The organism is Croceibacterium atlanticum (assembly GCF_001008165.2).
Taxonomy (GTDB): domain Bacteria; phylum Pseudomonadota; class Alphaproteobacteria; order Sphingomonadales; family Sphingomonadaceae; genus Croceibacterium_C; species Croceibacterium_C atlanticum.
The window spans coordinates 1,645,227-1,701,304 of the sequence record NZ_CP011452.2 but is presented as its reverse complement, the minus strand read 5'-3'; the positions used below and the strand labels follow the sequence as shown (position 1 = coordinate 1,701,304).

Annotated in this window: 55 protein-coding genes and 1 tRNA gene (1 of these 56 only partly in view); 22 read left to right on the top strand and 34 right to left on the bottom strand. The window is 63.6% G+C overall.

Annotated elements, in window-relative coordinates; genetic code table 11:
* From WYH_RS08075 to dut, 3 genes are all read left to right on the top strand, one after another.
* Positions 1–14 carry the final stretch of a hypothetical protein gene (locus WYH_RS08075; RefSeq protein ID WP_053833455.1) on the top strand. It extends 1,099 nt beyond the left edge of the window, so the window shows 14 of its 1,113 coding nt (coding positions 1,100–1,113); its start codon lies off the left edge, out of view; it ends in the stop codon at positions 12–14.
* Between the two features lie 88 nt (positions 15–102).
* A complete protein-coding gene (locus tag WYH_RS08070) occupies positions 103–1,695 on the top strand; it encodes a bifunctional phosphopantothenoylcysteine decarboxylase/phosphopantothenate synthase (protein WP_046903435.1) in 1,593 nt (530 codons plus the stop codon).
* Positions 1,688–2,149, top strand: coding sequence for a dUTP diphosphatase (gene dut, locus WYH_RS08065; protein WP_046903434.1), 462 nt, complete (start codon positions 1,688–1,690; stop codon positions 2,147–2,149). Before WYH_RS08070 ends, dut begins: the two co-directional genes overlap by 8 nt.
* 85 nt (positions 2,150–2,234) lie before the next feature.
* Here the strand turns inward: dut and WYH_RS08060 are convergent, their stop codons facing one another.
* The 4 genes from WYH_RS08060 to secB form a co-directional block, all read right to left on the bottom strand.
* Positions 2,235–2,936 carry a DUF4136 domain-containing protein gene (locus tag WYH_RS08060; RefSeq protein WP_046904951.1) on the bottom strand — a complete coding sequence of 234 codons (702 nt, stop codon included), beginning with the start codon at positions 2,934–2,936 and terminating at the stop codon, positions 2,235–2,237.
* A gap of 253 nt (positions 2,937–3,189) precedes the next feature.
* Entirely contained in the window at positions 3,190–4,206 is a 1,017-nt protein-coding gene (gene trpS / locus WYH_RS08055; RefSeq protein ID WP_046903433.1) for a tryptophan--tRNA ligase, read from the bottom strand.
* Between the two features lie 65 nt (positions 4,207–4,271).
* Complete coding sequence (gene murJ / locus WYH_RS08050) at positions 4,272–5,843, bottom strand: murein biosynthesis integral membrane protein MurJ (protein WP_046903432.1); 1,572 nt, start codon at positions 5,841–5,843, stop codon at positions 4,272–4,274.
* 27 nt (positions 5,844–5,870) lie between these two features.
* On the bottom strand, positions 5,871–6,398 hold the full coding sequence (gene secB / locus WYH_RS08045) for a protein-export chaperone SecB (protein ID WP_046903431.1): 528 nt from the start codon (positions 6,396–6,398) through the stop codon (positions 5,871–5,873).
* A gap of 263 nt (positions 6,399–6,661) precedes the next feature.
* Here secB and WYH_RS08040 point away from each other — a divergent pair, with 263 nt between their 5' ends.
* From WYH_RS08040 to WYH_RS08030, 3 genes are all read left to right on the top strand, one after another.
* Positions 6,662–7,318 carry a Tim44/TimA family putative adaptor protein gene (locus WYH_RS08040; protein WP_046904950.1) on the top strand — a complete coding sequence of 219 codons (657 nt, stop codon included), beginning with the start codon at positions 6,662–6,664 and terminating at the stop codon, positions 7,316–7,318.
* Positions 7,319–7,384: 66 nt separating this feature from the next.
* Entirely contained in the window at positions 7,385–8,521 is a 1,137-nt protein-coding gene (gene mltA, locus WYH_RS08035; protein ID WP_046903430.1) for a murein transglycosylase A, read from the top strand.
* Positions 8,518–9,072: a Smr/MutS family protein gene (locus WYH_RS08030; RefSeq protein ID WP_046903429.1), complete on the top strand. Its 555-nt coding sequence runs from the start codon at positions 8,518–8,520 to the stop codon at positions 9,070–9,072. The genes mltA and WYH_RS08030 overlap by 4 nt, the downstream gene beginning before the upstream one ends.
* A gap of 13 nt (positions 9,073–9,085) precedes the next feature.
* On the opposite strand, the gene WYH_RS08025 is transcribed toward WYH_RS08030, so the two are convergent.
* The 4 genes from WYH_RS08025 to aroC form a co-directional block, all read right to left on the bottom strand.
* The gene (locus WYH_RS08025; protein ID WP_156320094.1) at positions 9,086–9,406 is read right to left on the bottom strand and encodes a PilZ domain-containing protein; all 321 of its coding nucleotides are present in this window, start codon (positions 9,404–9,406) and stop codon (positions 9,086–9,088) included.
* A 194-nt stretch (positions 9,407–9,600) separates the two neighbouring features.
* Positions 9,601–11,190: an alkyl hydroperoxide reductase subunit F gene (gene ahpF / locus WYH_RS08020; RefSeq protein WP_046903427.1), complete on the bottom strand. Its 1,590-nt coding sequence runs from the start codon at positions 11,188–11,190 to the stop codon at positions 9,601–9,603.
* Between the two features lie 99 nt (positions 11,191–11,289).
* Positions 11,290–11,856 carry an alkyl hydroperoxide reductase subunit C gene (gene ahpC / locus WYH_RS08015; protein ID WP_046903426.1) on the bottom strand — a complete coding sequence of 189 codons (567 nt, stop codon included), beginning with the start codon at positions 11,854–11,856 and terminating at the stop codon, positions 11,290–11,292.
* Between the two features lie 208 nt (positions 11,857–12,064).
* Positions 12,065–13,132 carry a chorismate synthase gene (gene aroC / locus WYH_RS08010; protein WP_046903425.1) on the bottom strand — a complete coding sequence of 356 codons (1,068 nt, stop codon included), beginning with the start codon at positions 13,130–13,132 and terminating at the stop codon, positions 12,065–12,067.
* Positions 13,133–13,442: 310 nt separating this feature from the next.
* Between aroC and ruvA the strand changes: the two genes are divergently transcribed.
* The 3 genes from ruvA to WYH_RS17335 all read left to right on the top strand — a co-directional run bounded on the left by ruvA (position 13,443) and on the right by WYH_RS17335 (position 16,475).
* Positions 13,443–14,045: a Holliday junction branch migration protein RuvA gene (gene ruvA / locus WYH_RS08005; RefSeq protein WP_046903424.1), complete on the top strand. Its 603-nt coding sequence runs from the start codon at positions 13,443–13,445 to the stop codon at positions 14,043–14,045.
* 127 nt (positions 14,046–14,172) lie between these two features.
* A complete protein-coding gene (gene ruvB, locus WYH_RS08000; protein ID WP_046903423.1) occupies positions 14,173–15,201 on the top strand; it encodes a Holliday junction branch migration DNA helicase RuvB in 1,029 nt (342 codons plus the stop codon).
* A gap of 227 nt (positions 15,202–15,428) precedes the next feature.
* Entirely contained in the window at positions 15,429–16,475 is a 1,047-nt protein-coding gene (locus WYH_RS17335) for a PEP-CTERM sorting domain-containing protein (protein ID WP_082347904.1), read from the top strand.
* Positions 16,476–16,636: 161 nt separating this feature from the next.
* On the opposite strand, the gene acnA is transcribed toward WYH_RS17335, so the two are convergent.
* Positions 16,637–19,312: an aconitate hydratase AcnA gene (gene acnA / locus WYH_RS07990; protein WP_046904948.1), complete on the bottom strand. Its 2,676-nt coding sequence runs from the start codon at positions 19,310–19,312 to the stop codon at positions 16,637–16,639.
* Positions 19,313–19,479: 167 nt separating this feature from the next.
* On the opposite strand from acnA, the gene WYH_RS16805 reads away from it, so the two are divergent.
* Positions 19,480–19,653, top strand: a complete 174-nt coding sequence (locus WYH_RS16805) for a hypothetical protein (RefSeq protein WP_156320093.1) — start codon at positions 19,480–19,482, stop codon at positions 19,651–19,653.
* On the opposite strand, the gene WYH_RS07985 is transcribed toward WYH_RS16805, so the two are convergent.
* Entirely contained in the window at positions 19,650–20,534 is an 885-nt protein-coding gene (locus tag WYH_RS07985; RefSeq protein ID WP_046903422.1) for a DMT family transporter, read from the bottom strand. The genes WYH_RS16805 and WYH_RS07985 overlap by 4 nt on opposite strands.
* A gap of 177 nt (positions 20,535–20,711) precedes the next feature.
* On the opposite strand from WYH_RS07985, the gene WYH_RS07980 reads away from it, so the two are divergent.
* Positions 20,712–22,058: a L,D-transpeptidase family protein gene (locus tag WYH_RS07980; RefSeq protein WP_046903421.1), complete on the top strand. Its 1,347-nt coding sequence runs from the start codon at positions 20,712–20,714 to the stop codon at positions 22,056–22,058.
* A 6-nt stretch (positions 22,059–22,064) separates the two neighbouring features.
* Here the strand turns inward: WYH_RS07980 and WYH_RS07975 are convergent, their stop codons facing one another.
* The 4 genes from WYH_RS07975 to ispG all read right to left on the bottom strand — a co-directional run bounded on the left by WYH_RS07975 (position 22,065) and on the right by ispG (position 25,561).
* The gene (locus WYH_RS07975) at positions 22,065–22,748 is read right to left on the bottom strand and encodes a murein L,D-transpeptidase catalytic domain-containing protein (RefSeq protein ID WP_244877982.1); all 684 of its coding nucleotides are present in this window, start codon (positions 22,746–22,748) and stop codon (positions 22,065–22,067) included.
* A 68-nt stretch (positions 22,749–22,816) separates the two neighbouring features.
* Positions 22,817–23,749, bottom strand: a complete 933-nt coding sequence (locus WYH_RS07970) for a hypothetical protein (protein WP_046903419.1) — start codon at positions 23,747–23,749, stop codon at positions 22,817–22,819.
* A gap of 51 nt (positions 23,750–23,800) precedes the next feature.
* A complete protein-coding gene (locus tag WYH_RS07965) occupies positions 23,801–24,352 on the bottom strand; it encodes a retropepsin-like aspartic protease family protein (protein ID WP_046903418.1) in 552 nt (183 codons plus the stop codon).
* Between the two features lie 60 nt (positions 24,353–24,412).
* A complete protein-coding gene (gene ispG, locus WYH_RS07960; RefSeq protein WP_046903417.1) occupies positions 24,413–25,561 on the bottom strand; it encodes a flavodoxin-dependent (E)-4-hydroxy-3-methylbut-2-enyl-diphosphate synthase in 1,149 nt (382 codons plus the stop codon).
* A gap of 97 nt (positions 25,562–25,658) precedes the next feature.
* Between ispG and WYH_RS07955 the strand changes: the two genes are divergently transcribed.
* Both WYH_RS07955 and WYH_RS07950 read left to right on the top strand, forming a co-directional pair.
* Positions 25,659–26,669, top strand: coding sequence for a zinc transporter ZntB (locus tag WYH_RS07955; RefSeq protein WP_046904947.1), 1,011 nt, complete (start codon positions 25,659–25,661; stop codon positions 26,667–26,669).
* 31 nt (positions 26,670–26,700) lie between these two features.
* Complete coding sequence (locus tag WYH_RS07950; RefSeq protein WP_046903416.1) at positions 26,701–28,485, top strand: cation:proton antiporter domain-containing protein; 1,785 nt, start codon at positions 26,701–26,703, stop codon at positions 28,483–28,485.
* Here the strand turns inward: WYH_RS07950 and WYH_RS07945 are convergent.
* Genes WYH_RS07945 through WYH_RS07905 form a run of 9 tightly spaced genes read right to left on the bottom strand, consistent with a single transcriptional unit; the run spans position 28,467 to position 36,680 of the window.
* Positions 28,467–28,985, bottom strand: coding sequence for a GNAT family N-acetyltransferase (locus tag WYH_RS07945; RefSeq protein ID WP_046903415.1), 519 nt, complete (start codon positions 28,983–28,985; stop codon positions 28,467–28,469). The genes WYH_RS07950 and WYH_RS07945 overlap by 19 nt on opposite strands.
* Positions 28,986–28,989: 4 nt before the next feature.
* Positions 28,990–29,454: a GNAT family N-acetyltransferase gene (locus WYH_RS07940; RefSeq protein WP_046903414.1), complete on the bottom strand. Its 465-nt coding sequence runs from the start codon at positions 29,452–29,454 to the stop codon at positions 28,990–28,992.
* A gap of 55 nt (positions 29,455–29,509) precedes the next feature.
* Complete coding sequence (locus WYH_RS07935; RefSeq protein ID WP_046903413.1) at positions 29,510–30,403, bottom strand: RDD family protein; 894 nt, start codon at positions 30,401–30,403, stop codon at positions 29,510–29,512.
* A complete protein-coding gene (locus WYH_RS07930; RefSeq protein ID WP_046903412.1) occupies positions 30,400–31,461 on the bottom strand; it encodes a stage II sporulation protein M in 1,062 nt (353 codons plus the stop codon). Before WYH_RS07930 ends, WYH_RS07935 begins: the two co-directional genes overlap by 4 nt.
* The gene (locus tag WYH_RS07925; protein ID WP_046903411.1) at positions 31,461–32,747 is read right to left on the bottom strand and encodes a DUF58 domain-containing protein; all 1,287 of its coding nucleotides are present in this window, start codon (positions 32,745–32,747) and stop codon (positions 31,461–31,463) included. The genes WYH_RS07930 and WYH_RS07925 overlap by 1 nt, the downstream gene beginning before the upstream one ends.
* Positions 32,748–32,800: 53 nt before the next feature.
* On the bottom strand, positions 32,801–33,757 hold the full coding sequence (locus tag WYH_RS07920; RefSeq protein ID WP_046904946.1) for an AAA family ATPase: 957 nt from the start codon (positions 33,755–33,757) through the stop codon (positions 32,801–32,803).
* A 2-nt stretch (positions 33,758–33,759) separates the two neighbouring features.
* Entirely contained in the window at positions 33,760–35,052 is a 1,293-nt protein-coding gene (locus WYH_RS07915; RefSeq protein WP_046903410.1) for a DUF4350 domain-containing protein, read from the bottom strand.
* On the bottom strand, positions 35,049–35,756 hold the full coding sequence (locus tag WYH_RS07910) for a hypothetical protein (protein WP_244877981.1): 708 nt from the start codon (positions 35,754–35,756) through the stop codon (positions 35,049–35,051). Before WYH_RS07910 ends, WYH_RS07915 begins: the two co-directional genes overlap by 4 nt.
* A gap of 30 nt (positions 35,757–35,786) precedes the next feature.
* The gene (locus WYH_RS07905; RefSeq protein WP_046903409.1) at positions 35,787–36,680 is read right to left on the bottom strand and encodes a prephenate dehydratase; all 894 of its coding nucleotides are present in this window, start codon (positions 36,678–36,680) and stop codon (positions 35,787–35,789) included.
* A gap of 115 nt (positions 36,681–36,795) precedes the next feature.
* Here WYH_RS07905 and WYH_RS07900 point away from each other — a divergent pair, with 115 nt between their 5' ends.
* Complete coding sequence (locus WYH_RS07900) at positions 36,796–37,428, top strand: c-type cytochrome (RefSeq protein WP_046903408.1); 633 nt, start codon at positions 36,796–36,798, stop codon at positions 37,426–37,428.
* A gap of 31 nt (positions 37,429–37,459) precedes the next feature.
* Here the strand turns inward: WYH_RS07900 and WYH_RS07895 are convergent, their stop codons facing one another.
* On the bottom strand, positions 37,460–38,125 hold the full coding sequence (locus WYH_RS07895) for an RlmE family RNA methyltransferase (RefSeq protein WP_046903407.1): 666 nt from the start codon (positions 38,123–38,125) through the stop codon (positions 37,460–37,462).
* Positions 38,122–39,300 (bottom strand): Ppx/GppA phosphatase family protein, encoded by a 1,179-nt coding sequence (locus tag WYH_RS07890; protein ID WP_046903406.1) that lies wholly within the window; start codon positions 39,298–39,300, stop codon positions 38,122–38,124. Before WYH_RS07890 ends, WYH_RS07895 begins: the two co-directional genes overlap by 4 nt.
* 145 nt (positions 39,301–39,445) lie before the next feature.
* On the opposite strand from WYH_RS07890, the gene WYH_RS07885 reads away from it, so the two are divergent.
* From WYH_RS07885 to WYH_RS07865, 5 genes are all read left to right on the top strand, one after another.
* A tRNA-Gln gene (locus WYH_RS07885) sits at positions 39,446–39,519 on the top strand.
* A gap of 249 nt (positions 39,520–39,768) precedes the next feature.
* Entirely contained in the window at positions 39,769–41,526 is a 1,758-nt protein-coding gene (locus tag WYH_RS07880) for a DEAD/DEAH box helicase (RefSeq protein WP_046904944.1), read from the top strand.
* A gap of 78 nt (positions 41,527–41,604) precedes the next feature.
* Positions 41,605–42,573: an oxygen-dependent tRNA uridine(34) hydroxylase TrhO gene (gene trhO / locus WYH_RS07875; protein WP_046903405.1), complete on the top strand. Its 969-nt coding sequence runs from the start codon at positions 41,605–41,607 to the stop codon at positions 42,571–42,573.
* Positions 42,566–43,222 (top strand): glutathione S-transferase, encoded by a 657-nt coding sequence (locus tag WYH_RS07870; protein ID WP_046903404.1) that lies wholly within the window; start codon positions 42,566–42,568, stop codon positions 43,220–43,222. The genes trhO and WYH_RS07870 overlap by 8 nt, the downstream gene beginning before the upstream one ends.
* 73 nt (positions 43,223–43,295) lie before the next feature.
* The gene (locus WYH_RS07865) at positions 43,296–44,210 is read left to right on the top strand and encodes an LOG family protein (protein WP_082347903.1); all 915 of its coding nucleotides are present in this window, start codon (positions 43,296–43,298) and stop codon (positions 44,208–44,210) included.
* On the opposite strand, the gene thiD is transcribed toward WYH_RS07865, so the two are convergent.
* The 3 genes from thiD to glmM are packed head-to-tail and all read right to left on the bottom strand — an operon-like array spanning position 44,207 to position 46,559.
* Complete coding sequence (thiD, locus tag WYH_RS07860) at positions 44,207–44,995, bottom strand: bifunctional hydroxymethylpyrimidine kinase/phosphomethylpyrimidine kinase (RefSeq protein ID WP_046903403.1); 789 nt, start codon at positions 44,993–44,995, stop codon at positions 44,207–44,209. The genes WYH_RS07865 and thiD overlap by 4 nt on opposite strands.
* A complete protein-coding gene (locus WYH_RS07855; RefSeq protein WP_046903402.1) occupies positions 44,992–45,222 on the bottom strand; it encodes a DUF1272 domain-containing protein in 231 nt (76 codons plus the stop codon). The genes thiD and WYH_RS07855 overlap by 4 nt, the downstream gene beginning before the upstream one ends.
* On the bottom strand, positions 45,219–46,559 hold the full coding sequence (gene glmM, locus WYH_RS07850) for a phosphoglucosamine mutase (RefSeq protein ID WP_046903401.1): 1,341 nt from the start codon (positions 46,557–46,559) through the stop codon (positions 45,219–45,221). Before glmM ends, WYH_RS07855 begins: the two co-directional genes overlap by 4 nt.
* 82 nt (positions 46,560–46,641) lie before the next feature.
* Between glmM and WYH_RS07845 the strand changes: the two genes are divergently transcribed.
* Positions 46,642–47,895 (top strand): dicarboxylate/amino acid:cation symporter, encoded by a 1,254-nt coding sequence (locus tag WYH_RS07845; RefSeq protein WP_046903400.1) that lies wholly within the window; start codon positions 46,642–46,644, stop codon positions 47,893–47,895.
* Positions 47,896–47,986: 91 nt separating this feature from the next.
* Positions 47,987–48,598: a superoxide dismutase gene (locus WYH_RS07840; protein ID WP_046903399.1), complete on the top strand. Its 612-nt coding sequence runs from the start codon at positions 47,987–47,989 to the stop codon at positions 48,596–48,598.
* Positions 48,599–48,697: 99 nt separating this feature from the next.
* Here the strand turns inward: WYH_RS07840 and WYH_RS07835 are convergent, their stop codons facing one another.
* A complete protein-coding gene (locus WYH_RS07835) occupies positions 48,698–49,663 on the bottom strand; it encodes a cation diffusion facilitator family transporter (protein WP_221232053.1) in 966 nt (321 codons plus the stop codon).
* Between the two features lie 43 nt (positions 49,664–49,706).
* Positions 49,707–51,110, bottom strand: a complete 1,404-nt coding sequence (locus tag WYH_RS07830; protein ID WP_046903398.1) for an amidohydrolase family protein — start codon at positions 51,108–51,110, stop codon at positions 49,707–49,709.
* Positions 51,111–51,292: 182 nt separating this feature from the next.
* Between WYH_RS07830 and WYH_RS07825 the strand changes: the two genes are divergently transcribed.
* A complete protein-coding gene (locus WYH_RS07825; RefSeq protein WP_046903397.1) occupies positions 51,293–52,108 on the top strand; it encodes a TauD/TfdA dioxygenase family protein in 816 nt (271 codons plus the stop codon).
* Between the two features lie 12 nt (positions 52,109–52,120).
* On the opposite strand, the gene WYH_RS07820 is transcribed toward WYH_RS07825, so the two are convergent.
* The 4 genes from WYH_RS07820 to WYH_RS17000 all read right to left on the bottom strand — a co-directional run bounded on the left by WYH_RS07820 (position 52,121) and on the right by WYH_RS17000 (position 56,055).
* On the bottom strand, positions 52,121–53,869 hold the full coding sequence (locus tag WYH_RS07820; RefSeq protein ID WP_046903396.1) for a sensor domain-containing diguanylate cyclase: 1,749 nt from the start codon (positions 53,867–53,869) through the stop codon (positions 52,121–52,123).
* A gap of 99 nt (positions 53,870–53,968) precedes the next feature.
* The gene (locus WYH_RS07815) at positions 53,969–55,180 is read right to left on the bottom strand and encodes an AI-2E family transporter (protein WP_053833453.1); all 1,212 of its coding nucleotides are present in this window, start codon (positions 55,178–55,180) and stop codon (positions 53,969–53,971) included.
* A 72-nt stretch (positions 55,181–55,252) separates the two neighbouring features.
* Entirely contained in the window at positions 55,253–55,885 is a 633-nt protein-coding gene (locus WYH_RS07810) for a sigma-70 family RNA polymerase sigma factor (RefSeq protein WP_046903395.1), read from the bottom strand.
* On the bottom strand, positions 55,882–56,055 hold the full coding sequence (locus WYH_RS17000) for a NepR family anti-sigma factor (RefSeq protein ID WP_169780738.1): 174 nt from the start codon (positions 56,053–56,055) through the stop codon (positions 55,882–55,884). The genes WYH_RS07810 and WYH_RS17000 overlap by 4 nt, the downstream gene beginning before the upstream one ends.
* Positions 56,056–56,078 lie beyond the last annotated feature (23 nt).

Below are 56,078 nucleotides of genomic sequence, written 5' to 3'. Positions count from 1 at the left end.
AGGGAACGGCCTAGTTTTCGCAGCTGCCGGGCTGGCCTTGCACCATGCACGCGGCTAGGCTTTTTGTCCTGTCAGCTCCTTGCCGGAGGTTTTGCCGCGAACATGCAGCAGCCACGTATTCTGCTGGTCGTGGGCGGAGGAATCGCCGCCTACAAGTCCTGCGAACTCGTTCGCCTGATCCGCAAGGGCGGGGGCGATGTGACCTGTGTGCTTACGGAGGGCGGGGCGCAATTCGTCACGCCGATGAGCCTGGCGGCCCTTTCCGGCAACCAGGTGCATACCAGCCTGTGGGATCTCCGGAACGAGGCGGAAATCGGCCATATCCAGCTCAGCCGGGATGCCGATCTGGTGGTGGTGTGCCCGGCCACGGCCAATCTCCTGGCCAAGATGGCGGCGGGCATTTGCGATGATCTGGCGACCACGCTGATCCTGGCGACGGACAAGCCGGTGCTGGCAGTGCCCGCCATGAATGTGCGCATGTGGCAGCACGCGGCGACGCAGCGCAATCTTACCATGCTGCGGCAGGCAGGGGTGCATGTGATGCAGCCGGATGAAGGGCCGATGGCCTGCGGCGAATTCGGCCCCGGCCGCCTGCCCGATCCGGAAATGGTCTGGCTGGAAATTGCCGATCTTCTCGGCGTGGATCCGGGCGATGCGGGTCCGCGCGATGTTGCCGATTATCTTCAGGCGCTGGAGCCGGAGGAAGAGCCGGAACCGGAACGTGAAAAAACGGCGATTGGCGGGCTGGCCGGCTTGCTCGCTTCCATCATTCCGCGCAGCACGGCGCGCCGTATAGAAGAGAAGGAAGTCACCTATCGCGAGGAAGAGAGCGCGGATGAGCCGATCCAGCCGCCGCTTCCCGATGATTTTGAACTGCCCGAAAAGGGCGAATTGCCGCCGCCGGACCTCGTTTCCGGCCCCCTGCTGGCACCGAAGGGGCAGGCAAAGGCCGTGCCGCGCGCTGATCCCTACAGCCTCGATGGCGGGGCCGCGTCTCCTGCTTTCGATCCGCTGGAAGGCCAGCCGGAATTCGATGCCGATCCCGAACATCGGCCGCTTTATGGCCGGCATGTACTGGTGACAGCGGGGCCTACGCATGAACCGATCGACCCTGTGCGCTATATCGCCAACAGGTCTTCGGGGAAGCAGGGCTTTGCCATTGCCGCCGCCGCCGCCGCCGCCGGGGCGCGGGTGACGCTGATCTCCGGCCCGGTCACGCTCGACACGCCGCCGGGGGTTGACCGGATCGACGTGGAAAGCGCGGAGGAAATGGCCGCCGCCGTCAAGTCCGCCCTGCCGGCCGATGCGGCGGTGATGGTGGCCGCCGTGGCCGATTGGCGCACGCGCGATTATGCGGCAGAGAAGATGAAAAAGCGCGGCAGTGCGCCGCCAGCCCTGCTGCTGACGGAAAATCCGGACATATTGGCCATCGTCGCCTCCAGCCCTGACAGGCCCCGCCTGGTGGTGGGCTTCGCGGCGGAAACGCAGGACGTGGTGGAAAATGCCAAGGCCAAGCGCAAGCGCAAGGCGGTGGACTGGATCCTCGCCAATGACGTGTCCGGAGACGTGATGGGCGGCAGTGACAACACCGTCCATCTTGTCAGCGAAGACCGGGTGGAAGATTGGGAACCCATGAGCAAACAGGAAGTCGCCCGCCATTTGGTGGAGCGCATGGCGGAGAAACTGAATGACTGAAGCGGTGCCGGTACAGATCAAGCGGCTGCCGCATGGGGAAGGGCTGGACATGCCCCGCTACGCCACGGCGGGCGCGGCGGGCATGGATGTGCTTTCGGCGGAGGATGTGACGCTGGCACCCGGCGCCCGGCATCCGGTGGCAACCGGCTTTGCCCTCGCCATTCCCGATGGGTACGAAATCCAGGTTCGCCCGCGTTCCGGCCTGGCGCTGAAGCACGGCATCACCTTGCCGAATACGCCGGGCACGATCGATTCCGATTATCGCGGCGAGTTGAAGATCATTCTGATCAATCTCGGTTCGGAGGATTTCAGCATCGAACGCGGCGATCGCATCGCCCAGCTCGTGCTGGCACCCGTCACGCAGGCATGGTGGGAAGAGGTTGCCGAACTGGACGATACGGCGCGCGGTGAAAGCGGGTTCGGATCGACCGGGGGGCATGCCCTGCTCGTCTGAGCCGGGGCCGCACCTCGTCACCCCGCAATGAAAAAGGGCGGACATCGCTGCCCGCCCTTTCGATTATCCGTGATTGTCCGCCAGATCAGCGGCGCTTTACCGGCTGGTCTTCCGGCTTGATCGAGATGCGCACCGTTTCGCCCGAATTGCCGGGGAAGTCCGTGAACATCGCCTCTACCAGATTGGGCACGAGATATTGCAGGCGGTTGGAGGTGGAAACCGCTTCCGCCCGGCCTTCGAACAAGCGTTCGCCCGTGGCGCGGCGGTCAATCTTCAGTTCGATGCCGCTGGTATAGACGGTATAGCTGGACACGTCGTTGCGGCTGAAGAACGGATCGTACCAGCCATATCCCCATGCGCGGCTGGGCACATAGGAAACATAACGGCGGCCGTCGCGGCCCAGCCAGACGACCGGGCGATAGCTGTACCAGGGCGACCAGAACGGATCGTGATAGCCGAAGCCGGAACTGGTCACGCGTTCGCGGCCATTATCCACGCCATAATCGAAACGGACGAGCAGATCCGCCGTTTCGGCCGTGGCCGGAGTATAACCGAGTTCGGCCATATGTGCCGTCACGTCTTCGGCATATCGGGCGAATTCCAGCCCGCCGGCCAATGCGGGGTCTTCTGCCACCACGGCGAAGCTCTGCCCCTGGGGGGCGGGAAGCTGGCTCTGGAAACGGGAAACATCCGCCCGGAAGGGAGAAGCGCAGGCGGCCAGGCCGGCCAGTGCCAGCGCCAGCACGGTCAGCCTCAGGGCTCGCGCAGTCTTGGTGAGATCGTTCATGGCAAACACTCCGGAACGGTTGGGCAGCTCGCAAACCCTGAGCCGGGAATGCAGCTTTTGCATAGTGGCCTGTCATAAAGCTGACGGGCTGAATAGCATTTGAATATCGAAATAATCATTCTGCTGGAATTTCAAGGTGGTGAATGTTCGGGCGCAGGCTGTCATCCGGGCCTGCGCGGCCCGGTGGCAGTCCTGTTTCCTGTTTTGAAGACGGAGTCCCGCCCGCGCAGCCTTGCCCGGCGGCTGACCGGGATCAGCCGCGGACGAGGCCCAGCGCCTCGTAGGCGGCGTTCAATGTCGGCCGGGCAATCTCGCGCGCATGGGCGGCGCCCCGGGCGAGGATGGCGTCCAGCGCTTCCCGGTCTTCCATCAATTCGTTGAAGCGCGTCGTTACGGGGCGGAGCGATTCCACCATCAGTTCCGCCAGCGCCGGTTTGAAGGCACCGAAGCCCTGCCCGCCATATTGCGCCAGCACGGATTCCACGCTGCAATCGGACAAAGCGGCATAGATGGATACGAGGTTCAGCGCTTCCGGCCGGCCTTCCAGCCCCTTGGCCTCTGACGGCAAGGGTTCCGGGTCGGTCTTCGCCTTCTTGACCTTCTTCGCCACCAGGTCGGCATCGTCGGCCAGGTTGATCCGTGCCATGTCCGACGGGTCGGACTTGCTCATCTTGGAAGAGCCATCCCGCAGGCTCATGATGCGGGCCGCTTCGGGCGGGATGATCGGATCGGGCAGGGTGAAGACCGGCGCATCTTCCGTGCAGAAATCATTATTGAACTTCTGCGCCACGTCGCGGGCCAGTTCCAGATGCTGCTTCTGGTCTTCGCCCACCGGCACGTGGCTCGCCTGATAAAGCAGCACGTCGGCAGCCTGCAGCACCGGATATGTGAACAGGGCCACGCTGGCGCCTTCGCGGTTCTTGCCGGACTTGTCCTTGAACTGGGTCATCCGGTTCAGCCAGCCCATGCGGGCCGTGCCGTTCAGCAGCCATTGCAATTCCGCATGGGCGGGAACCTGCGCCTGGTTGAACAGGATCGAACGATCCGGATCGATCCCGCAGGCAACCAGCGCCGCTGTCATCTCCAGCGTGCCGGCGCGCAGTTCGGCCGGGACGTGCGGCATGGAAATGGCGTGCAGATCGGCCAGGAAGAACAGGCACTGGCTGCCTTCTTCCAGCGAATCCTGCATCCGTACCCAGTTGCGGATCGCACCCAGATAATTGCCGAGATGGAGCGAACCCGTGGGCTGGATACCGGAAACGACGCGCATCGATGTCACCTGTGTCAATATTCTGGAGAATGGATCATGAAGGAATTCGAGATTGCCCGATAGGCTCAGGCGGGCCGGCGGAGAAGCTGGTCAATCGTCTTGCGATCGATGGCTTTCAGCAGCAATGCGGCGACCAGGAACGCCACGCCGCCCAGCGCCACCAGCGCGATGACCGAGGAGACGCGTTCCAGCGCCGATCCGGAGTAGAATTCCGATCCATAAGGCATCGCATACCACAAAACCCCGCCCATGAAAGCGGCGGCCAGCGTGATCCGGGCAATGCGGGACAGGACCAGCCGCGTGAGGTGGAAATATCCCTTGCTGGCAAGAATGGCATAGAGCGCGGCAACATTGCACCAGGCGGAAATGGAGCCAGCCAGGGCGAGGCCGACCACGCCCAGGCGCGGCACCAGCAGGAAGTTCAGCCCGATATTGATCACCAGCGCGCCCCCGGCGGTATAGACCGGCGTGCGCGTATCCTTGCGGGCGAAGAAGTTGGGAATCAGCACCTTGTTCAGGACATAGGCGGGCAGGCCGACAACCAGTGCGGAAACGACCGCGCCCGTGCTGATACTGTCGGCCAGCGTGTAGGCGCCGCCAGTGTAGAAGGCGCGGGTAAAGGCACTGCCCGAAATGAACAGGGCGACGGCTGCGGGCACAGTCAGCAGCAGGGCCAGTTCCACCGCATTGCTTTGCAGGCGGAAGGCGCCGTCATGATCATCCCTGGCGATATGGCGGGACAGCGATGGCAGGATTGCCGTGCCCAGTGCGATGCCGATTATTCCCAGCGGCAACTGGTTAAGCCGGTCCCCCATGGCCAGGAAGGTATAGGCACCGTCGGGCAGGGTGGAGAGGAAGAACAGGTCGATGAAGCGGCTGATCTGGTAAACGCCCGCCCCCAATATGGCGGGCAGCACCAATATGCCCAGCTCCTTCACATCCGCTGTCAGACGCGGCGCGCGCAGGCGAATGCGGAACCCTTCGCGCCAGGCCCACCAGCCGAGCCAGAGCGCCTGCAATATGCCGGATATGGTGACGGCAATGCCCAGCCACATGCCGATATCGCGCCGCAATTCCACCGAATCGGGCTGGACGGCGCCCACCGTCAGCGCCGTGATCAGGCAGATATTGAGCAGGATCGGCGCTGCTGCTGCCGCGGCGAATCGCGACAGGCTGTTGAGTATGGCCGCGAACACCGTCGCCAGGCTCATGAAGGCGAGATAGGGGAAGGCCAGCCGCGCCATCAGCACGGCCAGGTCATATAGTTCCGGATCGGAGGAAATGCCTTCGTTGGCGAACAGGCCGGCGATCCAGGGCATGGCGATCAGCGCTGCGGCCGAAAACAGGATCAGGATCGGGATCAGGACGGCCAGCACTTCTTCGGCGAAGATGCGGGCTTCGGTCATGTCGCCATCCTTCGTCATCCGCCGGTTGAACAGCGGGACGAAGGCAGAGGAGAAGGCCCCTTCGGCAAACAGGCGGCGGAAGATATTGGGTAGCTGGAAGGCCAGCTGCCAGGCATCGCCCACGCCGCCCGCGCCGAGGACGCGGGCCAGCAATATGTCGCGCAGGAAACCGAAGACGCGGCTGACCAGGGTCAGCCCGCCGATCGTCCCCACATTCCTGACGAGGCTCATGCCGCGAACCTCAGGCGCGCTGCCGGGTCAGGCCTCGCCCGCGGGCGGTGTCGTGGCTGCTTCCTGCGCCTGCTTCTGCTGCAATTGCTGGATATAGAGCCCGTTGAAATCAATGGGATCGAGCAGAAGCGGGGCGAAACCGGCATCGCGCACGGCATCGGCAATCACGCGGCGGGCGAAGGGGAACAGGATGCGCGGCGCTTCGGCATAGGTGAAGGCGTGCTTCTGTTCTTCCGGCATGTTGCGCATGCCGACCAGGCCGCCATAGCTCAGTTCCACGATATAGGCCGTGCCCTGGCCGGTCGTGGCATTGGCGGTGATCTTCAGTTCCACCTCGGTCAGTTCTTCGTTCACCTTGCGGGCGCCGATATTGAACTGCACGTCCAGCTGCGGCTGTTCCTTCCACTGGAAGCTGTCGGGCGCCTTGGGGTTTTCAACCGACAGATCCTTCACATATTGCGAAAGCAGGCCGGCCACCGGCTGGTTGTCGGCACCATTGCCCATGGCGGCATTGTCGCCGCCGAGATTGCTGAGGACGTCGCCAGGTTCGGCCATGATCGTTTTCTCTCGGCTAGTTGAGAGGCGCCCCTCGCGCCCCGTTGTCACAGGTCCGCGCGCCTAGCACCGGCTTGGCGCGCCCGCAACGTCCGGGCAAGAAAGCTGCGATGCGCGGAAAAACAACGCCGGACCGTGCCCTGAAAACGGCGTTTTCACGTTGTTCATTTGAAATCGGTACCTATTTCGGGCACGATAGACAATCATCCGCCGCAAACCATATCTGGACAGAGAAGGGCGGTCGCAGGAATCAGGAAGTTGAAGTGATCATCGAAATCGTCATTCTGGCCATGATCGCCGCCTTTCTGGGGCTCAGGCTCTATTCGGTGCTGGGCCGCAGGGCCGAGCATGAGGAAGAACCCGTGCCGACCAGGTTCGAGCGGTCTGAAGGTGGCAATGCGCCGCGCACGATATCGCAGCCCTCGCCAGAGGTGTTGCGCCCCAATCGCGAAATGGCGGGTTTCCCGCCCGCGATCGAACAGGGTCTGCGCGAAATTGCCGCCGCTGATCGTCGCTTCGATCTGCTTCCCTTCCTCGAAGGCGCCAAGGCCGCTTATGGCATGGTGCTGGAAGCGTTCTGGCGCGGCGACAGGGACACGCTCCGCCAGCTGTGTGACGACGATGTGTATGAAGGCTTCATCGCCGCCATCGACGCGCGCGAACAAGCGGGCGAAACGCTCGATAACCGGCTCGTCCGGATCGAGGATACCAGCGTGCATTCCGCCGGGTTGGTGGGACGCACTGCGCGTATTTCCGTGCGCTTCGTGGCCGATATCGCTGCCGTTACGCGCGACAGGGATGGCAATGTCATCGCCGGTTCGCTGGACGATGCGGTGGAAAGCCGCGACATCTGGACCTTCTCGCGCGATGTGAACAGCAGCGAGCCGGACTGGATTCTCGACGAAACCGACGAAGGCTGATCCGTGCCCTTTCGCGGGGTTGGCGGCCCAAGGCAATTCCGCGCCTTCGCAGCCCTCTCCGCGACCATGCTGCTGGTTGCCTGTGGCGGCATGGTGCCGCCCGGCAAGCCGCCGCTTACCGCACCTGAGACTGCGCTGCAGGCGGGCGTTTTTCGCGCCGCACCGCTGCCCGCCGCGCAACTGGCGCCGCATGATGCCGGGGCCGCGCTCGCTTCCTACAGGGAAAGCTGCCCAAAGCTGTTGCGCCGCACGGATGCCAGCGGGCTGACCCGCCCGGATGACTGGCGCCCATCCTGCGAAGCGGCGCCGGGCTGGCCCACGGCCGAAGCGGCCGGTTTTTTCCAGGCCTATTTCGACACGGCCCGCATCGGTAATGGATCGAGCTTCGTCACCGGCTATTACGAGCCGGAGATCGCCGGATCGCGGACGCGGCGCCCCGGCTTTGAAACGCCGGTCTATGCCATGCCGCAGGATCTGGTTCGCGCGTGGCCGGATGACGTTCGACCGGAAGACCGGACGGGCCGGGCGCCGCTTGGCCGCTATGGCGATGATGGCAATCTTGTCCCCTATTACACCCGTGCCGAGATCGAAGCGGGTGCGCTGGAAGGGCGCGGGCTGGAAATCGCCTGGGTTGCCGATCCGGTGGAATTCTTCTTTCTGCAGGTACAGGGATCGGGCCGGCTGAAAACGCCCGAAGGCGAAGTGATCCGCATCGGCTATGCCGGGCAGAACGGCCATGCCTATACCGGCATTGGCGGCGTAATGCGCGAACGTGGCTTGCTGGGGGATGGGCCCGGCCAGTATCCGGCCTCCATGCAGGGCATCATGCAATATATTCGTGAAAACCCAGTTGAAGGCCACGCGCTGATGCAGCTCAACGAAAGCTGGGTTTTCTTCCGCGAACTGACCGGGGATGGGCCGCTGGGGGCGCTGGAAGTGCCGGTGCGGCGGGAAAGTTCCGTCGCCGCGGATCCTAGATTCGTGCCGCTGGGCGCGCCGGTGCTGCTTGATACCGACCGGCCGGAAGTGCAGGGCTTGTGGATTGCGCAGGATACGGGCGGCGCAATCAAGGGGCCAAACAGGTTCGACAGTTTCTGGGGAGCGGGTGAGGACGCGCGGACCATTGCCGGCGGGATGAGCGCACGCGGCGATGCGTTGCTGCTGCTGCCGAAGGGAGTGCTAGACCGGCTGGGGGCGCAGTGAAGCCTCCCCGTGGCCTGAGCGAGGCGGAAGCCGCCCTGTGGGAACGCGTGGCGCAAAGCGTCACCCCGCTGAAGGGGCGCGAAACCCCGCAGCCTGCGCCCGTTCCGGTGCGCAAACCCGTGCCTGCAATTCCGCCCAGGCCTGCCGTGAAGGGCCGCGTACCGCCGCCGCGCCCGGCTCCGCCGCCACCGAAGCCTGCGCCCGATCCGGGGCTGAATTCACATTGGGACAGGCGGCTGAACCGTGCGGCGATGGATCCCGATTTTACGCTGGACCTGCATGGCCATACGCTGGAAACCGCCCATCGCCGGCTCGACATGGGGCTGGCGCAGGCACGGGCCATGGGTGCCCGGCTGGTGCTGGTGGTAACTGGCCGGCCGCGCCCGGTCGATGCCGCGGATCGCAGCCATAGCCGCGGGGCCATCCGCGCGCAGATGCTGGACTGGCTCGCCGCCGGTCCGCATGCTTCTCATATCGCCGCCATTCGCAAGGCGCACCGGCGGCATGGCGGGGAGGGCGCGCTCTATCTGGTGTTGAAAAAGGGGCGATAGCGACCCTGCGCCATCAGTTGAGGGTTGCCTTGCGGGCCAGCAGCATCTCTACCACGACAGGGTTGATCTGGCCGAAGAAGCGAACGCCTGCCGTCTCTCCGTTCAGCCAGGCGATCTTCCCATTGACCTCTATCGAATTGGCAATCCGCAGCTTCAGGAAATCTGCCTGTTCCAGCGGTTCCTGCGCGATCGCCCTGACCGCGCATCCATCGACGGAAATATCGGTGACGGACAGGGGGAAAGAGCGTCTCTGCATGAAGCAATGCGCCTCTATCTCGACTTCACGTCGGTCTGCTACGCGGTCCTGCAACATCGGCACTCTCCGATCGGCCAATATATCTGGCTGCTATTTATCGATTCCGATCGTCAAATATGTCTTACGATATTGCCATGTTTTTCCACGGGGTGCCCCGTTTCAGGAAAGTTGGAAAATCCGGAATGAAAGCGCGGAGAATAACGCTCGCGCAAAAAAGAACGGGCGAGGTTCGCTGAACCCCGCCCGCTTTTCCTTGCCGCCGGGCCAGACGATCAGGCCGCTTCGGCCACCTCGTCCGCCGGTTGGGTGCGGATCAGATAATCGAATGCGCTCAATGCTGCTTTCGATCCTTCGCCCATGGCGATGATGATCTGCTTGTAAGGCACGGTGGTGCAATCGCCCGCTGCGAAGATACCGGGAAGGTTCGTCGCCGCCTTTTCGTCGATCATGATCTCGCCGAATTTCGACAGTTCAAGGCCCGATTCCTTCAGCCATTCGGTGTTGGGCACCAGGCCGATCTGGACGAACACGCCTTCCAGCTCGACCGTCTTTTCTTCCCCGCTTTCGCGGTTCTTGTAGACCAGGCCGTTAACCCGCTCGCCATCGCCGGTGATCTCCGTCGTCTGTGCGGAGACGAGGATGTCGACATTGGCCAGGCTGCGGAGCTTGTCCTGCAGCACCTGGTCGGCGCGCAGCTTGCTGTCGAATTCGACCAGCGTGACATGGCCCACGATATTGGCCAGGTCGATCGCCGCTTCGACGCCGCTATTGCCGCCGCCGATAACCGCCACTCGCTTGCCCTTGAACAGCGGGCCGTCGCAGTGCGGGCAATAGGCCACGCCGCGATTGCGATATTCGAATTCGCCCGGCACGCCCAGATTCCGCCAGCGGGCGCCGGTGGACAGGATGATGGACCGGGCCTTCAGCGAAGCGCCGTTTTCGAACACCACCTCGTGCATCCCGCCGGGCTGCCTGGCCGGAATGAGCTGTTTCGCCGTCTGCAAATTCATCACGTCGATGTCATATTCACCGACATGCGCTTCCAGCTGGGCGGCCAGCTTGGGGCCTTCGGTATAGGGGACGGAAATGAAGTTCTCGATCCCCATCGTGTCCAGCACCTGCCCGCCGAAGCGTTCTGCCGCGATGCCCGTGCTGAAGCCCTTGCGCGCCGTATAGACGGAGGCTGCCGCACCGGCGGGGCCGCCGCCGATGACCAGCACTTCAAACGGTTCCTTGTCGGCCAGCTTGGCCGCCGCGCGGGCGCCGGCATTGCCATCCAGTTTGGCCAGCACTTCTTCCACGCTCATCTTGCCGCTGGCGAACATTTCCCCGTTGAGGAAGGTTGCCGGCACGGCGAGGACATTGCGCTTCTCCACCTCGTCCTGGAAGGCACCGCCTTCGATCAGCGTGGCCGTGATGCGCGGATTGTTCAGCGCCATCAGCGTCAGGGCCTGCACCACGTCCGGGCAATTGTGGCAGGACAGGGAGAAATACATCTCGAAATTGTAATCGCCTTCAAGTGCGGCGATCTGGTCCAGCACATCCTGTTCCACCTTGGGCGGGTGGCCACCGGCCCAGAGCAGGGCCAGCACGAGGCTGGTGAATTCATGGCCCATCGGCAGGCCGGCGAAGCGGACCCACTTTTCCGCATCGCTTGCGCGGCGGATGATGAAGCTGGGCTTGCGTTCGTTGGTGCCGTCGAAACTGGCGGTCACCTTGTCGTTCAGGGCAGCAATTTCTTCCAGCAATTCGCGGGTCTGGGCCGATTTGTCATCGTCGCCGAGAGAGGCGACGAGCTCGATCGGCTCGCGCAGGTTGCCGAGAAATTGCTGGAGCTGTTGCGTCATATTGGCGTCGAGCATCGGAATATTCTCCTGCTGGAAACTGAAACGGCCCGGGGCGTGGGGGGCACGCCCCGGGCCGCCATGCGACCCGCATCGGGATGCGGGGATTGCTAAGACTTAGATCTTGCCGACGAGGTCGAGCGACGGAGCGAGGGTTTCGCTGCCTTCTTCCCATGCGGCCGGGCAGACCTGGCCCGGATTGGCGCGGACATACTGCGCGGCCTTGATCTTGCGGACCAGTTCGGCCGCGTTACGGCCAACGCCTTCGCAGGTGATTTCCATGATCTGGATCACGCCGTCGGGATCGACCACGAAGGTCGCACGGTCGGCCAGGCCCATTTCCTCGCGCAGAACATTGAAGTTCTTGGAAAGCGTGTGCAGCTGGTCACCCAGGAACGGATACTGGATCTTGCCGATCTTGTCCGAAGTGTCGTGCCATGCCTTGTGGCTGAAATGCGTGTCGGTGGAAACGCCATAGACTTCCACGTCCATGCCCTTCAGCGTGTCATACTGCTTGCCGAGATCTTCCAGCTCGGTCGGGCAGACGAAGGTGAAGTCGGCGGGGTAGAAGAAGAACACCGTCCACTTGCCTTCGAGATCCTTCTCGGTGACTTCGAAGAAATCCTTGCCGGCCTGGAATGCGGTGGCCTTGAACGGCTTCACAGTGCTGCCAATGATACCCATGCGTAAAATCTCCCTATTTCCTGGGGGTGAAACACTCGGGAGAGGAGATAGGGCCCACTGCCGATTCTCGCCAGTGAGGAGTATCGATTGGTTTGATGAAATAAATCAATCACAGGATATTGATCGAAATCAACGATTAATGGACTGCCCGCCCGCTATCCACGATCCTGTTGTCGTCCGGCTGCCGCAAACCCGGCCCTTTATGCGCTTATCCGCACTGCGCGCGGTGGAGCAGTTTGTGGTCCGCCAGCACCAGCGCCATCATCGCTTCCACCACTGGCGCGCCGCGAATGCCCACGCAGGGATCGTGGCGGCCCTTGGTGGCCAGTTTCGTCGCTTCGCCTTCGCGGGTGATCGTGTCCTGCGGGATGAGGATGGAACTGGTCGGCTTGAAGGCGATCCGCATCACGACCGGCTGGCCGGTGGAAATGCCCCCGGCGATGCCGCCTGCATGATTGGCCGAGAATTCCGGCCCGTTTTCGCCCGGATGCATCGGGTCGGCATTCTCTTCCCCGCGCAGGCGTGCGGCGCGGAAACCGTCGCCGATTTCCACCGCCTTCACCGCATTGATGCCCATCATCGCAGCCGCCAGATCCGCATCCAGCTTGCCATAGATCGGCGCGCCCCACCCGGCCGGCACGCCCGTGGCCACGCATTCCACCACGGCGCCGAGGCTGGATCCGTCCTTGCGCGCATCGTCCACCAGCTTTTCCCAGCGCTTCACCGCCCAGCTATCGGGGCAGAAAAACGGGTTCTGGCCGATCTGCGCGGGATCGAAGGCTTCGCGGTCGATCTCGTCCCCGCCGATCTCGCAGACATAGGCCATGATGGACACTTCGGGGATTATCTGTCGCGCCACTGCGCCTGCCGCGACCCGCGCGGCGGTTTCCCGCGCGCTGGACCTGCCGCCGCCGCGATAATCGCGGAAGCCATATTTCGCGTCATAAGTGTAATCCGCATGGCCGGGGCGATAGGCCTGGGCGACATCGGAATAATCCTTGGACCGCTGGTCCGTGTTTTCGATCATCAGGCTGATCGGCGTGCCGGTGGTCCTGCCCTCGAACGTGCCGGACAGGATTTTCACCGCGTCCGGTTCCCGCCGCTGGGTAGTGAACTTGCTGGTGCCGGGGCGGCGCGCATCCAGAAATGGCTGGATCGCCTCTTCGCTGATTTCCAGCCCCGGCGGGCACCCGTCCAGCACAGCACCCAAAGCCGGGCCGTGGCTTTCGCCCCAGGTCGTGAAACGTAAAACGCGGCCGAATGTATTGACGCTCATGCCCGCGGCATTGGCGCAAGATAGGGGGGCTGTCCATATCGTCGATCATTCGGTATGGCGCTGTTGCCGCGTCATTCCCGCGCGGGTGAGGTGAAGAGTGGCTGCAAGGCTCCGCTGTCCTACAGCTCGCCCCTGCGCTTAACAGCCTGCCGATGCCCGCCCATGTGCAGTCCCCCACCGGTCCTTTTTCCCATTTGCGCACCATGCCGCGCGAATTCCGCTTCGGGACAGTGTTCCAACTGTTCCAGCGCTTGCGGAAAAGCGCGCCTTTTCACTGGCCATCGGTCCCGCGCTCGGGCAAGAACAAAACATGATTGCAAAGCTCAAGGGTGTGCTTGACGATACCGGCGTGGACTGGGCCGTGATCGATGTCCAGGGCGTCGGCTATCTCGTCCATTGTTCGTCCAAGACGCTTTCCGCGCTGGGCAATGTGGGGGAAGGTTGCACCGTTTTTACCGATCTGCAGGTCAGCGAAAACGACATGCGACTGCTGGGCTTCGCCGAAGCGGGGGAGCGTGACTGGTTTCGCCTGCTGACGACGGTGCAGGGCGTGGGCAGCAAGGTTGCGCTGGCGATCCTTTCCGCGCTGAGCATTGGTGAAGTGCGCGATGCCTGCGCGGCGCAGGACGCGGCGACGATCGCCAGGGCGCAGGGCGTGGGGCCGAAACTGGCCGGGCGCATCGTCAACGAACTCAAGGACAGGGCTGGTGCACTTCCGGGCGGCGGCGCAACGGGCGCGGCCCCGGCGCGGCTGGTCGGCGGCGCCAATGCCGATGCGGTTTCGGCGCTGGAAAATCTCGGCTTCAAACCGGCAATCGCGGCGCAGGCCGTGGCGAAAGCCCAGGGCGAACTGGGCGAGGGCGCGAGCGAAAGCGAACTGATCCGCGTGGCATTGAAGAGGGCGGCGGGGTGAGTGAAATGGCCCTTCATCATCATCCCCGCGGTGGGTATCCAGCGACAGGCGGCAGGTTCACGATCATGCCTGCCATCGCGGCCCACGCATTGCTGCGGCAACAAGCTATTACGCTGAACCCGTTCATATGAGCACCAACCCGGATCTTTCACCCGAACGCCAGCCGGAAGACGCGGATGCGGCGCTGCGGCCGAAATCGCTTGGCGAATTTGTCGGCCAGGCGGCCGCGCGGGAGAATTTGCGCGTCTTTATCGAGGCCGCGCGTGGGCGCGGGGAGGCGATGGACCATGTGCTGTTCTTCGGCCCGCCGGGGCTGGGCAAGACCACGCTGGCGCAGATCGTGGCCAGGGAACTTGGCGCGGGCTTTCGCGCCACCAGTGGCCCGGTCATCGCCAAATCGGGCGATCTGGCCGCTTTGCTGACCAATCTAGAACCGCATGACGTGTTGTTCATCGACGAGATTCACCGGCTCAATCCCGTGGTGGAGGAAGTGCTTTATCCCGCGATGGAAGATCGCGCGCTCGACATCATCATTGGCGAGGGCCCTTCTGCGCGCAGCGTCCGCATCGACCTGCCGCCCTTCACGCTGGTGGGGGCGACCACGCGGCAGGGCCTGCTGACCACGCCCTTGCGGGACCGTTTCGGCATTCCCGTGCGGCTCAATTTCTACACGGTGGAGGAATTGCAGCAGGTGGTGACACGCGGCGCGGGCCTGCTGGGCATGACGATGGAGCCGGGCGGCGCGCGGGAGATCGCCCGCCGTTCACGCGGGACACCGCGCGTGGCGGGGCGGCTGCTGCGCCGGGTGCGCGATTTCGCCCATGTCGATGGAAACGGCACGATCAGCGCCGAAGTGGCGGACCGGGCGCTGACCCGGCTGGAAGTCGATTCGCTCGGCCTGGATGCAATGGACCGGCGTTATCTCACCATGATCGCGGATATCTACAAGGGTGGGCCGGTGGGTGTTGAAACGCTGGCCGCCGGCCTTTCCGAACCGCGCGACACGGTTGAGGAAGTGATCGAGCCATATCTGATCCAGCTGGGCCTGATCGCACGCACCGCCCGCGGGCGCTGCCTCAATGATGCAGGGTGGAATCACCTGGGAATCACCCCGCCCCCAGGATCGCAGACGGGTCTTTTCGACGGCGGGAAATAGTCAAAACAGTTAACAGTTCATTTGGAATCGGCCGTTGGTTGGTTCCAGATCGGGACAAAGCGGGTTCGCATCCCGTTCCGGGACTGAAAAAACAGCTCCGGCAGCCCAAAAACATTGCAAAGGCAATTGTCGGGAAAGGTTTTTCGCGTGTTGGTGTGCCCAACAGGACCAGCGGCGGCGCCATTCGGGCCGATCAGCTGTTCCGCAACGCGTAAGAGAGACTGCCCATGTCGGTAAAAACCGCCCTCGCGAAACTGTCTGCCGCAGCAGCAGGTGGCGCGCTTGTCGTCGGTGGCGCCGTGCATGTTGCCGAACCGCAATCGGCCGACCTGGAATACAAGTCGGGCAAGGGCGGCAAGGTCCAGCAGGTCAAATATGTGAAGGAGAAGCCGGCGAAGCGCGTCATTCCCAAGCAGGAAAAGCCCGCTCGCCGCGTGATCGAAAAGCAGCCTGAATATGCGATGGTGCCGGTTCCGGTGCCTCTGCCGGAATTGCCGCCGGTCCAGCCCATCATCGCCGGTGGCGGCGCCCAGCCGATCGTGATCGGCGGTTCGGGTGGATATGGCGGCGGCTTTGGTGGCGGTTTCTTCGGCGGCTTCTTCGGCGGCAGTAGCGGCGGCTCGGCCAGCGTGGATATCAGCACCACCACCACGGGCAGCTCTTCGAGCAGTGGCAGCTCCTCTACAAGCGGCAGCTCCTCCACCAGCAGTTCATCTTCCAGCTCCGGCGGTGACGACGGCACGAGCAGCACGACGACGACCACGACCACCACGACATCGGGCAACGTGTCGACTTCGACTTCGACCTCAACTTCCGGTAACGTGTCGACGACGACATCCACTTCGGGCAATGTTTCGACCACGTCTTCCACCTCGGGAAATGTGTCGACCACGACCTCCACTTCGGGGAATGTGTCCACTTCGACATCGGGTAATGTCTCGACATCGACCTCCGGCAACGTGTCCACCTCCACGTCTGGCAATGTTTCGACGTCCACTTCGACATCCGGCAACGTGTCGACCAGCACCAGTTCGTCTTCGTCTTCCTCCTCTTCGTCTTCGTCCAGTTCGAGCACGTCCAGTTCGACCAGCACTTCGACGAGCAGTTCGACATCCAGCAGCACCTCGACCAGTTCGGGTGGCACCACCACGACCAGCACTTCTTCCGGCACCGATATTCCGGAACCGCCGATGTTGCTGCTGTTCGGGGCGGGTGCGGCCGCGGTTTTCGCGCGGCGGCGCAGGAAGGCCATGAAGAACAAGAAGGCTGCCTGACGGTACCTTCCGTTACCTTGCGTACCAGTCAGGTGAAGGGCGGCCCCGCAGGCCGCCCTTCTTCTTTGCGGCAAGGGCGCATCCGATAGACTTCAGCAGATATGAAAAGGCCCCGCACGATGGCGGGGCCCTTTCTGTTTTCTGTCCGGTCGGCAGGCCGATCAGGCGGCCAGCTTGCGCAGCACGTAGTGCAGAATGCCGCCGTTCTTGTAGTATTCCATTTCGTTGGCGGTATCGATCCGGCACTTGGCGGTGAAGCTGAAGCTGTCGCCATTGGGCCGGGTGACGGCCACTTCGACGTCCTGCCCCGGCGTGAGATTGGCCAGGCCCTTGATGGTGAAGCTGTCTTCACCGGTCAGGCCCAGTGTCTCGCGCGTGTCGCCGCCGGTGAACTGCAGCGGCAGAACGCCCATGCCCACCAGGTTGGAACGGTGAATACGTTCGTAGCTTTCCACGACCACCGCGCGCACGCCCAGCAGATTGGTGCCCTTGGCTGCCCAGTCGCGGCTGGAACCGGTGCCGTATTCCTTGCCGCCAATGACAACCAGCGGCGTGCCGTCTTCCTTGTGCTTCATCGCCGCGTCGTAGATCGCCATGGTTTCGCCCTTGTAGGTCGTCATGCCGCCTTCGATGCCCGGAACCATTTCGTTGCGGATGCGGATATTGGCGAAAGTGCCGCGCATCATCACTTCGTGGTTCCCGCGGCGCGAGCCGTAGGAGTTGAAATCCGCCTTGGAGACCTGGTTGGCCAGCAGATACTGGCCGGCCGGGCTGTCTTCCTTGATCGAACCGGCCGGGCTGATGTGGTCGGTGGTGACCGAATCGCCCAGGATGGCCAGCGGCTTGGCTTCGAGGATGTCGGTAACCGGAGCCGGAGTCATCTCCATGCCGTCGAAATAGGGCGGGTTGGCGACATAGGTGCTGCCGGCGCGCCACTGATAAGTGTCCGATCCGACCACGTCGATCGCCTGCCAGTGCTCATCGCCCTTGTAGACATCGGCATAGCGGGCTTCGAACATGCCGCGGTCGATGCTGCTGTTGCGCACATCGGCCACTTCCTGATTGCTGGGCCAGATGTCCTTCAGGAACACGTCCGATCCGTCCTTGGCCTGGCCGATCGGCACGGAAACCATGTCGGTCGTGACCGTGCCCTTCAACGCATAGGCAACCACCAGCGGCGGGCTGGCGAGGAAGTTCGCGCGCACATCGGGCGAAACGCGGCCTTCGAAGTTGCGGTTGCCCGAAAGGACGCTGGCCGCGACGATATCGTTATTGTTGACTGCGGCACTGATCGGCGGGGCCAGCGGGCCGGAATTGCCGATGCAGGTGGTGCAGCCATAGCCGACAAGGTCGAAACCGATCGCATCGAGATGATCCTGCAGGCCGGCCTTTTCCAGATAGTCGGTGACGACCTGCGATCCGGGCGCCAGGCTGGTCTTGACCCATGGCTTGGGCTTCATGCCCAATTCGTTGGCCTTCTTGGCGACAAGGCCGGCGGCGACCATCACATCCGGGTTGGACGTGTTGGTGCAGCTGGTGATGGCCGCGATCACGACATCGCCATCGCCGATATCGTGATTGGCGCCTTCCACGGGCACGCGGACCGGCGAATCCTTGCCGTAAAGCTCTTTCAGATCCTTGTTGAACAGTTCGTCCACTTCGGGGAGGACGACCTTGTCCTGTGGCCGCTTCGGCCCGGCGAGGGAGGGGACGACGCTGCCCAGATCCAGTTCCAGTGTCTGGGTGAAAACCGGCTCCGGCATGTCCGGGTGCAGCCAGAAACCCTGTTCCTTGGCATAGGCTTCCACCAGCGCGATCTGGTCTTCAGCGCGGCCGGTCAGGCGCAGATAATCCAGCGTCTTTTCGTCAATGCCGAAGAAGCCGCAGGTCGCGCCATATTCGGGCGCCATATTGGCCAGCGTCGCGCGGTCCGCCAGGCTGAGCGTGGAAAGGCCCGGCCCGAAATATTCGACGAACCGGCCAACCACGCCGACTTCGCGCAGCATCTGTACGCAGGTCAGCACCAGATCGGTGGCGGTCACGCCTTCGGCCAGTTCACCCGTGAACTTGAAGCCGACGACTTCGGGGACCAGCATGGAGATCGGCTGGCCGAGCATCGCTGCCTCGGCCTCGATCCCGCCGACGCCCCAGCCCAGCACGCCCAGGCCGTTGACCATGGTGGTGTGGCTGTCCGTGCCGACGCAGGTATCGGGATAGGCGACCATCTGGCCGTCTTCATCTTCGCTGGTCCACACGCACTGGGCGATATGTTCCAGGTTCACCTGGTGGCAGATGCCGGTGCCCGGAGGCACGGCCTTGAAATTGTCGAGGCTCTTCGCGCCCCATTTCAGGAAGTCATAGCGTTCGGCATTCCGCTGATATTCGAGCTCCATATTATGCTCGAACGCCTTGGGATGGCCGAATTCATCCACCATCACGGAGTGGTCGATCACCAGGTTCACGGGAACCTGCGGATTGATCTTGGCGGTATCGCCGCCCAGCTTCTTGATCGCATCGCGCATGGCGGCAAGGTCCACCACGCAGGGCACGCCGGTGAAATCCTGCAGCAGAACTCGCGCCGGGCGATACTGGATTTCCTCGCCCGTCACGGGGTTTTTCTGCCAGTCGGCAATGGCCTGGATATCGTCCGTCGAAACGGTGAAACCGGCATCTTCGAAGCGCAGCAGGTTTTCCAGCAGCACCTTCATGGAGAAGGGCAGGCGGGAAATGTCGCCGATTTTCTCCGCAGCCTTCTTGAACGAATAATAGGCGTAGCTCTTCCCGCCCACTTCGAGAGTGCTGCGAGTATCGAGCGAATTCTTGCCGACCTGAGTCATATGGGCGAGATCCTTCCTGTTGCTGATCCGGCCGTCTAGGCGCAAAGGGCGGCCCGGATTTTGCTTGGGCAGTTGCGCGTTCGCGCGCGCCTCGTCAAGGCCACATTAAGGGGAACCCGTCCGCACTGTGCCGGGTTCCCCGCACGGATAATGCAAGGGGCGAAGCGATGCAGACAGGACAGGCAGGCCGCCGGAAGGAGCCTTTGCATGTCTGGATGATGGCGCTGGTTCTGGCGCTGGCCGCGTTTGCCGGGGCCGCTTTGGGGCTGGTCTGGCAATCATCCGGCCTGGGCGATGATCCGGCCGAGGAGCGGGCGGAAGAAGAACCGACAAAGGATTAGGCGGAAGTTTGTTCCGGCCGTTTGCGCGGGGCGGCAATCCAGCAGGCGATCACGATCAGGCAGGCGCCCACCACCAGCGGCCAGCGAAGCGGTTCGGCAAAGAATAGCCAGCCAAACAGGGCCGCCCAGAGAAAGCCGGAATATTCCAGCGGAACAAGCACTTGTGCTTCCGCCCTGGCATAGGCCCAGGCACAGAGCATGGATGCGCCGACCCATAATGCCGCCGCGCCGGAAATGCCCAGCCAGATATCCCGTCCGGGGGTGACGAAGAGAAAGGGCGCGAGCAGGAGCAGGGCACCGCCCGTCACGCCATTCTGCCATGTGGCGATTTCCGCCGGCCTGGCCACCAGCGCCTGCTGCCGTTGCAGGATAAGGTTCCAGGCATAGAGTATGGAGGAAAGCAGCACCGAGGCGATGCCCTTGGCCGCTTCCGGATCGGCTGAGGGCAGGCTCATGCGGCCAGCGGCGATCACCACCACGCCGGCCAGCCCCATCAGCGAGGCATAGGCCGCCCGCTTGCCGATTCGTTCCCCCAGCAGGACGGCTGCGAGATAAAGCGCGATCAGCGGCGCGGTGAAGGCCAGCGCTATTGCCTCCGCCAGCGGGATTCGCGCGATTCCCCAGAAAAATGTGAAGGCCATTGCCGCCGCGACGATGCCCCGCACCACATGCAGTCTTTTCGCTTCCCGGCTTGGCCGTTCCTTGCGGGTCGCAAGCCAGACCGGCGTAATCAGCGCGAAACCGACTGCGCTGCGCAGCAGCAACGCGCTATAGGCGCCGATGGCGATGGTCGCGCCCTTCATCAGCGCATCCATCAGCGAAAACAGCGCCACACCGGCCAGGGTCGCCACAAAGGGCAGAATGTGATGTTCGCGCGTCATGGAACCGGCCCATAGGCGCTGGCGTTTATCGGGGAAATGCACAGCAATGCCGATTCAGGCGCCAGAAAGCAGTGGCGCTGGATAGCGGATTGAGAAAAAGGACAGAATCGCAGCGGCCGCGCGGTGGACCCGAATCCATCATCCCGGTGCGCGATATTTTACAGGGCCCAACACGAGATGAGAATTTTCCAGCGCATTTCCCTCCTCATGGCGGGTGCGGCTCTTGCCGCTCCGGCAATGGCTGCGGCGCAGGCGCTGCAGGCCGAGCAGGTGCTGGATCAGGATGCGGTGGAGGTTGTCTCCCGCCCGGTCATCCAGCCGCTGGGTGAACCGCAGGCGCCGCTATATCCGCAGGTCATGCGCTGGCCAGCCGACCGGGCCAGCGCCTTGCTGGAAGCGATCGAAGGTATCGCAGCCGAAGGGCTCGATCCGCGCGATTACCGCCCTGGCCCGCTGCGCGCCGCGATCGAGATCGGCGAAGGGGCAGAGCTGGACGCGCTGGCGAGCGAAAGCTTCACCTGGCTGGTAGAGGATCTGCGCGACGGGCGCACGCCCATGTCCGCGCGCAAGCAATGGTTCGTGGTTGATCCCGATCCGGATCTGCTGCCCACGGGCAAGCTGATGCGGCAGGCGCTGGAAAGCGGCGATGTTTCAGGCACGCTCGCCTCGCTCAACCCGACCCATCCTGACTATGCCGCGCTGAAGGCGGCGCTGGCCGAAGCCCCGGAAGACGATGCGCAGCAGCGCGCCATGATTCGCGCCAATATGGATCGCTGGCGCTGGCTGGCACGCGATCTGGGCGGGCAATATCTGATCACCAATGTGCCGGAATATCGCCTGCGCCTGACGGTGAACGACCAGATCGTCCGGTCCTACAAGACGATTGTCGGCAAGCCGGGGCGCACGGCCACGCCGCAGCTGGCGGAAACGGTGGAGGGTGTGATCTTCAACCCGACCTGGACCGTGCCGCAATCCATCGTGAAGGGGGAAGGGCTGGGGCAGAAAGTGCTCAACAATCCCGCCTGGGCGAAGGCGAAGGGGTACAAGGCCACCAGGGGCGCGGACGGATATATCGGCGTGGTGCAGCAGCCGGGGCCGGCCAATTCGCTGGGCATGATGAAGCTGGACATGCCCAACCCCCATGCAATCTTCCTGCATGACACGCCGGCCCGCAATTTGTTCGATCAGGAAGATCGCGCGCTCAGCCATGGTTGCATCCGCACGGAGCGGGCACTGGAACTGGCCATGACCATCGCCATTCTCGGCCAGGGTGCCAGCAAGGAGGAAGCGATCGAAATCTCCCGTTCCGGCACTTACACACGTGTGCCGGTGGAAAAGACCATGCCGGTCTATATCACCTATTTCACTATGGGCCGGGACGTGGACGGAAACCTGACCACTTTCCCCGACATCTATGACCGGGACGATCCCGTACTGGCCAGCCTGGATGCGCCGCGCATTGCCAACCGGGCGCGGGAAACGAAGGAAGAAGTGGTGGAGATCGTCGACGATCTCCAGATCTGACGATGACTAGACGTCTGCCCTGTCGGAGCCGCCCGGATTGATCGGCGGCTGCGGCGGGCCGGCGACGGTTTCACCGTCTTCGCCGATGCCCAGCTGGTCGGCATAAAGCAGCCGTCCGCCGGAAAGGTGCCACAAGGCTTCGCGGAAATTTTCCGGCCCCATCGCGAAACAGCCATTCGACCGGCCAAGCCGACCCCATTTCTCGACATGTGTCTCGGTCGCGTAATCGGCCGAATGCATCACGATTGCGCGGTCCAGCGCATTGGAATTATCCGGGGCCAGCCCGCCAAGGCGGATGGAAGTGCCGTATTGGCCCTTGTACCATTCCCAGGTGACATAGGGACCCCGGCTGGTCGCGTTCGATCCGACCACATTGGAAAAGCCGTTCAGCCAGCCATCATGTTCCGGATCGGACCCCGCGCCATGCGTGACCAGGAAGGAACGGACCGTGCCGTTTTCCAGATTGGCGAAATGGAAGCGCGGGATGGATGAATGGACGCCGAAATCGGCGATGCCGGCAATGTCCCGGCGCCACAACGCATCACCTGCGCGTTCAACTTCGCGCCTGGCGATTTCCAGCACACGGCGCGCGCGCGCATCGGCGGTTGCGGGCTGCGCGGCAAGGCTGCGCGGCAAGGCCAGCGCCCCCGCCGCCAACGCGGCCGTTCCCAGGAAGTTTCTTCGATCCACGGAGGAAATCATGCCTTCTCATAGCATGTTCTGTCCAGCACCGCAGATGGACGCCGCCACCTTTCGGCTTATGCCGGGAGCAGCCTGTCGATGGCATCCTGTGAAGCGCGGGCATAGGCGCCATTGCTGTAGCGATGCGTGCCTACGAAATGGATGAAGGCGGCATCCTCCGCCCAATCCTCCCCCCAGTAATTGAGATAGCGGGAATAGGGCAGCAGGACGGGCGAGGGTTCGTTGGCGATGTGGAAATTGGAGGCCACCTGTTCGGTGCCCCATGTCGCGGCGCCTTCTTCCCCGGCCATATCGGTGATCTGCATCAGGAAGGCGCGGGCAAGTTCGCGCCCCGGGCCGCCGGCGGCGAAGCCCGCAAAACCGGCGCAGCCACGCAGATAGCGCCAGCCGCGTTCCGGCGGGATACGGCCCAGGCGGCTTTCCACCACGGTCTGCACATGCCCTTCTTCAGGCCCGTCCGGATAGAAATTCTGCACGAATTGATAAAGTGGCAGCGGCCCGGCTTCCGCCTGCGCATCGCCCAGCAATGTGAAGCTGCGATTGGTGGCGATGGCGCGTTCCACTTCGGGCACAGGGCCCAATGTCACCGTGTCGCTGTCCAGTTGCAGCCAGTATTCACCGCTGCGCCGGTCAAGAATGGTCAGGAAGCGTTCCCAGCATCCGCCCTTGGGAAAATCGCCGCGTTCGACCATGTCCATCCGGATCAGTTCAGGATCGCCGCAATGATGGGCAAGGATGGCCCGGTCCTGCGCCGTCAGCGTGCCATCGTCCAGAATGGCGATGCGACCCCGGCCCAGTTGCTGCCACAGGGATTTGACCGCCACCAGATAGGGCAGCAGCACTGCCGTGCCGATCATGGAAAACAGCACCAGCCCATCCTGCTTCGCGACGATTGGCGGCGTGTCGAGAATGCGCGCGACGGCTTCGTTATGGCGCGCCGTGTCCCGCCGCGTGCGCCAGCGATAGGGGAGGATGCTGTCGATTTTCATTCTGCGTCCGGGAAGGGGGTTGGGGGTAAAACGGCCAGCCTTCGTTCCATGTCAGCTGCCCAGGATCATGCCCGAAGAATCGATTTCGACCCGGCGGACTTGCGAAAGGAAGGATTGGCCCAGCAGGGATATCGGCAGGCCTTCAGGCACGATGATGGCGCGTATGCGCTGCGCTTCGATCCCGCCCAGTTCTACCCGGTCGAGCACGATGGGCACGCCCTGCACCTGCCCGCCCGCGCCGCGCCCAATGGGGCGCAGATCCTGCGGCGTCCAGTAATGGCCCATGGCCTGCGCATCCGCCCCGGTCAGTGCAATGACCGTGGCCCCGGTATCCACCAGCATCCGCGCCGGCACGCCATCCACGGTGACTTCGGCATAGAAATGTCCGTCAGCGGCGCGAGGCAGGACGATTTCACCCGCGTTCCAGCGCTTCTGCGCCATGTCCATTGCCTGAGAGGGTTCGGGCCGGGGATCGGCATCTGCCGCCTTTCCCGCCAATTGCTGCGCCTGCACGTCATCGCCGCCCGGTCCGGCCAGTTCGGGATAGAACCAGCCGACGAGTCCGGCGGCAGCAAGCAGCAGAATGACAGGGGCGAATTTCATCGCCGCGAAGAATAGCGGGGTTGTGCTTAAGCGGGCGTAAAGTTCCCCCGCCTCCGGGCTCTATTCAGCCGGTTCCGCGGGCAGTTTGTCGGCATTGCCGGCATCGCTCATGCCGTCTTCGATCTCGGCCGCCTTCTTTTCCACCAGTGCGACGATGTGATCCAGCATCGCGTCGCTCTGCACGTGATGGTCCGTCACGCCGGACAGATACACCATGTGCTTGCCCGCACCGCCGCCGGTTATGCCGATATCGGTTTCCCGCGCTTCGCCCGGTCCGTTGACCACGCAGCCAAGGACGGACAGCGAAAGCGGTGTCTTGATATGGCTAAGCCGGTCTTCCAGCGCGGCCACGGTCTTGATCACGTCAAAACCCTGCCGTGCGCAGCTGGGGCAGGAAACCACGCGCACGCCGCGTGTGCGCAGGCCCAGGCTCTTGAGAATCTCGAACCCGACGCGCACTTCCTGTTCCGGTTCGGCGGACAGGGACACGCGGATCGTGTCGCCGATCCCGGCCCACAGCAGATTGCCGATGCCGATGGAACTTTTCACCGTGCCGCCGATCAGGCCGCCCGCTTCGGTAATGCCCAGATGCAGCGGGCAATCCACCGCATCGGCCAGCCCCATATAAGCAGCCACGGCCAGGAATACGTCGCTGGCCTTCACCGCCACCTTGTATTCGTGGAAATCGTGATCCTGCAGCAGCTTGATATGGTCGAGCGCGCTTTCCACCAGGGCTTCGGGGCAGGGCTCTCCGTATTTTTCCAGCAGATCCTTTTCCAGCGAACCGGCATTCACGCCGATACGGATGGCACAGCCATTGGCCTTTGCCGCGCGAACCACTTCGGCCACGCGATCGGATGAACCGATATTGCCGGGATTGATCCGCAAACAGGCAGCGCCGGCATCGGCGGCTTCCAGTGCGCGTTTGTAATGAAAATGAATATCCGCCACCAGCGGCACCCGCGCTGCCCTGGCAATCTGGCGGAACGCCGTGGTGCTTTCCACATCCGGGCAGGACACGCGGATGATATCCGCCCCTGCATCTTCGCAGCGGCGGATCTGGTCGATCGTGGCCCCCGCATCGGACGTGGGCGTATTGGTCATGGTCTGCACCGTGATCGGCGCATCCCCGCCAACGGGAACATTACCGACCATGATCTGGCGGCTCTGGCGGCGCTCGATATCGCGCCATGGGCGTACGGAAGACATGGAACCTTCTATAGTGGTTCAAAGCTACTGGCGAAAGTCATTGCTGGCAGGCGGAGCGGGGATTGCCTCGGGCCGCACTATCGGCGACATCATGGATATGCCCGAACAACCGCCTCTCAGCGAAGAAGCCGGCCTGGATGGGCCGCTGCTGTTCGGCCGGGTTCTGGATGGCAAGGGCGGCGGCCGCCCCATCGGCTGGGACGAGGCGAAGGATTGGCAGCCTGCGGCACCGGGCGAAGTGCTGTGGGTGCATCTGTGCCGCAACCGGCCGGGCGTGTGGGAATGGCTGGAGGACAAGCTCCGGATTCCCGAACCGACCGTGGAATTGCTGACCGGCGACCGGACACGCCCGCGTGCCTTCCGCGAAGGGGAAACACTGGTGGCGACGCTGCGGGGGATCAATTTCAACCCCGGTGCGGAGCCGGAGGATATGGTGACGATGCAGCTCTGGTCCGACGGGACGAGAGTCGTCACCTTGCGGCGGTTGAGGTTGCAGACCCCGCGCTTCGTGCTTGCCCGGATCGATGAAAAAGACGGTCCCGGCGATGCAGGCGCGCTGATCACCGAACTGACAGAGGAAATGATCACCCGCATGAGCCAGTCGATCGCCGATATGAATGACCATATCGACGAGCTGGAAGAAGCCGATCCGGAAGAGGATGCGGAGATGATCCTGGCCCGGATTGCCACCATCCGCCGCAATTGCCTGGCGCTGAAACGGCATATGGGCCCGCAGCACGAAGCGCTGGAAGCCATTTCCCGCAGCGCGCCCGCCTGGTTTGAAGATCACGACCGCCGCGAAATGAGCGAGAGCATCGACCGGCTGCGCCGTTACATAGACGATCTCGATATCAGCAAGGAAAGTGCGGTCGTGCTGATGGATGACATTCGCGGGCGGGCCGTGGCCCGCAGCGAACAGACCACTTATGTCCTGACCATCGTTGCCGCCGTTTTCCTGCCACTGGGATTCCTGACCGGGCTTCTGGGCATCAATGTGGGCGGTATGCCCGGCATGGACGATCCGGCGGCTTTCTGGATCGTGGTCGGCCTGTGCGGGGCAATCTTCCTGATGCAGCTGATGCTGTTCTGGAAATGGAAATGGCTCTGACAGCGGCGCCCCGGCGCATGGAGGTGCGGTGATGGAAGAAACGGCAGGCGCGCATGTGCTGATCGACGGTTTCATCCTGCTCGGCTTCGCGCTGGCTTCGGTGCTGCTGTTCCGGCGGATGGGGCTGGGTGCCACGCTGGGCTATCTTGTCGCGGGGGCGCTGGTCGGGCCGCAGGTTCTCGGCCTGGTCGGAGATGCGGAGGAGATCGTATCCTTCGCGGAACTGGGCATTGTCCTGCTGCTGTTCATTGTCGGGCTGGAACTGAATCCGGGCCGGCTGTGGCGGATGAAGCGGGAGATTTTCGGGCTTGGCCTGTTGCAGGTGGCGCTGTGCGGGATCGGCCTGATCGTCATGCTCCAGCTGACCACCAGCTTCACACTGGCGGCTGCAATTGCCCTGGGCCTGCCGCTTGCCCTGTCATCCACCGCCCAGGTTCTGCCGATGCTGCAATCGGCAGGGCGCCTGCGCACGCCGTTTGGGGAACGGGCCTTCGCGATCCTGCTGTTCCAGGATCTGTCGATAATACCGCTGATCACGATCGTTGCGGCACTGAGCCGGAACCCCGCCGATCTGGAAGGCCCCGCCGGCTGGGTGCTGGCATTGCTGACCGTGGCGGCGCTGGTGGGCCTGATTGCCGCGGGCCGTTTCATCATCCGTCCGCTTTTCGGCCTGATCGGCGGATTGGGGGAGCGGGAATTGTTCGTCGTCGCCGCGCTGTTCACCGTCGTCGCAGCAGCGGCATTGATGGAACAGATCGGCGTATCGCCCGCCCTTGGCGCATTTGTTGCCGGGGTCATGCTGTCCGACACGCCCTATCGGCACGAGCTGGAGGCGGATGTGGAACCGTTCCGGTCGATCCTGCTGGGCCTGTTCTTCCTTGGCGTGGGCATGATGCTGGATCTCGGGGCGATCGCCGAAAGGCCGCTTTTCGTATTCAGCATGGCCTTCGGGCTGATCGCGGTGAAGGCGTCCGTCATCTTCGTACTTGCTCTCGCATTCAAGATGGGCTGGCGGGGCGCACTCGCTCTCGGCCTGTTGCTCAGCCAGGGCGGTGAATTCGGCTTTGTCCTTTTCGCCCAGGCGCAGGATGCGCTGCTGATCAGGGACAGCGCGGCCAGCGTGTTCGGCGCCGTCATAACCCTGTCCATGGCAACCACGCCTTTCCTGATGATGGCCAATAACCGCATCAGGCGCCCCGGCGGCAAGAAGGCGGAAGCGAGCCGCGAAGGCCCCAGCGACCAGACGGCCAATGCGCTGGTCGTCGGCTATGGCCGCTTCGGCCAGACCGTGGCGCAGACGCTGATGGCGGGCGGGATCGACGTGACCCTGATCGACCGGGACGTGGGCATGATCGACACCGCGCGCGAATTCGGGGCGCAGGTCTATTTCGGCGATGGCACGCGCATGGATCTGCTGCGCCAGGCCGGCGCGGCGCAGGCACAGGTGATCATGTTCTGCATCGATCGCGATCAGGTGGAGCCCGATCTGGTCAGCGCGATGCGCGAACATTTTCCCAATGCCGCCATTTATGTCCGCGCCTTTGACCGGCGCAGCGTGATGAAGCTGCATGGCAGCGGTGCCGAATTCGTGATGCGTGAAGTGTTCGAATCCGCCCTGCGCATGGCCCGCATGGCGCTGGACCGGCTGGGCCTGTCCGAAAAGCAGATAGAAGACGCCGTCAGCATCTATCGCAACCGCGACAAGGAAAGATTGCTGCGGCAGTCGGAAGAAGGCGATCTCTACGCCGCGCGGGACATCATGCTGACCCAGCCGCAATTGCGCGGGGAGGATGCGGATCAGAGCCGCAATTCATAGAGGAATTCGTCATCCCGGTGGTCGCCGACCCAGTAATCGATATCGGCCACATGATCGAACCCATGGCGGCGATAGAAACGCTGGGCACCGAAATTCTCGCTGAAAACCGATAATTGCATGGCATCGGCGCCCCATTCCCGCGCCTGGGCAATGGCCCAGTCCAGCAGGGCGGCACCAATGCCCTTCCCGGTGGTTTCCCGCGCGCAATAAAGCTGGCTGAGGAAGACCGGCCGCACTGGTTGCGGGGCGGGCCGTTCCGCAATGCCTTCTCCCAGCACGATCAGCGCATAGGCGGCGATCCGCCCGTCTTCGATGGCAAGCTGTATCCGCTTCGCCGGGTCCGCGATGTCGGCCCGGTATCGTTCTTCGCTGCGCGCATCGGCGAAAAACGCGGCCAGATCTGCTGGCTTGTAGAGATGGCCGAAAGCGGCGTGGAAGGCATTGCGGGCGAAGAGGGCGAGCGCAGGGGCATCATCGGGCGTGGCGGGGCGCAGTTCCATCGGTTTACAGATCCCGTGCCATGCAGAGGGAGAAATCGTCCGATACGTAATCGCCAAAGGGTTCGCATTCGGCGAAACCATGCTTGGTATAGAGCGCGATAGCTGGCCGGAACGGTTCCGGCCGCCCGGTTTCCAGCCCCAGCCAGCGATAGCCGCGCCGCCGGGCTTCATCCATCAGATGCAGCAATATGGCCTGACCGGCGCCCTTGCCGCGCAGGGCAGGGGCGGCGCGCATGGATTTCAGCTCTCCGCGTGTCCCGTCAATATGCTTGAGGGCGCCGACAGCGGCCAGGTCGCCCCCGTCCCACGCGCTGAAGAAGCTGATGTCGGGCTGACGCAACCGATCCACCGGCATTGCGTGCACCTTGCAGGCAGGCGACCAGCGATGCATTTCCGCCAGGTGGAATGCCAGCAATTCGCGAACGGGCTCCCCCGCAAGATCGTCTGGCGTGATGCGATAATCGGGCATGTCCGGGATTTGCTACGGCTTGGCCATGCTGGCAAGCCCGGCCAGATGGCACGGCCTAGCTGAACTTGTCCCGCTTGCGCTTGCCGAAGCGCATATTGCTTTCCAGCCGGGCGCGCAGGGCGGCGTAGAAGGCTTCCAGGAATTCACGTTCATGGCCGGCGCCGGCTTCCCAGCCGATCTTGCGGCAGATCGCTTCCATCACTTGCCGCATCGCTTCCGGCCGGTTGGCGCGCAGCACGTCTTCCAGCACCTGCAATTCATGCTCGCCATAAACGGCCAGTTCCGCCTCGCCGAAGTGAAAAATCTGCGAACGGTCTTCCGCAACCGACATGGCCTGGGGCAGCTGTATCTTGTCCACTTCCACCACCCAGGTTCCGGCGATCAGATCCCCGGCGCGCAGATTGTCGCGATTGAAGAAGGGAAACAGCGTGAAAATGCCCAGCCAGATGAAGGTGGCGATGCCGGTGATGCCCATCCCGGCCTGCCCGGAAAGCAGGAAGGTGGCGGGCAGGAACACTTCCATGTCCCGCATAAGGTTACGGGCAATCACGGCTTCTGCCGTCAGCCGCCCGTCTCCGCCCGATCCGGGGCGGGCCGCAACCCTGATTCCCAATGCGCGCTTGCCCGGTGTTGCGCCGCGCGGGCCCAGTTCGAACCACAGGAAATAACCGAAACGGGCCAGGAACAGCAGCAATATGATCAGCACCAGCAACAGTTCCACCGCCGGGTTTTCCGCAGCGGTTCCGGTGGCGAACACCGCTCCGTCCGTCACGAACAGCAGGGCGACGAGGACCACGAAAACCACCGTCACGATCAGCACGAGATCGAGCAGCAGCGCGCCCGCGCGCGCGCCGCGGCTGGCAATGCTCAGCGGCAGGGCTATCCCTTCCGGCGTGATGAGCTGGCGGTCCCGCTTCACGTCGCGCTTCCTGGCGGTCACGGCGGTCATGCCTGCGACTCCTCGCCGCGCCCGCGCAAGGCGATGAAATAGGCCAGCCAGAACAGCAGCACCGTTCCGCCGATCGCGGCCCGGGCCCATGGATCGTCCACCAATTGCCGGGCATAGCCTTCCAGCAGGCCCGCTATCACCAGCATCAGAACGACACCGGCCATGATTTGCGCGGCGCGCCGTCCGCTGGTGGCCGCCGCTGCAAGGATCGATCGTTGCCCCGGAAACGCCATGGCACGGCCGATATGCATTCCGGCCGCACCCGCCAGCAGGATCGCGAATATCTCTGTCGTGCCATGGACGGACAGCCAGGCGGCAAATTCCCAATGCAGCCCCGCTTGCGCGAAGACCCACATCATCGCGCCCAGCACCGCCATATTATAGACCAGCAGCAGCAAGGTCGGGATGCCGAAGGCAAAGCCCAGCGCGAAAGCCATGATCGAAACGGCGGAATTGTTGGAAAAGAGATAGGCGGCAAAAACGCTCAGCCCCTCTCCGCTGTCGGTGCCCTGCAACGCTTCCTGCAGGACTTCGCGCGATGCGCCGGGGCGGCGTGTGTCGGCGAACTGACCGGGGACGAGGGCGTAATACCATTCGCTGTCGCGCGCGACGAGCAGCCAGCCGACCACCGATCCCGCGATCATCACGGCGAGAGCGATGCAGATGTCGAGCCACAGCGTGCGCACGGCCGCGCTCCAGCCGCCGAACAGGAAATCGCGCAGCCAGGCGATGAAACTGGTGCGCGTGCCATAGACCTGGAACCAGGCGCGGCGGACCAGCGATTCGAGATAGGCCAGCGTTCCCGCGTCGAGCGATGTCTCCCGCGCGACGGAAAGGCTGGAGGCGGCCTGGCGATAAAGGACGGGCAGGGCGAGCAAATCCTCGTCCGGGATCCGCCGCAAACGGCCTTTTTCCAGTTCCACGACAATGGCTTCCAGCCGCCGCCAATCGCCTTCGCGCTCCAGCCGGAACTTGTCCGACCGCAGGCTGGCCGCTTCGATATCGGGCGGCGTTTCGATCGCCGCCTTGCGGAACAGGGGGATGCCGGGGAAAACCATCAGCCGATCGCCTCCGCCCGCTTGGTCGCGAGATAGCGATCTATCAGCTGATAGCCGATAACCTGCCACGGCGCCTCTATCACGTCGACGCCCAGCCGCCGCAATTTCTGCAGCACCAGCGCGCGTTGGCGGGCCAGCCCTTCGGCGGCCACGGCGGTGGCAAGATCGCTCAGCCTGTCCGGCTCCGCCCGCGAAAGGGCGGACAATTCGCTGTCTTCCATCGTCACGAATATCACCAGATGATGGCGCACCAGCCGTTCCACGCTTTCCACCATCAGTTCGGCCGAAGTCGGATCGGTGAAATCGGAAAACAGCACGATCAGGGACCGGCGCTTCAGCCGGGCCGCCAGCGTTGCGAGGGCGAGCGTGAAATTGGGTTCACGCGCATGATAATCCAGCCCGGCGGCCGCCACTTGCAGCCGGTGGAAGGCGCGCGGTTCGGTTGCGAAAGGGGTCAGCAATTCCGGCTTGTCGGCAAAGCCGAACAGCGCGACCTTGTCCCCACCCTTCAGCGCGACATAAGCGGCGGTGAGGGCGGCCGAGACGGCCCGATCTATCCTTGGCAGGCGGTCCACCGGCTCGCACATGGAACTGCCGCAATCGAAGGCAAAAACGATCTGGTTATCCCGCTCCGCCTCGTTCTCGCGGGCATAGAGCCTTGTGTGCCGCGCGCTGGCCTTCCAGTCGATCCGGCGGCGATCCATCCCGGCTTCATATTCGCTGAGCGCTTCGAATTGCGTGCCTTCGCCGCGAATGCGCCTCGCCACGATGCCGAATTGCGCATCGCGCATGAAGGCCTGCAATACCGGGGAGCGGACCGGGCTGAGATCGGGCCAGATGCGGATTTCGTTGTCCAGCGCGCGATGGGCCTGCCGCCAGGCCAGCCGCAACGGGCCCGGCCAGCGCAGCCAGAGATCGTGCAATTGGCCAGTGCCGCGGCGCATCGGGGTGAGCTGCATCTCGCCGGACCAGATGCTGTCTGTTGCTGCGGGGCTAAGGGGGAAATTCGCCGCGCCGCTTTCCCCCAGGCGCGGTTCGAAACCCAGCGCCGCTTCCGGCAGGCCCGAAATATGGCCTGAAAATTCGGCAAGGAGGGAGATCGGCACTGGCTGCCCGATTTCCGCATCTTCCGGCACGTCCAGCGTCATATCTGCCAGTCGTCCTGCCAGCAGCCCGTCCACCATCACCAGCAGGACCAGCCCCAGCCCGGCCAGTGGCGGCAGCAGCCATGCCTGCGGGGCGATGGCGGCGATGACCACGGCGATGGGCGCGAACAGCGCCAGCATCACCAGCGCGCGGGCCGAGGGGACGATGGGGGCTTTCACTACCGGCGGTGGCCCTATTTCGGCGCTTCTGTCTGTTCGACCAGACCGGCCACCAGGTCTTCCACCTGCCGCCCTTCGATCTCGGCCGCGGGGGATAGCAGCAGGCGGTGCCGCAATGTCGCGGTGGATAGCGCCTTCACATCGTCAGGCAGCACGTAATCGCGGCCATGCAATGCGGCGCGGGCACGCGCGGCATTGGCCAGCAGCACCGCCGCTCGGGGGGAGGCGCCGCTGGCGATATCGCTGCTTTCGCGCGTCGCCCGCACCAGCGCGACCGTGTAATTGATCACATCGTCGGATAGCCTGACGATCTTCACCGCTTCCTGCGCCTGGCCGAGAGAGGCGGCATCGGCGACGGCGGTGATGCCGAATTCCGCCGGACGGGCCGGGCCGCTGCGTTCGCCGAAGCGTTTGACGATTGCGGCCTCTTCCTCGGCCGTGGGATAGGGGACGAGCAGCTTGAACAGGAACCTGTCCAGCTGCGCTTCGGGCAGGGGATAGACGCCCTGGTTCTCGATCGGGTTCTGCGTTGCCACCACCATGAAGTGGTCCGACAGGGCGTGGGTTTCCCCGTCCAGCGTCACCTTGCGTTCCTGCATCGCCTCCAGCAGGGCCGCCTGCGTCTTGGGCGGGGTGCGGTTGATTTCATCCGCCAGCAGCAATTCGCGGAAGATCGGCCCGCGTGTCAGCGTGAACTGGCTGGTCTGGAAATTGAACAGGTTGGAACCGAGAATATCGCCCGGCAACAGGTCTGGCGTGAACTGGATGCGGCCGAATTCCATCCCCGTCGCGGCGGCGAAGCATTGCGCCAGCAGGGTCTTGGCCGTGCCGGGCGGGCCTTCCAGCAGCACATGGCCCTGCGCCACCAGCGCAATCAGCAGATGTTCCACCGTCTGATCCTGGCCGACGATCGCCTTGCGGATTTCAGCACGGATGGATTCGGCCAGCGCACGGGTTTCGTCCAGCGACATGGTCATTGTTCAAGCGTCCTTTCGATAGTCCTGAGTGCGGCGGCCGCACGCAGCAATTCGCCCGGCTTTCTTGCGCGGCGCAGCGCCTCTGCCTGCGCGACATAGTTCGTGTCTGCCATGCCGCGCCGTTGCAGCATGTTTTCGATGGCCTGTTCCCGCGCCAGTGGATCCGTTGCGCGAATGCCCAGATCGCGGGCGATGCGCCTGCCGATCATTGCCGCATATGGCGGGCCGAGCAGGTGCAACCGCCTTGCGCGTTCCACCAATGCCGCGCCGTTGCGGGCCAGCTGCCGTTTACCCCGCGCCTGGGCGGGAGCTTCCGCAATGGGCGGGCCGAAACGGCGGAAACCGCGCCAGCCGATCAGCAGGGTTGCCAGTATCAGGCACAGTGTCGCGGCAAGAAATGGCGGAGTGAAGGCAAGCGTCAGCAGGTTTTCCGCGCGCCCCAGCCCGGCAATGGTCAGGTCGAAGACGATCGGCAGGTCGTAATCTTCCAATGTCGCTTCGACCAGCCGCACGGCCAGTTCCGCACGCGCCGGATCGGACAGGCCATAATTGTTCATCAGGTCCGGTTCGACCACGATCACGACCGGCCAGGCATCCTGGTCCAGCTCTGCCACCTCTTCATCGGAGAGGGGCCGTTCGCCGGCAAGTTCGGACAGTATCGGGTAATATCCGCCATTGTCCCAATATCCGGCGAAGGTCCGGCGCAGTTCATTTTCCACCAGCGGGGCAATGGCGGATGAATTGATGGCCTGCGCTTTGCCCGGCACAGGCAGGGTTCCTTCCAGCCCAAGTCCGCGCCACGAAGCGAATTGCTCGATGGCCGGTTCCTGACCCAGCGGGCCGAAATCCTTCGCCCATGAAGGGGGCATGGCGCCGGCAAGTTGCACCCAGCCGGGGCCGGTGTCGGTATCCGCTTCGCGCGGAACAGGCCCGGCCAGCCATTTCGGCAGGATCACCAGCGTCGGCCCGATATAGCGGCGCCCTTCGATCAGTTCTTCCAGATCTTCCGCATCGGAAGAATGCTGGGGCGTGATCACCAGCAGCGAATCGTCTTCCAGCCGGGCACGGCTGCGGGACAGGCTGACTTCATGGCCGCGCCGTTCCAGCAATCCGGCGAGTGCGGAAAAGCCGTTCAGCCCATTGGCCGCGGCATGGGCGCCGCCATTATCGTCCCTTCCGCCATCCCATCCCTGCGCCATGGCATAGAGCAGCAGCAGGAACACGGCCCCGCCGCCCACGATCAGGCCCAACACGGCCCGCATGGGAAAAGGCCCGGCGGCGCGGCTCATGATCCGGCGCCCTGATCGGCCAGTGCGAAATCGGCATAGGCGGCGCGCGCTTTCTGCCAATCCTCGGCGGAAAGATTGCGCAGGGCGAAAAGGCTGCGTTCCACGCATTCGGCAATAGTGCCGAAGGCTTGCCGCGCGCGGTCGGGCAATGCGGGCAGGGCGGCGATTTCGCGTGCCGTGCTGGACGGTTCGAGCAGGCCCGGCCGGGCTGCCTCGATCTGGGCGACGCTCCGCCGCAGCAGCAGATGGGCCGCTTCGTCATAATGGCCCTGGGCAGCCAGCCGGTCTGCATCCTCCAGCAGGCCCAGCGCCTGATGGGCATCGGGCGTCCAGTCAGGCTCTGCCCGTGCGGCCTGCCCGGATTTCCGGCGCATGGCGGAGGAGGCGAGGCGCCAGATCAGCAATGCGGCCAGTGCCGCACCGATAGTTGCGAGAATCCACAGGAGCGCCGGGCCTGACAGGCCGAGCGCGCGGCCCAGCGCCGTCAGTCCTTCGCCCAGCGGGCTGAGCAATTCGCCCAGCCATTTCAGCCATTCGGGCGTTTCGGGTGGAGGGGGGATTTCGACCGGGGAAAACTGGATATCGCCATTGGCACGGATGGCTTCCCAGTCCCGGGTGAAGCCGCCATTGGCGCCCTGGCCAGCTATCTCCCCCGTTCCCGTCGTCACCATATTGTTGGTGGCACGCGCGCGTCGCGGGCGCAACAAGCTTGGCCCGGCTGGCCGCCGCTGCGGTCAGGGGCGGGGGCGGGATTGCCGGTAGCTGCCCAAGATGCGCAATTCCTTGCAGTGGAAGGCCAGTTCTTCCAGCGCGCGGTCCACTGCCGGATCACCCGGCGCGCCAACGATATCGGCATAGAACATCGAAGCGGCAAAGCTGGCGCCTTCGTAATAGCTTTCCAGCTTGGTCATGTTCACGCCATTGGTCGCGAAACCGCCCAGCGCCTTGTACAGGGCGGCGGGGATATTCTTCACTTCGAAAATGAAGGTCGTCATGGCCGTTTCGCCCGACAGGGTGGCCGGATCGATCTGTTCGCGCGAAAGAATCACGAAGCGCGTCATGTTGTCCGCTGCATCCTCGATATCGCGATCGGTGACCTGCAGCCCGTACAGATCGGCGGCGAGGCTGGGCGCGATGGCGCAGACTTCCGGATCGTCCATTTCCTTCACCAGCGCCGCCGCGCCGGCCGTGTCGGCATAGGCCATGGGAATGATGCCGCGTTCGCGCAGCCAGAATCGGGTCTGCCCCAGCGCTTGCGGGTGGCTGTAGGCGGCCTTGAACGGTCCCTTGCCGACAGCCATCACCGTGTGATGAATCGGCAGGAAATATTCGCCCACGATGGACAGGCCGCTTTCCGGCAGAAGGAAATGAATATCCGCAACGCGGCCATTCTGCGAATTTTCGATAGGAATGATCGCGCTGCCGGCGCGCCCGGCATTCACCGCTTCCAGCGCATCCTCGAAGGAAAAACAGGGCAGGGGCAGGCATTCGGGCGCCCATTCCAGCGCAGCACGGTGCGAATTGGCGCCCGGGGCGCCCTGAAAGGCGATGGCGCGCGCGGGTTCGGCGGCTGCGGCCTTGCGCATTTGCTCGACCAGTGCGAGCGCCGGAGCGGGGTAGCTGTCCATGATTGAGGGCCGGTAACGGCGTGTAACAGGCCGGACAAGCCACTATCGGTCTTGCCTCCGGCGTCACCCGCCACTAGAGCGGCGCGCAAACGGGATACTGGTAGATAATTCTTCAATGACCGATCGCTTTAACACCATCGCTGGCTGGGCCCTTTTCGCGGGCATCATTGCACTCGGCCTTTCCATCCTCAGCGGCATGTTTTTCCATGCCGACAAGCCGGAAGCCCCGGAAGTGGCAGGCTATCCGATCGAGGCTGAGGAAGAAGGCGCGGCTGATGCCGGGCCGAGCTTCCTTGAGGTAATGGCTACGGCTGATGCGTCTGCTGGCGAGCGGGTTTTCGCCAAATGCGTGTCCTGCCACACGATCGAACAGGGCGGCGCCAACGGTATTGGCCCGAATCTGCACGGCGTGATCGGCGAACCGATCGGCCAGGGTGCGGGCGGCTTCGCCTTCTCCGGTGCGCTTTCCTCGATCGGGGGTGAATGGACATTCGAACAGATGGACGAATGGCTGAAGAGCCCGCGCAGTTTCGCCCCGGGCACGAAGATGAGCTTTGCCGGCCTTTCCAGCATGGAAGACCGTGCCAATGTGATCGCCTATCTCAACGCCAATGGTTCCAATCTGCCTCTTCCCGAAGTGCAGGCTGCGCCGGCTGAGGAAGAAGCTGCCGAAGCTGCCGAAGGCGAAGCAGCCGAATCGGGTGAAGAAGCCGCTGAAGGCGAAGCGGAAGAAGCTACCGCGGCCTGATGCGCGGATAAACGCTGACAAATAAGGGCCGCTAGTCGCGGCCCTTGAAATCCTGAGCGATGACATACCACTCGGACGAGCCCTTGCGGCTCGCCGGTGGTTTTGCATGTTTGACCGTGCGAAAATGCTTTTTCAGCAGGGTCAGCAATTCTGCGTCGGTCCCCCCGGCCAGAACTTTCGCCACGAAGGCGCCGCCCTTGTCCAGTGTATCCACAGCGAACCAGGCGGCGGCTTCCACCAGCCCCATGGTGCGCAGATGGTCGGTCTGTTTGTGGCCCACCGTATTGGCTGCCATGTCCGACAGGACGAGATCGGGCGGCCCGTCCAGCGCCGCTTCCAGCTTTGCCGGTGCCGATTCGTCCATGAAATCCATCTGCAGGATGGTGACGCCTTCGATCGCTTCCGTTTCCAGCAGATCGATGCCGACAATACTCGCCCTGGGGCAGCGTTTGCGCACAACCTGGCTCCAGCCGCCCGGCGCAATGCCCAGATCGACTACGCGATGCGCGTTTTTCAACAGGCCGAATCGCTCGTCCAGTTCGATCAGCTTGTAGGCCGCCCGGCTGCGATAGCCTTCGGCCTTAGCCTGTTTGACATAGGGATCGTTCAACTGCCGCTCCAGCCAGCGCGTGGATGACGCGCTGCGCTTGCGGGCCGTGCGAACGCGGCGATCGGTATCACGGCCGGAACGGCTCATTTCATGTCTTTCTTCAATCGGCGCAGGGCCGCCTGTGCTTCCATCCCGTCGGCATCGGCGGACATCATGCTGCGCAGGATGCCTTCGCGAATGCCGCGATCCGCCACGCCCAGCCGTGGGGCTGGCCAGATATCCAGTATCCCTTCCAGGATCGCGCATCCGGCCACCACCAGATCGGCGCGTTCCTTGCCGATGCAGGGCAGGGTGCGCCGTTCGGCCGGCGACATATGCGACAGGCGCCGGGAAATGTCGCGCATCGATTCCGCCGGAACGATAAGCCCGTCCACCGCATTGCGATCATATTGGGGCAGATCCAGGTGCAGGCTGGCCAGAGTGGTGACTGTACCGCTGGTCCCCAGCAGCCGCAGCTCGGGCGTGTGATGGGCGGCGATCCGTTTCGCAAACTGGGCGAAACTTTCCGATACCAGGCGCCGCATCTCCTCATAGCGGGCGAGTCGGGACGAGTGATCGTCCACCTCCGCACCGACCGTTTCGGACAGGGAAACAACGCCCCAGGGAACGCTCTGCCAATCGAGAATATGCGGCACCGGCGCACCGGGTTCGATCAGCACCAGCTCGGTCGATCCGCCGCCAATGTCGAAGATCACGGCCGGGCCGATTCCGTCTTCCAGCAGGATGTGGCAGCCCAGAACGGCCAGCCTGGCCTCTTCTTCGGCGGAAATAATGTCCAGAACGATGCCGGTTTCCTTCTGCACCCGCTCTATGAAATCGGCGCCATTATCCGCCCTGCGGCACGCTTCGGTGGCGACAGAGCGTGCCAGGTGCACATTGCGTTTGCGCAGCTTGTCGGCACAGATTTTCAGCGCGCCGACCGCGCGATCCATGGCCGCCTGGCTGAGGCTGCCGGTCTGGGCCAGCCCTTCGCCAAGCCGGACCACGCGGCTGAACGCATCGATGACAACGAAATTTTCCGCGGCGGGCCGGGCGATCAGCAACCGGCAATTATTGGTGCCCAGATCGATCGCGGCATAGGCCTGCCGGAACTGGCGATGCGGCGGGCGCCGCCACGTCGCATTCTGCGACGATGCACCATTTCCGTGCTTCTTGCCGGACTGGTTTCGGGCTGGTTCACGGGAAGGGGGCTTGCCTGTCTGGCCGCCCCATCCATTCGCGGGATGGCCCTTCCTTACGTCCGGCGGTTTTATATCCGCCATGTCTTCTACTACTTTCTTATCGTTCTCGCCCGCATGGTGCGGGTACTTGCCGCCGAGGCTAGCGAAACGATGGGACAGGAGCAAGTTCGGGTGATGCAGCGGGTTGACGACTCGCATTCGCCTTTATAGATGCCGCGCTCCGCACTGCCCCGTCGTCTAATGGTAAGACTACGGACTCTGACTCCGTCAATCGTGGTTCGAATCCACGCGGGGCATCCATTTTTTGGCCGAAACGCGCATAGCCCATGCAGATCATGGGCCGCCATTCCAGCCGATGCGGGCCTTTTCGCAGTTGCGAAAAACAGGGGAAGCCAAACGCGCGGCGATCCTGTATAGGCGTGCCAGCCATAGAGGCGATTTGACTCCCCGGCGGCCCCGATATTGCAGTTCGGGGGTGCAAGAGCGGTCACCTGAACAATTGAATCCCCCGCCCGGCTGCGCATGTGGCCCGGTTTATTCGTGAGCATCATGACGTTTTCCAATATTCCGCCAGTCCTTGGCGAAGCGCTGACCGAACGCGGTTATGCCGAACCCACCGAAGTGCAGGCCGCCGTTCTGGCGCAGGATGCAGCCGACCGTGACCTGATCGTTTCTGCACAGACAGGCTCTGGCAAGACGGTGGCCTTCGGACTGGCGCTGGCCGGCAATCTGCTGGACCGGCTTGCCGAACCCGCCGCCGCGCCGCTGGCCCTGATCGTGGCGCCCACGCGTGAACTGGCGCTGCAGGTCAGCCGCGAACTGGGCTGGCTCTATGCCAAGGCCGGTGCGCGCATCGCCACCTGTGTCGGTGGCATGGACGCATCGAAGGAACGCCGGTCGCTGCGTGGCGGCGCGCATATCGTGGTGGGCACGCCTGGCCGCCTGCGGGACCATCTTGAGCGCGGGGCCCTGAACCTGACCGCGATCGCAGCGGTCGTGCTGGATGAAGCGGACGAAATGCTCGACATGGGCTTCCGCGAAGATCTGGAAGAGATCCTGGACGCGACGCCGGATGGCCGGCGCACCCTGCTGTTTTCCGCCACCATGCCCAAGCCGATCGTGGCGCTGGCCCGCCGTTACCAGCGGGACGCCCTGCGCATTTCGACCGGCGGTAATGATCGCGGCCATGGCGATATCGCCTTCCAGGCGGTGACTGTTTCCCCGTCGGAAATCGAGGCCGCCGTGGTCAATCTGCTGCGTTTTCACGAGGCGGAAACGGCGATTCTGTTCTGCGCCACGCGCGACAATGTCCGCCGTCTTCACGCGACCTTGCAGGAACGCGGCTTTGCCGTGGTGGCCCTGTCTGGCGAACATTCGCAGTCGGAACGCAACCAGGCCCTGCAGGCCCTGCGGGACAGACGGGCACGGGTCTGCGTCGCGACCGATGTGGCTGCGCGCGGTATCGACCTGCCGAGCCTGAGCCTTGTCATCCACGTGGAAATTCCGCGCGATGCGGAGACGTTGCAGCATCGTTCAGGCCGGACGGGCCGTGCGGGCAAGAAGGGCACGGCCGTGCTGATCGTGCCTTATCCGCGCCGCAAGCGAGTGGAATTCATGCTGCGCGGCGCACGTATCGATGCGGAATGGATCGACGCACCGACGCCTGAGGCAATCCGCAAGCAGGATCGCGAGCGTCTGCTTTCCGCCCTGCTGGAACCGGTCGAGTATGACGAGGAAGATCGCACCCTCGCGCAACGCCTGCTGGCCGAACGTTCGCCAGAGGATATCGCGGCCGCGCTGGTCCGCGCGCATCGTGCCGCCATGCCGCAACCGGAAGAGCTGATCGAGAACACGCCCGAGGCGCGGCGTGCGGCGCAGCAGGAACGGCATCGTCCCGGATTCGAGGATACGGTCTGGTTCCGGATGGATATCGGCCGCCGCCAGAATGCCGATCCGCGCTGGCTGCTGCCGCTGCTTTGCCGCCGCGGGCACATCACCCGCAATGAAGTGGGCGCGATTCGCATCGGCGCCAATGAAACCCATTTCCAGATCCCACGCGCCATTGCGGACAAGTTCAATGCGGCTCTTGCCCGCACGGCGAAGGATGAAAGCGGCGAGGAAGCTGTCGGTATCGAACCGTCCGACGGCCCGCGTGAGGCTGCGCGCGGGCACCATGCAGGCAAACCGCGCCAGCACAGGAAGGGCTGGCCCAAGGGACGCTCTGCCGCACCCAATGGCAAGGGCAGGCCGAAGGACAAGGCCGGGGCGAAGGACAGGCCGCATCGCCGCAAGGATCGCCCGTCCTGACAAGGGCAGGGGCGGCACAGGCACAATGGGCGTCCACGCCCGGCTGACGGGCCGGCCGCATGACGCTATGGCGCTGGCATGGAAAGTATGAGCGATCATTCCGGCCAGCCCTTGCGGGTTGCCGCCCTCTACCGCTTTGCCCGGTTCGAAGATTGCGCCGCCCTGCGAGATCCGCTGGCGCAGCTGTGCGAGGAACAGGGCATTCGTGGCACCTTGCTGCTTGCGCCGGAAGGCATCAACGGCACGATTGCCGGCAGCCCCGACGGCATCCATGCAGTGCTGGATCATATCCGGGGCCTGCCCGATTGCTCTGATCTGGACGTGAAGTTCTCCGGCGCGCAGTCCATGCCGTTTCACCGCATGAAAGTGCGGCTGAAGCGGGAGATCGTGACCATGGGGCAGCCCGATATCGATCCGCGGGCGAGCGTGGGAACATATGTCCAGCCTGAAGACTGGAACGATCTGATCAGCGATCCGGACACGATCGTGATCGATACGCGTAACGATTATGAAGTGGCCGTGGGCAGTTTTGCCGGTGCCATCGATCCCAAAACTGCCAGCTTTCGCGATTTCCCGGACTGGTTCCGCCAGCAGCGCGACAGCTTGCTGGGCGAAGGGCGCACGCCGAAGGTTGCCATGTATTGCACCGGCGGCATCCGCTGCGAAAAATCGACCGCTTTCCTCAAGCAGGAAGGCATAGAGGATGTGTTCCACCTGAAGGGCGGCATCCTGAAATATCTGGAAACCGTGCCGGCGGAACAAAGCCTGTGGGAGGGCGAATGTTTCGTCTTCGATCAGCGGGTGACGATCGGCCATGGGCTTGCGCAGGGCAGTTATGGCCTGTGCCATGCCTGCCGCCGCCCTGTGAGCGAAACGGATCGCTCCTCTCCCCTGTTCGAGGAAGGCGTGAGCTGCCCGGCCTGCCATGGGGAACGGACAGAGGAACAACGCGCTTCCTATCGTGAGCGGCACCGGCAGGAAAGCCTCGCCGCCAGCGAAGGGCGGGCCCATGTGGGCGCAAGGATGCACGCAAAGACGGATGACTGAACGGCACGAAGCGATCCTCTACAGTTTTCGCCGCTGCCCCTATGCCATGCGGGCGCGGCTGGCCCTGGCGATCAGCCGCACGGCCTGCGAATTGCGCGAAGTGAAGCTTTCGGCCAAGCCGCCGCAATTGCTGGAGGCATCGCCCAAGGGGACTGTCCCGGTGGTGGTGTTGCCTGATGGGACGGTGATTGATGAAAGTATCGACATCATGCGCTGGGCCCTTGGCCGCCATGATCCGGAAGGCTGGCTGGAACGCGACGACCGGGATCTGATTGCCCGTAATGACGGCGCCTTCAAGCACGATCTCGACCGTTACAAATATCCCGACCGGCATGATTCCGACAGCCTGGCCCACCGGGAAAGCGCGCTGGGATTCCTGCGTGAACTGGACCAGCGGCTGGAGGCAAAGGGCCAGCTCTGCGGATCGGCCAGAGGCCTTGCCGACATGGCGATAATGCCCTTTGTGCGCCAGTTTGCGGGCGTGGACCGGGAATGGTTCGATGCCCTGCCGCTGCGGCATCTGAAGGATTGGCTTGCGGCCCACCTTGCATCCGACCTGTTCGGCGCGATCATGATCCGGCCCCGGCCATGGATTGAAGGCGACGCGCCGATAGTCTTTCCCGGGCAAGGTCCGGGCCAGTTTGCCTGACCGGGCAAGCAATGCTTCTCACATGCGCCGCAACCCCCTATTGCGCCGCCGGACAGTCATTGTGGAGATTTGAGTGAGCGACAGCGACGATCTGGATCGGTCCGAGCGGGACCTGGGCGACCGCGCCTTTTATCGCGCCGATCAGGAAGCAGGCTTTGCCGAAGCGCAGCCGCCGCAGACACCGCAGACCCAGCACCCGGCCTATCGGCTGGCATATCGGGACACGGATTTCCTGTTGCGTGAAGAATTGCGGCCGGTCCGCTTCCAGCTCGAACTGCTGAAGCCCGAAATGCTGCTGGATGAAGCGCGCGTGGGTTCCACACTCGTCATGTATGGTTCTGCGCGCATTCCGCCGCCCGAAGCGGTGGAAACCGCGCTGAAAGGCGCGGCGGACCTGCCGGTGGACGAGCGGCTGGTGGTGGAACGCCTGGCTGAAAAGGCGAAATATTACCAGGAAGCCTATGACCTGGCGCGGATTGCCAGCGAGAAATCCATAATCGAGGACGGGCAGCGGCAATTCGTCGTCTGTTCGGGCGGCGGGCCTTCGATCATGGAGGCGGCGAACAAGGGCGCTTCGGAAGCCGGGGCGGAATCGATCGGGCTCAATATCGTGCTGCCGCATGAACAGGCGCCCAACCCCTATGTGACGCCTTATCTGTCATTCCAGTTCCACTATTTCGCGCTGCGCAAGATGCATTTCCTGATGCGGGCGCGGGCGGTGGCGGTGTTCCCCGGCGGTTTCGGCACGTTTGACGAGATGTTCGAATTGCTGACGCTGATCCAGACCGGCAAGATGAAGCGCATCCCGGTGCTGTTGTTCGGCAAGGAATTCTGGACCCGGGTGATCGATTTCGGCGCCCTGGCGCGCGAAGGCACGATCTCGCAGAAGGATCTGGACCTGATTACCTGGTGTGAGACAGCCGAAGAGGGCTGGAAGCACATCTGCGATTTCTATGAGATCGCAGGGCCGCGCGTTCCGGAATTCTAACGCACGCCCTGATGGCCCATCGGGCCGTGCCCGGCGCCGAAGCCGGGCGCGGCCTGGATCGCCTTGAACACGAATTTGCGCGCCAGCCGCACGGCATGTTCCACGCTTTGGCCGTGGCCGAGCAGGGTGGCAATGGCGGAAGACAATGTGCAGCCCGTGCCATGCGTATGGCGCGTTTCGATCCGCGCATGGTCGAAGGATATGGCGGATCCGTCGGGCCGGACCAGCAAATCCACGATCCGGTCCCCTTCGGCATGGCCGCCTTTGGCCAGCACATGGCAATCATGGGCGGCGGCCAGTTCCGCCGTGGCGCGGTATATGGCGTCCCGATCGGGGCAGTCCTTGCCGGTCAGCGCTTCCAGTTCGGGCAGGTTCGGCGTTACGATAGTGGCAAGATCCATCAATCGCGCGAATCCGGCCACGGTTTCCGGGTCCGCCAGCATCGATCCGCTGGTCGCCACCATCACCGGATCGAACACGATCGGAATATCCAGCGGCGCCAGCCTGTCCGCCACTTTATGCGCGACGGCGGGGGAGCCGAGCATCCCGATCTTGATCGCATCCGCGCCTATATCGGACAGGCAGCTTTCGATCTGGTCGCCCACGAAGGATGCGGGCATGGTCTGCACGCCCTGGACCCCGGTGGTGTTCTGCGCAGTGATCGCGGTGATGGCCGTCATCGCATAACCGCCAAGCATGGTGACGGTCTTGATATCGGCCTGGATGCCGGCCCCGCCGGAACTGTCCGAACCGGCGATGATCAATATGCGGGGCGGCGCGCTCATCCGGCGGAAAAGCGGCGTTCGGTCGAAGGTGGATAGGCATCCAGCCAGCGCTTGGCGCGGGTTGGCCGGTCCACCAGCTCGCCGCCGCAATTGGGGCAGCGATCATCCAGTTCTTCCGCACATTCCGCGCAGAAAGTGCATTCAAGGCTGCAGATGAACGCCCCTGGCGCCTGTGCGGGCAGATCCGCCCCGCAGCGTTCGCAATCCGGGCGCATTTCCAGGCTCATGCCGCGGCAGCCCTCACCGCATCGCAAATATCGTCCACCACGCGTTCCACCTGGCCTGCATCGTCACCTTCGGCCATGACGCGGATCTTGGGTTCGGTGCCGGATTTGCGGATTACCAGCCGGCCGCGGCCCTGCAGCGCCGCTTCGCCTTCTTCAATGGCGGATTTGACCTGTGCATCGGCCAGTGGATCGCCGCCGGAATAGGTGACGTTCTTCAACAATTGCGGAACCGGGTCGAACAGGTGGAGCAATTCGCTGGCGCGCTTGCCGGAACGGACCAGCGAAGCCAGCACCTGCAGCGCGGCAATGCAGCCATCGCCGGTCGTCGCATGATCCAGCAGGATCATATGGCCGGATTGCTCCCCGCCGACATTATAGCCGCCCGCGCGCATCGCCTCCAGCACATGGCGATCGCCGACCTTGGTGCGGACGAGGTTGAGGCCGAGGCCGGCCAGCATCCGTTCCAGGCCGAGATTGGACATCACCGTGGCCACCACGCCGCCACCGCGCAATTCGCCCGCAGCGGCCAGGCGCGATCCGATCAGCGCCATGATCTGGTCACCGTCCACGGCCTGGCCCTTCTCGTCGATGACGATCAGCCGGTCCGCATCGCCATCCAGCGCGATGCCGATATCGGCGCCTTCTTCCACCACCCGCGCCTTGATCGCATCGAGCGCGGTGGAACCGACACCGTCATTGATATTCAGCCCGTTGGGCGAAACGCCCATGGCGATCACTTCCGCGCCCAGTTCCCAGATCGCGGTTGGCGCCACGGTATAGGCGGCGCCATGGGCGCAATCGACCACGATCTTCAGCCCGTCCAGCCGCACGTCAGAGGGGAGGGACTGCTTGATCGCGTGGATATAGCGACCGCGCGAATCCTCGATCCGGCGGGCCCGGCCGATATCTTCGCCCTGGGCCAGCGGCTGTTCTTCCTGCATGGCCCGTTCGATCGCTTCTTCATCCGCATCGGACAGTTTGAAACCGTCCGGGCCGAACAGCTTGATGCCGTTATCGGCATAGGGATTGTGGCTGGCGGAAATCATCACGCCCAGATCGGCCCGCATTTCGCGCGCCAGCAGGGCCACGGCGGGGGTGGGAAGGGGGCCGGTCATGATCACGTCCATGCCCACGCTGGTGAAACCGGCCACCAGGGCGGTTTCCATCATATAGCCGGACAACCGCGTATCCTTGCCGATCACCACGCGATGTTTGTGATCGCCGCGCAGGAAATGGTGGCCCGCAGCCTGCCCGACCTTCATCGCAGTGGCGGCTGTCAGCACCCCGGCATTTGCCCGGCCACGGATCCCGTCGGTCCCAAAAAAAGTGCGTCCCATGCAATCCCTTGGATTTCTCGCTTACTCCGTCCATTTGCCATGGCGCTTCGCGCGGTTAATGTCACGGGGCATAGGGGGCCGAATGGCGAAATCGGACGATAACGAGACACTCCAGAACATAGATCTCCCTGCCGGTTGGACATTCATGGCCCTGCTGGTGGGGCTGGCTTTCGGCTGGTTCCTGTCAGGCAGCGAAGCCGCCGGGCCCGTGCGGGCCGTGGCTGGCCCTGTGGGCACGATCTGGCTGCGCGCCCTGCAGATGACGATCATTCCGCTGGTCGCGGCATTGCTGGTCGCGGGTATCGGGCGCATGGTGGCCACGGCGCGCGCGGGCAAGATGGCGCGGCGGACCCTGCTGACTATCGCCGCCGTGCTTGCCGCCGGATCATTGCTGTCGGCACTGGTCATGCCGGTCTTGCTGGATGCCTTCCCCATTCCCGGCACTGCCCAGGCGGCCCTGATGGCAGGGGATGCGCAACCGCAGACCGTGCCCGGCATCGGCGCCTTTTTCGAATCGCTGGTGGCGCCGAACATCATCGCGGCCGCCGCATCCACGGCCATGCTGCCGCTGATCGTCTTTTTCGTGGCACTGGCGGTGGCGATCACCCGCCTGCCGGACGATCAGCGCAATCTGATGCTCAACCTGTTCGAAGCATTGGGCAACACGATGCTGGTGATCATCGGCTGGGTGTTGTGGCTGGCGCCGGTCGGTGTCTTCGCCCTGGCCATCGGGGTCGGCCTGCGTAGCGGGGGCGGGGCCTTTGCCGCGCTGGGTCATTATATCCTGGTCGTCGCCAGTCTCGGCCTGATGGTCATGATTGCGGCCTATGGCGTGGCATTCTTCGCCGCGCGGCGCAGCCCGGCCAAATTTGCCAGGGCGGTGCTGCCGTCGCAGGCCGTGGCGCTTTCGACGCAGAGCTCGCTCGCCAGCCTGCCGGCCATGCTCGGTTCCTGCCGCGCGCTCGGCATTCGCGAGACGACGGCCGATTTCGTGCTGCCGCTGGCCGTGGCGATTTTCCGCGCCACCAGCCCGGCAATGAACCTGGCGGTCGCGATCTATGTCGCCAAGCTGACCGGGATTGAGCTTACACCCGCCAATATCGCCGCCGGGGCCGCCGTGGCACTGGTGACTACGGTCGGTTCGGTCAGCCTGCCTGGCGCGATCAGCTTCGTCACCTCGATCGGCCCCATCGCCCTGGCGATGGGCGTGCCGGTTGAACCGCTGGCCTTGCTGGTGGCGGTGGAGATGCTGCCGGACATCATGCGGACGGTGGGAAATGTCACCATGGATGTGGCGGTTACCGCCTGGGTTGACCGCAAACCGGATGAGAATTGATTGCAATAGCAACCCTCGGCCAAGCCATGCGTTGCGTGCAGGAAAACGGGGCTGCATATGAGCCCGCAAACAACAGGAAGGACGGACCCAAATGGCTTTTGAACTTATGCCCCTGCCCTATGACAGCGAGGCGCTGGCACCGGCGATCTCCGCCGAAACGCTGAGCTTCCATCACGGCAAGCACCACAAGGCCTATATCGACAAGACCAATGCGGCGATCGACGGCACCGATCTGGCAGGCAAATCCCTGATCGAGGTGATTTCCGCCGCCCGTGGCAGCAATCAGGGCCTGTTCAACAATGCGGCGCAGAGCTGGAACCACGGTTTCTACTGGCATTCGCTGTCCCCGGATGCACTCGTCCCGACGGACGAACTGGCCGCCATGATCAAGGATGCGTTCGGCAGCCTGGACGATCTGAAGAGCAAGCTGGCCGATCGCGGTGCTGGCCACTTCGCCAGCGGCTGGGTCTGGCTGGCCGAAAAGGACGGCAAGCTGTCGATCGAGGAAACCCATGATGGCGACACGCTGGCCGATAGCGGTTTCAACCCGCTGCTGACCATCGACGTGTGGGAACACGCCTATTACCTCGACCACCAGAATGCCCGCCCGAACTATCTGAAGGCGGTGATTGATGGCCACCTGAACTGGAACTTCGCGGCGGAAAACCTGTCGCGCGGCACGGCCTGGACTTACCCGGCCTGATCGCGGCGCACAGCCGATGAAAATAATGGCCCGCTCCACTCCGGTGGGGCGGGCCATGTTGTTTGCGCAATCGGGGAATGTCGCGGGGCGGGGGAGTGCTCACCCTGCCAGAGAGCCGACCGGTTCTGCATCCTCGCGCTTTTCCGGGCGGATATAGATGGAAGACAATTCAGGCATTTGCGCCTTGAGGTTGCGCTCCACCTCCTCGATCAGCCGTTCGCCTTCGCCCATGGCAATATGGTCGGCAATATCCGCGCTGATGGCCACGAACACCTTGTCTGGCGCAGAATGAATGGTGCGCACATGGTTCACATGGGTGATCCAATCCTCGGCCGCGACAATGGCGCGCACCTGCTCCGTCACGCGCGGATCGGCGCTTTCCCCGATCAGCAGCCCTTTCGCCTCCCGCGCCAGGAGAACGGCGACCATGGCCAGAATCAGGCCGATCATCATGGAGGCAATGCCGTCGAGCTGCGGCGCATTGAAATGATGGCTCGCCCACACGCCCCCACCGGCCACCAGAAGCCCGGCCAGCGCTGCGGAATCCTCGAACATGACGATGAAGACCGATGGATCCTTGGATTCGCGGACGGCTTCCCACCAGCTCAGATCGCCTTTGCTTCCGGCGAATTCACGCACGGCGATGAACCATGAACCGCCTTCCAGAACGAAGGCCACTGCAAGTACGATGTAGTTGATCGTCGGGTCGCGCAGCTCCTCCGGCTCAAGATAATGGATATAGCCTTCGTAGAAGGAAATGCCCGCGCCGACGGCGAAGATCAGGATCGCGACAACGAAGGTCCAGAAATAGAGCTCACGGCCATAGCCGAAGGGGTGCCGCCGATCCGGCGGATGGGCAGAGCGATGTTCCCCATACAGCAACAGGACCTGGTTCAGGCTGTCGACAACCGAGTGGAACCCCTCAGACAACATGGAGGAGGAGCCGGTAATGCTGGCGGCAATGAATTTTGCGACGGCGATGCCGAGATTCGCCGTCAACGCCCCCAGCAGGACGAGATTCGCCTTGATATAGTTCACGGTGATGACGACGCGGGAAACGGCCAACCGTTCCTGCCAGGCGGATCAAATCCGCGTGCGCCGGGGCGGATCAGATCACCGGCCACTCGCTCGGGATCGGCATATTGGCCTTTTCCAGAACGTCCTTGCCCGCTGCCTCTGCCTCGGCAAACAGCTTCTCCTCGTCGATCAGGGTGGAATGGTAATTGTCGACCACGCGCCTGCCATCGACCCATACGCTGTGCACGCCGCGTCCATCGGCCGAGTAGATGAGCTGGTTGACCGCGTTGAAGAGCGGGCGCCATTCGGGCCGGTCACGGTCATGCAGGACGAAATCGGCTTTCATTCCCGGTGCCAGCGCGCCGATCGTTTCGCCCAATTGCGCCCCGCGCGCACCGTTCAGCGTGCCCATTTCCAGCACGCGATAGGATGAAAACAGGCTGGTATCGCGCCGCGCATCCTTGAACAGGCCGGCCGTGACGAACATGGCCCGCATCATATCGGCCGCATTGCCATTATTGTTGCCGTCCGTGCCCAGCTGGATATTCACGCCCGCCGCGGCCATTTCGGGGAAGCTGCCGGCCGCCGTGGCGCCATATCCCCCCTTCATCGCGGTCATCGGGCAATGGGTGACGCTGGTCCCACTTTCGGCAAGCAGCGATACTTCCTCTTCATCCAGATAGACGGCGTGGGTCAGGGAGAGATGCGGACCGAGCGCCCCGAGATCGGCCAGATGGGCAATTGCCCGCCTGCCCGTGGTTTCAAGATAGAATTCCGGATCCGCCGGGTCCGCACTCATATGTGCGGTTACGCCTGTGCCGCTTTCCCTGGCGAGATCGGTAGCTGCCCGCCACAGATCGTCCGTCGCCGTATTGTGCCCGACCAGGCACGGCCAGGTGGCGAGCAAAGGATCTCCGCTCACCGGATAGGCCGCCTGCTGCGCCTCCATACGGGCGATGGCATCGGCGGTCAGCTTCGCCTGATCGTCATCCGGCGCGAAGGCGCGGTCCTGCAACCACTGGCCCAGACGCCCGCGAATGCCCGTTTCGGCCAGGGCTTCCATCACGGCGTCGATATTCAGGATCGTGCCCGCTTCCACGAAACAGGTCGTGCCGGTGCGCAGCATCTCCAGCGCGGCCAGCCGGGCGGAGATCTGCTCCTGCTCCGGCGTCTGCGCCATATAGGTCGGTATCAGCCATTCGAAGACATTGGTCCGCCAGTCGGTATTATCCGGCACATAGCCGCGCGTGATCGGCTCCCCGGTGATGTGGATATGGCAATTCACGAAGCCCGGAGTGACTACGAAGCGATCCGTGCCGTCGATTATCTCCTTCGCCAGCACCTGCCGTTCCACCTCGGCCGATGGACCGACGGCAACGATCCTGTCGGCAGCGATCGCGATGGCCCCGTCGCGATAGACATGCCGCTGGGCATCCATTGTCACGATCCAGGCATGTTTGATCAGGAGATCGGCGGAAATCGGCGCGTCGGTCATACTCAGCTTCCCATGGTTGTTCCACGATGCTGGACCAGCGGAGCAGCGCCTTCTTGATCGGATGCGAATATTCTCTTGCCGCCCGTCATGCGCCGCACAGCAAGATTTGGGGTGTCATCCGGCAAGAAGCGGCGGCCTGGGCGCCATAGCTTCCCCTGTAATTTCAGAGGGGGCGAACGCTCGTGAGTTACAGCCAGTTCAGCATCGATCCCGTCACCCCGCATATGGGGGCGGAGATTTCCGGTCTCGATCTTGGGCAGCCATTGTCAGATGAAGCGGGGGAGGAACTGCGCCGGGCACTGGCTGAATATCTGGTGATCTTCTTCCGCGATCAACGGATTGGTTTCGAAGCGCACAAGGACTTCGCCCGCCTGTTCGGCGATCTGCATGTCGCGCCCGCAACCTCCGCCTGGTCCGTGCCGGGCCACCCGGAAATCGCCCGTATCCACGCCGATGGCGATTCCAAATTCGTGGCGGGGGAGGACTGGCATTCGGACATGACCTGCGATCCGGAACCGCCGCTGGGTTCGGCGCTGCACCTGCATGTCGTCCCGCCCACGGGCGGAGACACGGCCTTTTCCAACATGTTCGCTGCCTATGATGCCCTGTCGGATCGCATGAAGGCCCATCTGGAAGGGCTTTCCGCAGTGCATGATGCGGCGCTGGTCTTCGGCAAGATCGCCCCTGCGGGCACGCAGTTCAACAAATCTTCCCATCCCGTGATCCGCACCCATCCCGTGTCCGGACGCAAGGCGATCTTCGTGAACCGGCAGTTCACCGATCATATCGAAGGCATTCCCAAGGATGAGAGCCAGGCGCTGCTGGCCTATCTGACAGCGCATGTGCAGAAGCCGGAATTTCAGTGCCGGTTCCGCTGGCAGCCATATTCCATGGCCTTCTGGGACAACAGGTCTGTCCAGCATTCGGCTATCTGGGATTATTTCCCCCAGACCCGGTCCGGATATCGCGTACAGGTAAAGGGGGACAGGCCGGTATGACCCGGCGCTGGATCAGCTCCCCTCGGCGAGTTCTTCGATGAAGCGCCCCTGCGCTTCATTCTCGGGCGGAACATGGTTCGATTCCACGCGATCGCGGCCATTATGCTTGGCTGCGTAAAGCGCCTTGTCCGCCAACCGGTAGAGAGAGTGAAAATCGGCGTCCGGTCTTTCAGCCACGCCGATACTGGCCGTAACCTTCGCGCCATCCAGCAGGGGGCCGAATTCGTAGGCGGCGATTTCAGTACGCACATGATCGGCAAAATTGATCAGCGCATCGCCCTTCAGGCCTGAAACCAGCATGGCGAATTCCTCGCCGCCAAGCCGCGCGACGGCGCAATCCGGCCCTTCCCATGTCAGGAGGATTTCGGCCACGCAGGTCAGCACGCGGTCCCCCGCATCATGGCCGTGCCGGTCATTGACCTGCTTGAAATGATCCAGGTCGATCAGCAGCAACGCCACGGGCTTGCGCCTGCCCGCCGAGCGCTGGGTCATTCCGGTAACGGTTTCGATGAAGCCGCGCCGGTTGCAAAGGCCGGTCAGCGGGTCGCGCCGCGCCAGTTCGTGGGCCTGCGCCTCTGCCTTTCGGGCATTGTCCCGCTCCATGCGCAGATGGGCATATGAAGATGACGCACTGATGGAGATCCATATCGTTTGCCACGCCGCTGCACACAGGACGAGCAGATGGGAACCGCCGCCCCAAAGCATCTGCCCGGTATCTACCAGGAAGGTGGCCGCCAACATCAGCATGGGCATGGACCACGCACCGGCGAAATTGCGTGCTTCCCGGCTGCCGCTGCGCATTGCCCAGCCGATGCAAAGGGCAACAGCCAGCAGGTCCGCCAGAATCACCAGCGCCAGCACATCCGCCAGCACCATGATCGGGCCGCTGCGCATGATGGCGAGCGGAATGCCGATCAGGCCGACTGCGCCCCCAAGTGCCAGAGTGCCACCCTTCAACAAGCGCGGAACATGGTCGGAGGAGAGAGAGGTAACAGCGCTGGTAGTCGCCAGCGTAACCGCGAAGCAGGAAATGGCGGTGCTGATCTGTGCCGACGGTGCCCCTGCCATGCCCGGCAGGACAAACAGGATGAGCTGCGACCAGATCGCGCCCCACAGCATCATGCATGCGGCCCAGGCGCTCTGCCAGGCGGCGAATTGCCGCCGCGCTGCTATTGCGAAGAACAGATTATAAACCGCGCCAATGCCCAGCAGCGTCAGCGCGGCGCCAATGATGACGGAAAGGGCGGAAGATTGCCGGTTGCTTTCCGGCAATGACATCAGCCGGATTCGCAGCAGGTCGATGCTGGCCAGCCGGTCTACCCGCATGGTCACAGATTCAATCTGTGCTTCCCGCTCCGGCGCGTTGAACATGATCTGCGCCCCAAGCGCGGCATGTTTCCCAAAACTGCCACTGGCGACCTGATGCCGTTCCACCGTGCCATCGGAGAAGTTGAAGACGACCATCAGCCGGTCGAAGCGCGTATTTTGCACCACGAGCGTCAGCCCGCCTTCGGCCTTTTTTGCCGGTGTCGGCGTAACGCGAAGCCACAGGCTCGCATTCTGGTAATTGTCCGCTTTTCCTGAACAATCGAAGGCGGAGGGCGGCGTATCACCGGCCTCGATCGGGGTAACCGCGTGGCAGAATGGCTGCGCCAGCCATCGTTCTGCCGAGGCAGATGCCGACCAGCCCGCGCACACGACCGCCGCCACAAGCAGCAGCGCCCGAATCAAGCCGGTTTCTATGCGGATCAACGCGTTCATTATGTCGCCCCGACTGGCACGAGCATCACTTATATTAGGTTACTGCCCGGCCGAAAATTTCGCAGATTTCTGCGGCGGTGAACCAAATGCGGCATTGGATCAATCCGCCTCGCCAAGTTCCAGCACGTCGGTGGAAAAAAGCGGCTCCCCGAAAATGAAGCCCACCAGGTTGGGACGGCCGAGATGATCGACCAGTGCCGTTATGGTCAGCAGGATCGGCACTGAAAGCAGGGCCCCCGTAACGCCCCAGATCCAGCTGAAATAGCTGAGCGCCAGCAGGATCAGCACCGGGTTCATCGTAAAACGCGCGCCCAGGATCGCGGGGGTCACCAAATTGGATTCCACCGTGTGCAGGCCCAGATAGGCCGCGGCCGGAATCAGGCCCACAACCGGCGAATCCGCCGTGCCCAGGCCGAACAATGTCAGCAGGGCGATCATGGTCAGCGGGCCGATATAAGGCAGGAAGTTGAGCAGCGCCGCCAGCCCGCCCCACATCACCGGTGCGCCAAGGCCCAGCGCCCAGGCGCCAAAGGCCACGATCAGGCCGACGCCCAGATTGATCAGGCCCACGGTCAGGATATAGGCGGCCACACGGTCCTGCACGGCGCGCATGACGCGCGCGGCCTTCAGGCTGGCGCCGAAATGCTGGCGTTCCAGCAGCAGGCGGCGGCGCAGCCGCACCCGCGCTTCGATCATGAAGAAAGCCATCAGGAAGGTCAGCAGCACTTCCAGCACCACGCTGGGCGTGGCGAGAGCGAGCTGTTGCAGCACGGTTGGCCCGGCCAGCACGACCTGATCGTTTTGCTGGCCTCCGACAATGCCCGCGATCTGTTCGTTCAACCGCGTGAGCCAGGCCAGGCTACCCTGCAAATGGCTGAAATGTTCCCCGATCCTGGCGATCATCGCGGGAACTTCGTCGAGCATGGAAACCGCCGGGCTGAGCACCGCCGTCAGCGCGAGGGCGAGGATACCGAGAAAGGCCAGCAGGGCTGCGAAGGAAGCCAGATAGTTGGGTATCCCGAACATGGCGAGCCGGTCCGCCAGGGGCGAAAGCACGATCGTCAGGACAATGGCCGCGACCAGCGGCAGGAAGACCACCGACCCGATTGAAAGCACGAAGGGCAGGGCCAGGAAAAGGCCGATCGAAAGCAGCACCACCAGCGCGGAAATCAGCCGCAATTCCTGGGCCGCGAAACCCATGGTCCTGCGTGGGCGGCCTGTCTGCCGCGCGGAAGATCCGCCCTGCATATTGCCGGGATCGGCATCTGGCCCGGTCTGTTCCGGGTGTGGCGTATCTGTTGGAAGACTCATGCGGCGGCTCGGCACCCGTCAGGACGGCAAGGAACAATTCTGGCCCTTCACGCGGGCCCGATCAAGTCCGCCTCAGCGAGTCGGGGCCGCTTGTCCCCGGCCAGCCGCAACATCGTCCAGTTCTTCCAGAATGGCGCGATGCGCCGCGGGATCGTCCAGCGAACGGTCAGGGATGGATCCGTCCTCGATCATGCTGGTCAGCGTGGCGCGGGCGCGGCCCACGCGGGATTTGATCGTGCCGACCGCGCAGCCGCAGATTTCGGCCGCTTCCTCGTAAGAGAAACCGCCTGCGCCCACCAGCAGCAAGGCCTCGCGCCGTTCGGGCGGAAGAGTCAGCAGGGCGCGGTGCATGTCGGACAGGTGGATCGGCTCTTCCTGCCCGGCGGGGGCAGTCAGGATACGCTCGGCGGCTGTTTCGTCATATTCGCCGCGGAAACGGTTGCGGCGCATGTCGGTAAGATAGGCGTTGCGCAGGATGACGAAGGTCCAGGCGCGCATGGAAGTGCCCGGTTCGAACCTGTCCTGCGCGGCCCATGCCTTCAGCAAGGTTTCCTGCACCAGGTCATCCGCCATGTCCGGCCGGCCGCACAGGCCGCGGGCGAAGGCGCGCAGATGTGGCACGACTTCGGTCAGTTCGCGCTTGAAGGCGCGCTTCTCTTCCGGTGTGCGTTCCGGATGTTTTTTCTGAACCCTGCCGCTGCTCATCGGTGGCCATCGTCGAGCTTGGAGAGGAGATCCTTGAAGCTGTCCGGGATCGGTTCATCGACCACGGAATCGTAAAGCTGCTTCAGGCCTTTTGCCCATTCGGGCTGCTCGTCCTTGTCCCGGCCGGCCTTGCCTTTCGCCGGCTGAACCTTTTTTTTCTCGCCTGTCATGCGTTTAAGCGTTTTCCCGTCCG

Bases quoted from the DNA above. Each gene is read 5' to 3' on its own strand.
- WYH_RS08070 (WP_046903435.1), top strand. From the start codon at position 103: ATGCAGCAGCCACGTATTCTGCTGGTCGTGGGCGGAGGAATCGCCGCC.
- dut (WP_046903434.1), top strand. From the start codon at position 1,688: ATGACTGAAGCGGTGCCGGTACAGATCAAGCGGCTGCCGCATGGGGAA.
- WYH_RS08060 (WP_046904951.1), bottom strand. From the start codon at position 2,936: ATGAACGATCTCACCAAGACTGCGCGAGCCCTGAGGCTGACCGTGCTG.
- trpS (WP_046903433.1), bottom strand. From the start codon at position 4,206: ATGCGCGTCGTTTCCGGTATCCAGCCCACGGGTTCGCTCCATCTCGGC.
- murJ (WP_046903432.1), bottom strand. From the start codon at position 5,843: ATGAGCCTCGTCAGGAATGTGGGGACGATCGGCGGGCTGACCCTGGTC.
- secB (WP_046903431.1), bottom strand. From the start codon at position 6,398: ATGGCCGAACCTGGCGACGTCCTCAGCAATCTCGGCGGCGACAATGCC.
- mltA (WP_046903430.1), top strand. From the start codon at position 7,385: ATGCTGCTGGTTGCCTGTGGCGGCATGGTGCCGCCCGGCAAGCCGCCG.
- ahpF (WP_046903427.1), bottom strand. From the start codon at position 11,190: ATGCTCGACGCCAATATGACGCAACAGCTCCAGCAATTTCTCGGCAAC.
- ahpC (WP_046903426.1), bottom strand. From the start codon at position 11,856: ATGGGTATCATTGGCAGCACTGTGAAGCCGTTCAAGGCCACCGCATTC.
- aroC (WP_046903425.1), bottom strand. From the start codon at position 13,132: ATGAGCGTCAATACATTCGGCCGCGTTTTACGTTTCACGACCTGGGGC.
- ruvA (WP_046903424.1), top strand. From the start codon at position 13,443: ATGATTGCAAAGCTCAAGGGTGTGCTTGACGATACCGGCGTGGACTGG.
- ruvB (WP_046903423.1), top strand. From the start codon at position 14,173: ATGAGCACCAACCCGGATCTTTCACCCGAACGCCAGCCGGAAGACGCG.
- WYH_RS17335 (WP_082347904.1), top strand. From the start codon at position 15,429: ATGTCGGTAAAAACCGCCCTCGCGAAACTGTCTGCCGCAGCAGCAGGT.
- acnA (WP_046904948.1), bottom strand. From the start codon at position 19,312: ATGACTCAGGTCGGCAAGAATTCGCTCGATACTCGCAGCACTCTCGAA.
- WYH_RS16805 (WP_156320093.1), top strand. From the start codon at position 19,480: ATGCAGACAGGACAGGCAGGCCGCCGGAAGGAGCCTTTGCATGTCTGG.
- WYH_RS07985 (WP_046903422.1), bottom strand. From the start codon at position 20,534: ATGACGCGCGAACATCACATTCTGCCCTTTGTGGCGACCCTGGCCGGT.
- WYH_RS07980 (WP_046903421.1), top strand. From the start codon at position 20,712: ATGAGAATTTTCCAGCGCATTTCCCTCCTCATGGCGGGTGCGGCTCTT.
- WYH_RS07970 (WP_046903419.1), bottom strand. From the start codon at position 23,749: ATGAAAATCGACAGCATCCTCCCCTATCGCTGGCGCACGCGGCGGGAC.
- WYH_RS07965 (WP_046903418.1), bottom strand. From the start codon at position 24,352: ATGAAATTCGCCCCTGTCATTCTGCTGCTTGCTGCCGCCGGACTCGTC.
- ispG (WP_046903417.1), bottom strand. From the start codon at position 25,561: ATGTCTTCCGTACGCCCATGGCGCGATATCGAGCGCCGCCAGAGCCGC.
- WYH_RS07955 (WP_046904947.1), top strand. From the start codon at position 25,659: ATGCCCGAACAACCGCCTCTCAGCGAAGAAGCCGGCCTGGATGGGCCG.
- WYH_RS07950 (WP_046903416.1), top strand. From the start codon at position 26,701: ATGGAAGAAACGGCAGGCGCGCATGTGCTGATCGACGGTTTCATCCTG.
- WYH_RS07945 (WP_046903415.1), bottom strand. From the start codon at position 28,985: ATGGAACTGCGCCCCGCCACGCCCGATGATGCCCCTGCGCTCGCCCTC.
- WYH_RS07940 (WP_046903414.1), bottom strand. From the start codon at position 29,454: ATGCCCGATTATCGCATCACGCCAGACGATCTTGCGGGGGAGCCCGTT.
- WYH_RS07935 (WP_046903413.1), bottom strand. From the start codon at position 30,403: ATGACCGCCGTGACCGCCAGGAAGCGCGACGTGAAGCGGGACCGCCAG.
- WYH_RS07930 (WP_046903412.1), bottom strand. From the start codon at position 31,461: ATGGTTTTCCCCGGCATCCCCCTGTTCCGCAAGGCGGCGATCGAAACG.
- WYH_RS07925 (WP_046903411.1), bottom strand. From the start codon at position 32,747: ATGCTGGCGCTGTTCGCGCCCATCGCCGTGGTCATCGCCGCCATCGCC.
- WYH_RS07920 (WP_046904946.1), bottom strand. From the start codon at position 33,757: ATGTCGCTGGACGAAACCCGTGCGCTGGCCGAATCCATCCGTGCTGAA.
- WYH_RS07915 (WP_046903410.1), bottom strand. From the start codon at position 35,052: ATGAGCCGCGCCGCCGGGCCTTTTCCCATGCGGGCCGTGTTGGGCCTG.
- WYH_RS07905 (WP_046903409.1), bottom strand. From the start codon at position 36,680: ATGGACAGCTACCCCGCTCCGGCGCTCGCACTGGTCGAGCAAATGCGC.
- WYH_RS07900 (WP_046903408.1), top strand. From the start codon at position 36,796: ATGACCGATCGCTTTAACACCATCGCTGGCTGGGCCCTTTTCGCGGGC.
- WYH_RS07895 (WP_046903407.1), bottom strand. From the start codon at position 38,125: ATGAGCCGTTCCGGCCGTGATACCGATCGCCGCGTTCGCACGGCCCGC.
- WYH_RS07890 (WP_046903406.1), bottom strand. From the start codon at position 39,300: ATGGCGGATATAAAACCGCCGGACGTAAGGAAGGGCCATCCCGCGAAT.
- WYH_RS07880 (WP_046904944.1), top strand. From the start codon at position 39,769: ATGACGTTTTCCAATATTCCGCCAGTCCTTGGCGAAGCGCTGACCGAA.
- trhO (WP_046903405.1), top strand. From the start codon at position 41,605: ATGGAAAGTATGAGCGATCATTCCGGCCAGCCCTTGCGGGTTGCCGCC.
- WYH_RS07870 (WP_046903404.1), top strand. From the start codon at position 42,566: ATGACTGAACGGCACGAAGCGATCCTCTACAGTTTTCGCCGCTGCCCC.
- thiD (WP_046903403.1), bottom strand. From the start codon at position 44,995: ATGAGCGCGCCGCCCCGCATATTGATCATCGCCGGTTCGGACAGTTCC.
- WYH_RS07855 (WP_046903402.1), bottom strand. From the start codon at position 45,222: ATGAGCCTGGAAATGCGCCCGGATTGCGAACGCTGCGGGGCGGATCTG.
- glmM (WP_046903401.1), bottom strand. From the start codon at position 46,559: ATGGGACGCACTTTTTTTGGGACCGACGGGATCCGTGGCCGGGCAAAT.
- WYH_RS07845 (WP_046903400.1), top strand. From the start codon at position 46,642: ATGGCGAAATCGGACGATAACGAGACACTCCAGAACATAGATCTCCCT.
- WYH_RS07840 (WP_046903399.1), top strand. From the start codon at position 47,987: ATGGCTTTTGAACTTATGCCCCTGCCCTATGACAGCGAGGCGCTGGCA.
- WYH_RS07830 (WP_046903398.1), bottom strand. From the start codon at position 51,110: ATGACCGACGCGCCGATTTCCGCCGATCTCCTGATCAAACATGCCTGG.
- WYH_RS07820 (WP_046903396.1), bottom strand. From the start codon at position 53,869: ATGAACGCGTTGATCCGCATAGAAACCGGCTTGATTCGGGCGCTGCTG.
- WYH_RS07815 (WP_053833453.1), bottom strand. From the start codon at position 55,180: ATGAGTCTTCCAACAGATACGCCACACCCGGAACAGACCGGGCCAGAT.
- WYH_RS07810 (WP_046903395.1), bottom strand. From the start codon at position 55,885: ATGAGCAGCGGCAGGGTTCAGAAAAAACATCCGGAACGCACACCGGAA.
- WYH_RS17000 (WP_169780738.1), bottom strand. From the start codon at position 56,055: ATGACAGGCGAGAAAAAAAAGGTTCAGCCGGCGAAAGGCAAGGCCGGC.